Annotated in this window: 53 protein-coding genes and 3 pseudogenes; 37 read left to right on the plus strand and 19 right to left on the minus strand. The window is 60.2% G+C overall.

The features are described from left to right. Positions 1 to 524: 524 nt before the first annotated feature. Positions 525 to 728: a hypothetical protein gene (locus A8V01_RS16265; RefSeq protein WP_103096898.1), complete on the minus strand. Its 204-nt coding sequence runs from the start codon at positions 726 to 728 to the stop codon at positions 525 to 527. 838 nt (positions 729 to 1,566) lie between these two features. Here A8V01_RS16265 and A8V01_RS16270 point away from each other — a divergent pair. The 5 genes from A8V01_RS16270 (at position 1,567) to A8V01_RS16290 (ending at position 6,788) form a co-directional block, all read left to right on the plus strand. Next, a complete protein-coding gene (locus A8V01_RS16270) occupies positions 1,567 to 1,815 on the plus strand; it encodes a hypothetical protein (RefSeq protein WP_103096900.1) in 249 nt (82 codons plus the stop codon). Positions 1,816 to 1,834: 19 nt separating this feature from the next. Beyond that, complete coding sequence (locus A8V01_RS16275) at positions 1,835 to 2,482, plus strand: YoaK family protein (RefSeq protein ID WP_103096902.1); 648 nt, start codon at positions 1,835 to 1,837, stop codon at positions 2,480 to 2,482. 553 nt (positions 2,483 to 3,035) lie between these two features. Further along, positions 3,036 to 3,365: a PilZ domain-containing protein gene (locus A8V01_RS16280; RefSeq protein WP_103096904.1), complete on the plus strand. Its 330-nt coding sequence runs from the start codon at positions 3,036 to 3,038 to the stop codon at positions 3,363 to 3,365. Between the two features lie 2,453 nt (positions 3,366 to 5,818). Beyond that, on the plus strand, positions 5,819 to 6,166 hold the full coding sequence (locus A8V01_RS16285) for a hypothetical protein (protein ID WP_146037285.1): 348 nt from the start codon (positions 5,819 to 5,821) through the stop codon (positions 6,164 to 6,166). Further along, the gene (locus tag A8V01_RS16290) at positions 6,126 to 6,788 is read left to right on the plus strand and encodes a PD-(D/E)XK nuclease domain-containing protein (RefSeq protein ID WP_103096908.1); all 663 of its coding nucleotides are present in this window, start codon (positions 6,126 to 6,128) and stop codon (positions 6,786 to 6,788) included. The genes A8V01_RS16285 and A8V01_RS16290 overlap by 41 nt, the downstream gene beginning before the upstream one ends. 335 nt (positions 6,789 to 7,123) lie before the next feature. Here the strand turns inward: A8V01_RS16290 and A8V01_RS16295 are convergent, their stop codons facing one another. Beyond that, positions 7,124 to 7,348, minus strand: coding sequence for a hypothetical protein (locus A8V01_RS16295; RefSeq protein ID WP_245892615.1), 225 nt, complete (start codon positions 7,346 to 7,348; stop codon positions 7,124 to 7,126). Positions 7,349 to 7,405: 57 nt separating this feature from the next. After that, on the minus strand, positions 7,406 to 7,591 hold the full coding sequence (locus A8V01_RS16300) for a hypothetical protein (RefSeq protein WP_232494440.1): 186 nt from the start codon (positions 7,589 to 7,591) through the stop codon (positions 7,406 to 7,408). Positions 7,592 to 7,688: 97 nt separating this feature from the next. Here A8V01_RS16300 and A8V01_RS16305 point away from each other — a divergent pair, with 97 nt between their 5' ends. The 3 genes from A8V01_RS16305 to A8V01_RS16320 all read left to right on the plus strand — a co-directional run bounded on the left by A8V01_RS16305 (position 7,689) and on the right by A8V01_RS16320 (position 8,683). Beyond that, the gene (locus A8V01_RS16305) at positions 7,689 to 7,883 is read left to right on the plus strand and encodes a hypothetical protein (protein ID WP_103096910.1); all 195 of its coding nucleotides are present in this window, start codon (positions 7,689 to 7,691) and stop codon (positions 7,881 to 7,883) included. Continuing rightward, on the plus strand, positions 7,883 to 8,089 hold the full coding sequence (locus tag A8V01_RS16310) for a hypothetical protein (RefSeq protein WP_103096912.1): 207 nt from the start codon (positions 7,883 to 7,885) through the stop codon (positions 8,087 to 8,089). Before A8V01_RS16305 ends, A8V01_RS16310 begins: the two co-directional genes overlap by 1 nt. Positions 8,090 to 8,416: 327 nt before the next feature. Beyond that, positions 8,417 to 8,683, plus strand: coding sequence for a hypothetical protein (locus tag A8V01_RS16320; protein WP_103096916.1), 267 nt, complete (start codon positions 8,417 to 8,419; stop codon positions 8,681 to 8,683). Positions 8,684 to 9,433: 750 nt separating this feature from the next. Here A8V01_RS16320 and A8V01_RS16325 read toward each other — a convergent pair. Further along, a complete protein-coding gene (locus tag A8V01_RS16325; protein ID WP_103096918.1) occupies positions 9,434 to 9,727 on the minus strand; it encodes a hypothetical protein in 294 nt (97 codons plus the stop codon). 780 nt (positions 9,728 to 10,507) lie between these two features. Here A8V01_RS16325 and A8V01_RS16330 point away from each other — a divergent pair. Beyond that, a complete protein-coding gene (locus A8V01_RS16330; RefSeq protein ID WP_103096988.1) occupies positions 10,508 to 10,771 on the plus strand; it encodes a hypothetical protein in 264 nt (87 codons plus the stop codon). 5 nt (positions 10,772 to 10,776) lie between these two features. Beyond that, positions 10,777 to 11,448 (plus strand): nucleotidyl transferase AbiEii/AbiGii toxin family protein, encoded by a 672-nt coding sequence (locus A8V01_RS16335; RefSeq protein ID WP_103096920.1) that lies wholly within the window; start codon positions 10,777 to 10,779, stop codon positions 11,446 to 11,448. Between the two features lie 217 nt (positions 11,449 to 11,665). Here the strand turns inward: A8V01_RS16335 and A8V01_RS16340 are convergent, their stop codons facing one another. The 5 genes from A8V01_RS16340 to A8V01_RS29305 all read right to left on the minus strand — a co-directional run bounded on the left by A8V01_RS16340 (position 11,666) and on the right by A8V01_RS29305 (position 15,033). After that, positions 11,666 to 11,869, minus strand: coding sequence for a hypothetical protein (locus A8V01_RS16340; RefSeq protein ID WP_103096922.1), 204 nt, complete (start codon positions 11,867 to 11,869; stop codon positions 11,666 to 11,668). A 149-nt stretch (positions 11,870 to 12,018) separates the two neighbouring features. Then, positions 12,019 to 13,215, minus strand: coding sequence for a DUF932 domain-containing protein (locus tag A8V01_RS16345; protein ID WP_103096924.1), 1,197 nt, complete (start codon positions 13,213 to 13,215; stop codon positions 12,019 to 12,021). Positions 13,216 to 13,454: 239 nt separating this feature from the next. Beyond that, positions 13,455 to 13,700: a hypothetical protein gene (locus tag A8V01_RS16350; protein WP_103096926.1), complete on the minus strand. Its 246-nt coding sequence runs from the start codon at positions 13,698 to 13,700 to the stop codon at positions 13,455 to 13,457. 105 nt (positions 13,701 to 13,805) lie between these two features. Beyond that, on the minus strand, positions 13,806 to 14,000 hold the full coding sequence (locus tag A8V01_RS16355; RefSeq protein ID WP_103096928.1) for a hypothetical protein: 195 nt from the start codon (positions 13,998 to 14,000) through the stop codon (positions 13,806 to 13,808). A gap of 310 nt (positions 14,001 to 14,310) precedes the next feature. Then, positions 14,311 to 15,033 carry a hypothetical protein gene (locus A8V01_RS29305; protein WP_245892617.1) on the minus strand — a complete coding sequence of 241 codons (723 nt, stop codon included), beginning with the start codon at positions 15,031 to 15,033 and terminating at the stop codon, positions 14,311 to 14,313. Here A8V01_RS29305 and A8V01_RS29310 point away from each other — a divergent pair. Continuing rightward, complete coding sequence (locus tag A8V01_RS29310; RefSeq protein WP_245892622.1) at positions 15,007 to 15,462, plus strand: hypothetical protein; 456 nt, start codon at positions 15,007 to 15,009, stop codon at positions 15,460 to 15,462. The genes A8V01_RS29305 and A8V01_RS29310 overlap by 27 nt on opposite strands. Here A8V01_RS29310 and A8V01_RS29315 read toward each other — a convergent pair. The 3 genes from A8V01_RS29315 to A8V01_RS28245 form a co-directional block, all read right to left on the minus strand. Next, on the minus strand, positions 15,411 to 16,313 hold the full coding sequence (locus A8V01_RS29315) for a ParB/RepB/Spo0J family partition protein (RefSeq protein WP_245892624.1): 903 nt from the start codon (positions 16,311 to 16,313) through the stop codon (positions 15,411 to 15,413). The two genes, A8V01_RS29310 and A8V01_RS29315, sit on opposite strands and share 52 nt — an antisense overlap. Positions 16,314 to 16,363: 50 nt before the next feature. Continuing rightward, entirely contained in the window at positions 16,364 to 17,284 is a 921-nt protein-coding gene (locus A8V01_RS16365; RefSeq protein WP_103096930.1) for a DUF7146 domain-containing protein, read from the minus strand. 291 nt (positions 17,285 to 17,575) lie between these two features. Beyond that, positions 17,576 to 18,067, minus strand: coding sequence for an RNA polymerase sigma factor (locus A8V01_RS28245; RefSeq protein ID WP_146037286.1), 492 nt, complete (start codon positions 18,065 to 18,067; stop codon positions 17,576 to 17,578). A 238-nt stretch (positions 18,068 to 18,305) separates the two neighbouring features. Between A8V01_RS28245 and A8V01_RS16375 the strand changes: the two genes are divergently transcribed. The 5 genes from A8V01_RS16375 (at position 18,306) to A8V01_RS16400 (ending at position 21,558) form a co-directional block, all read left to right on the plus strand. Continuing rightward, positions 18,306 to 18,869, plus strand: coding sequence for a response regulator transcription factor (locus tag A8V01_RS16375; protein WP_146037287.1), 564 nt, complete (start codon positions 18,306 to 18,308; stop codon positions 18,867 to 18,869). 58 nt (positions 18,870 to 18,927) lie between these two features. Continuing rightward, positions 18,928 to 19,260: a hypothetical protein gene (locus A8V01_RS16380; protein WP_103096936.1), complete on the plus strand. Its 333-nt coding sequence runs from the start codon at positions 18,928 to 18,930 to the stop codon at positions 19,258 to 19,260. Between the two features lie 259 nt (positions 19,261 to 19,519). After that, entirely contained in the window at positions 19,520 to 20,296 is a 777-nt protein-coding gene (locus A8V01_RS28970; RefSeq protein ID WP_211295031.1) for a JAB domain-containing protein, read from the plus strand. Between the two features lie 112 nt (positions 20,297 to 20,408). Continuing rightward, entirely contained in the window at positions 20,409 to 21,152 is a 744-nt protein-coding gene (locus tag A8V01_RS28975) for an AbrB/MazE/SpoVT family DNA-binding domain-containing protein (protein ID WP_245892637.1), read from the plus strand. Between the two features lie 10 nt (positions 21,153 to 21,162). Beyond that, positions 21,163 to 21,558, plus strand: a complete 396-nt coding sequence (locus A8V01_RS16400) for a type II toxin-antitoxin system VapC family toxin (protein WP_103096994.1) — start codon at positions 21,163 to 21,165, stop codon at positions 21,556 to 21,558. Positions 21,559 to 21,679: 121 nt separating this feature from the next. On the opposite strand, the gene A8V01_RS29320 is transcribed toward A8V01_RS16400, so the two are convergent. Next, positions 21,680 to 23,089, minus strand: a complete 1,410-nt coding sequence (locus A8V01_RS29320; protein WP_245892626.1) for a GGDEF domain-containing protein — start codon at positions 23,087 to 23,089, stop codon at positions 21,680 to 21,682. A gap of 72 nt (positions 23,090 to 23,161) precedes the next feature. Between A8V01_RS29320 and A8V01_RS16410 the strand changes: the two genes are divergently transcribed. The 5 genes and pseudogenes from A8V01_RS16410 to A8V01_RS16425 all read left to right on the plus strand — a co-directional run. Continuing rightward, positions 23,162 to 25,933: a putative bifunctional diguanylate cyclase/phosphodiesterase gene (locus tag A8V01_RS16410; RefSeq protein ID WP_170065952.1), complete on the plus strand. Its 2,772-nt coding sequence runs from the start codon at positions 23,162 to 23,164 to the stop codon at positions 25,931 to 25,933. Between the two features lie 623 nt (positions 25,934 to 26,556). After that, on the plus strand, positions 26,557 to 27,135 hold the full coding sequence (locus tag A8V01_RS16415; RefSeq protein WP_103096942.1) for an RNA polymerase sigma factor: 579 nt from the start codon (positions 26,557 to 26,559) through the stop codon (positions 27,133 to 27,135). Next, complete coding sequence (locus A8V01_RS16420; RefSeq protein ID WP_103096944.1) at positions 27,132 to 28,223, plus strand: FecR family protein; 1,092 nt, start codon at positions 27,132 to 27,134, stop codon at positions 28,221 to 28,223. Before A8V01_RS16415 ends, A8V01_RS16420 begins: the two co-directional genes overlap by 4 nt. 132 nt (positions 28,224 to 28,355) lie before the next feature. After that, positions 28,356 to 28,976 (plus strand): annotated as a pseudogene (locus tag A8V01_RS29790) (STN domain-containing protein); the annotation flags it as partial. A gap of 114 nt (positions 28,977 to 29,090) precedes the next feature. After that, positions 29,091 to 32,531, plus strand: a pseudogene (locus A8V01_RS16425) (conjugal transfer protein TraG N-terminal domain-containing protein); the annotation flags it as partial. On the opposite strand, the gene A8V01_RS16430 reads toward A8V01_RS16425, so the two are convergent. Continuing rightward, positions 32,512 to 32,991 carry a hypothetical protein gene (locus A8V01_RS16430; protein WP_103096951.1) on the minus strand — a complete coding sequence of 160 codons (480 nt, stop codon included), beginning with the start codon at positions 32,989 to 32,991 and terminating at the stop codon, positions 32,512 to 32,514. The pseudogene A8V01_RS16425 and the gene A8V01_RS16430 overlap by 20 nt on opposite strands. A 374-nt stretch (positions 32,992 to 33,365) precedes the next feature. On the opposite strand from A8V01_RS16430, the gene A8V01_RS16435 reads away from it, so the two are divergent. From A8V01_RS16435 to aac(6'), 3 genes and pseudogenes are all read left to right on the plus strand, one after another. Continuing rightward, the gene (locus tag A8V01_RS16435; RefSeq protein WP_146037289.1) at positions 33,366 to 33,863 is read left to right on the plus strand and encodes a hypothetical protein; all 498 of its coding nucleotides are present in this window, start codon (positions 33,366 to 33,368) and stop codon (positions 33,861 to 33,863) included. Positions 33,864 to 34,221: 358 nt separating this feature from the next. Then, entirely contained in the window at positions 34,222 to 34,497 is a 276-nt protein-coding gene (locus tag A8V01_RS16440) for an HU family DNA-binding protein (protein ID WP_103096956.1), read from the plus strand. Between the two features lie 85 nt (positions 34,498 to 34,582). After that, positions 34,583 to 35,052 (plus strand): annotated as a pseudogene (gene aac(6'), locus A8V01_RS16445) (aminoglycoside 6'-N-acetyltransferase). Positions 35,053 to 35,444: 392 nt separating this feature from the next. On the opposite strand, the gene A8V01_RS28250 reads toward aac(6'), so the two are convergent. Further along, positions 35,445 to 35,825: a DUF6771 family protein gene (locus A8V01_RS28250; RefSeq protein WP_146037290.1), complete on the minus strand. Its 381-nt coding sequence runs from the start codon at positions 35,823 to 35,825 to the stop codon at positions 35,445 to 35,447. Positions 35,826 to 36,121: 296 nt separating this feature from the next. Between A8V01_RS28250 and A8V01_RS16450 the strand changes: the two genes are divergently transcribed. Further along, positions 36,122 to 37,120 carry a MucR family transcriptional regulator gene (locus A8V01_RS16450; RefSeq protein WP_103096958.1) on the plus strand — a complete coding sequence of 333 codons (999 nt, stop codon included), beginning with the start codon at positions 36,122 to 36,124 and terminating at the stop codon, positions 37,118 to 37,120. Positions 37,121 to 37,477: 357 nt separating this feature from the next. Here the strand turns inward: A8V01_RS16450 and A8V01_RS16455 are convergent, their stop codons facing one another. Next, positions 37,478 to 38,401: a hypothetical protein gene (locus A8V01_RS16455; RefSeq protein WP_146037291.1), complete on the minus strand. Its 924-nt coding sequence runs from the start codon at positions 38,399 to 38,401 to the stop codon at positions 37,478 to 37,480. Between A8V01_RS16455 and A8V01_RS16460 the strand changes: the two genes are divergently transcribed. Together A8V01_RS16460 and A8V01_RS16465 are read left to right on the plus strand one after the other, a co-directional pair. Beyond that, complete coding sequence (locus A8V01_RS16460) at positions 38,401 to 38,787, plus strand: response regulator (protein WP_211295034.1); 387 nt, start codon at positions 38,401 to 38,403, stop codon at positions 38,785 to 38,787. The two genes, A8V01_RS16455 and A8V01_RS16460, sit on opposite strands and share 1 nt — an antisense overlap. Positions 38,788 to 38,864: 77 nt before the next feature. After that, entirely contained in the window at positions 38,865 to 39,230 is a 366-nt protein-coding gene (locus A8V01_RS16465) for a hypothetical protein (protein WP_245892628.1), read from the plus strand. A gap of 111 nt (positions 39,231 to 39,341) precedes the next feature. Here A8V01_RS16465 and A8V01_RS16470 read toward each other — a convergent pair whose 3' ends face one another. From A8V01_RS16470 to A8V01_RS16480, 3 genes are all read right to left on the minus strand, one after another. After that, positions 39,342 to 41,234: a PAS domain S-box protein gene (locus A8V01_RS16470; RefSeq protein WP_170065954.1), complete on the minus strand. Its 1,893-nt coding sequence runs from the start codon at positions 41,232 to 41,234 to the stop codon at positions 39,342 to 39,344. Positions 41,235 to 41,810: 576 nt separating this feature from the next. Continuing rightward, positions 41,811 to 42,704, minus strand: coding sequence for an SDR family oxidoreductase (locus A8V01_RS16475; RefSeq protein ID WP_103096965.1), 894 nt, complete (start codon positions 42,702 to 42,704; stop codon positions 41,811 to 41,813). 45 nt (positions 42,705 to 42,749) lie between these two features. Next, entirely contained in the window at positions 42,750 to 43,391 is a 642-nt protein-coding gene (locus A8V01_RS16480) for a DUF4142 domain-containing protein (RefSeq protein WP_425437340.1), read from the minus strand. A gap of 68 nt (positions 43,392 to 43,459) precedes the next feature. On the opposite strand from A8V01_RS16480, the gene A8V01_RS16485 reads away from it, so the two are divergent. The 10 genes from A8V01_RS16485 (at position 43,460) to A8V01_RS16535 (ending at position 52,422) form a co-directional block, all read left to right on the plus strand. Next, on the plus strand, positions 43,460 to 43,900 hold the full coding sequence (locus A8V01_RS16485; RefSeq protein ID WP_103096967.1) for a DUF3597 domain-containing protein: 441 nt from the start codon (positions 43,460 to 43,462) through the stop codon (positions 43,898 to 43,900). A 163-nt stretch (positions 43,901 to 44,063) separates the two neighbouring features. After that, entirely contained in the window at positions 44,064 to 44,240 is a 177-nt protein-coding gene (locus A8V01_RS28665) for a hypothetical protein (RefSeq protein ID WP_170065955.1), read from the plus strand. Between the two features lie 109 nt (positions 44,241 to 44,349). Further along, positions 44,350 to 46,005: an FAD/NAD(P)-binding protein gene (locus A8V01_RS16495; RefSeq protein ID WP_245892635.1), complete on the plus strand. Its 1,656-nt coding sequence runs from the start codon at positions 44,350 to 44,352 to the stop codon at positions 46,003 to 46,005. Continuing rightward, on the plus strand, positions 46,002 to 46,514 hold the full coding sequence (locus A8V01_RS16500) for a DUF1543 domain-containing protein (protein WP_103096975.1): 513 nt from the start codon (positions 46,002 to 46,004) through the stop codon (positions 46,512 to 46,514). The genes A8V01_RS16495 and A8V01_RS16500 overlap by 4 nt, the downstream gene beginning before the upstream one ends. Positions 46,515 to 47,060: 546 nt before the next feature. Continuing rightward, entirely contained in the window at positions 47,061 to 47,879 is an 819-nt protein-coding gene (locus tag A8V01_RS16510; protein WP_103096979.1) for an alpha/beta fold hydrolase, read from the plus strand. A 262-nt stretch (positions 47,880 to 48,141) separates the two neighbouring features. After that, on the plus strand, positions 48,142 to 48,900 hold the full coding sequence (locus A8V01_RS16515; RefSeq protein ID WP_103096981.1) for a hypothetical protein: 759 nt from the start codon (positions 48,142 to 48,144) through the stop codon (positions 48,898 to 48,900). Between the two features lie 40 nt (positions 48,901 to 48,940). Further along, entirely contained in the window at positions 48,941 to 50,329 is a 1,389-nt protein-coding gene (locus tag A8V01_RS16520; RefSeq protein WP_103097001.1) for an NAD-dependent succinate-semialdehyde dehydrogenase, read from the plus strand. Between the two features lie 8 nt (positions 50,330 to 50,337). After that, positions 50,338 to 51,432 (plus strand): alkene reductase, encoded by a 1,095-nt coding sequence (locus A8V01_RS16525; RefSeq protein ID WP_103096983.1) that lies wholly within the window; start codon positions 50,338 to 50,340, stop codon positions 51,430 to 51,432. A 97-nt stretch (positions 51,433 to 51,529) separates the two neighbouring features. Next, positions 51,530 to 51,823: a plasmid stabilization protein gene (locus A8V01_RS16530; RefSeq protein WP_103096986.1), complete on the plus strand. Its 294-nt coding sequence runs from the start codon at positions 51,530 to 51,532 to the stop codon at positions 51,821 to 51,823. Positions 51,824 to 51,855: 32 nt separating this feature from the next. Then, positions 51,856 to 52,422 (plus strand): flavin reductase family protein, encoded by a 567-nt coding sequence (locus A8V01_RS16535; RefSeq protein WP_211295035.1) that lies wholly within the window; start codon positions 51,856 to 51,858, stop codon positions 52,420 to 52,422. Positions 52,423 to 52,610: the final 188 nt, after the last annotated feature.

Below are 52,610 nucleotides of genomic sequence, written 5' to 3' on the forward strand. Positions count from 1 at the left end.
GTCGTCATCCTCCGCCTCGTCGTCAGCCCCAATTAGCCAACGAACAAAGATGACCCGGGGGTGGTCCCCGATTAGGCGCCGATCACCGAGTCAGGTGGGCACCACTTGCACGCCGAAACACAAGCCGCACTGACAAAGCAGCGATCAGAGGCGACCTGCAGCCTAGGTGCTTCCGCTCAAAACACCCTCGGTGCGGCGTTCTGTGTCGCTGACGATGCCCTCTACGCGGCAAAGTCTGCCGGCAAGGGGATGTGGCGTTTTCAGGTCTAGCCCGGCCTCCCCTTCTAGCGCGCGGATCCCAATGCTGTCCGTCTCCGCAAGGGCGTGGCACCGCGCAGGGCCACCACCAAAGGCACCCTGTTATTTCAACGCACCGCGGGCACAGAGGAGCCTGAGTTCACCAAGCCGCAGTGCATGTTGCTCGGGGCATCCACCAGCCGGTATGTACCCCGGCTGGCGGATAACTTGCGTCGGCGGGATGTTGGGCCGGAGGTGCGAGACTGTCCTTCCGGCCCATCGCTCGCTTACGCTGCGGTCGCCATTTCCGGAGGTTCCGATCCGTAGAGATCGCGCTTCCAACTAACGATCTGATCGCCGACGGCAGCGTGGAGAGCCTTCAAGCGCCGAATTTCGGAATGGTCGGTGCAACCCCTCGCCGAGGCTTCAGCAAGAGCGAGTTCCAGACGCTTCCGTTCCTTGCGAAACAAGTCGAACAGCTTCTCGGCCATGGTTACACCTTTCGGTCGGCGCGCCGCCGAACCACCGCGCTCACAGACTTGTGTCGGGATTGTCTTTGCGCCTGCCTTGGAGCTAGCCGATCGCCTTCCGCGGAAGCATCTGACGCCCAGGACTGCAGAATGGCGCGTTTGACCTCATGTTCGAACTGGGGGTGCGCAACCGGGTCAAGCGGGTGATGAAATTTGGAGAGGGACATTGCGTTGCCTCCTTTCTTCCAACTCTCCTCGTGCGGCAAGTGACTCGCCGCGCCCGAATAATTGCGCAAGTTGCCATCCTTTTCAAGGCGCTAGCTTTCCGCTCAGCGCAGTTCGGACTCCGTTAGGCCAAGTACGGAGCAAACAGCCCTCGCTGCTCGAAAAACGCGTGCGGGGCATCAGCGCTCGCGCGAACGTCACTGCTCGCGATGGGAACGATAGAGAGGCGAGGAAATAAGGTCCGCCTTGTGGTTATGCTGCGTCCCGATCAGACAGCGTGCAAGCGCTTCAAGGGAGCGATCGAGGTCGTGGAGTTACGGTCGATATCACGGCCACATCACGGCCACGGTCACCGATCTCGGCTGGACTGGCGTCGCCCTTGCAGGATGCATGTCTGGCGCTGATCTCCAATGACAGGCATGCTGATAGGCTGGCGCGAACAATTGTTCCGGGCGCACACGGCGTGTTTGCGCCGCCTTCCCGGCCAACGTTTCGGACAGTCATCGGCATAGGATCCGATTGCGCGCCGGCCCAGGCCTTGACGGTGGCCGAAGCCCTTGTCGGAGGGCAACGCCCTATGGTTCAATACCCTTGCGCCCTTCGACGGGCGGGCCAAGGTGAAAGGTCAAGCGACATGACGGATGCCACTTCACTCTCGCAAACGGAACAGGCGCTCGTTCGGGCCACCGGAGGTGCGATCCTGATGATCGCCACCCTGCTCCAGAGGGAAGGCCTGCTGTCGATGGAGGAACTCGGTGGCAAGCTTGGCATCTATGGCGTGATCAGCGCGGAGACCAGCAGGGAAGAAGGCCTCATTCTGGCCGCGTGGTCCGGGATGCTGTCAAGCATGGCGGGTGACCTGCCGAAGTTTCACAAGCACTGATCCCTGCAGGGCCCCGACTATGATTGCCTACGAGACGCGGTTTTGGGTATTGGCAGCGATGCTCGCGGCTCTGGCTGGCTACGTTGACGCGATCGGCTTCATCAGCCTTGGCGGCTTTTTCGTTTCATTCATGAGCGGCAATTCGACGCGCGTGGCGGTCGGGCTCATTCGGGACACCCCGGCGGCGCTCGTTGCAGGATTTCTGGTCCTGTCGTTCGTGACCGGGGTGATCGCAGGTTCTTTCGTCGCTTCGCGCGCCGCCCGACATCGTAAGCCCGCCGTGCTGGCGTTCGTGACCGGGCTTCTTACCGCCGCCGCATCCTTGAGCGAAGTGACTTCCCATCTGCCGGTTGCAATGGTTCTGGCGGCGGCCATGGGCGCGGAGAATGCCGTCTTCCAGCGTAACGGCGAAGTTTCGATCGGTGTGACCTACATGACCGGCGCGCTGGTCAAGCTGGGGCAGCATATCGCGTCGGCTTTCATGGGCGGCCCGAAGTGGAATTGGGCGCCCTATCTGATCTTGTGGGCATCGTTGGTCTGCGGGGCTTCCCTGGGTGCTTTCACTTTCATCCGGGCGGGTAACGTCGCGATCTGGGTGGCGGTATTGGCCGCGGGTGCAAGCGCTGCCTATGCTGCGATGGCGGAAGCATCCAGGCGAGCGCCATAGGATTGCCAGGTTGCGCGTGACCACCCCACGGTCAGTAGGCATCCTCGGGAAATTGTAGGCATTCCGCCACTCGGTCGAGGGTCGGAGCATATTTGGCAGCAAGGCTTTCGGGGTAGCGAAACCGCATCGCTATCAGCCGGTCGCCGACCCTGACGGCCTTTGTGCGCAGGGCCTGGTCCACCCGCGTCCCGGATACGACAAACCAGTTCTCTGCGCGCGCGACCAGGGCGACATGGGTAAGTCTTTCCGCTCCAGTTGTCAGCCATCGCCCATCTGCAAAATATACAGCACCACGCCAGAGCGCGCCCCGCAACCATCCCGGATACGGGCTGTTCTTCGACTATCGACAACCGGGAACCATCGAAAGCCCGGGCGGCGACCTAGTGGCGGATGTGATCGAGTGGCTTGATGATAAAGCGCTTTCGCTTGAGTGGCATGCTGAAGCATAGTCCGCATGGCAACTCAGCCTGTATTGAAAGGGCGCGGGTGGTATGAATTATCATTCCGGTAAGGTTTCGCCCCGAGAATAGGCCTGCAATTTCTGGAGCCTTCAGTGCGTCGCCGTCGCTCTCCACCCGTCGATGATAGACGGATCGTCCGCCAGCCGGTCGATTATCGCTTTCTCGCCGAGCATGCGAAGTTCGGTGAGATCGATATGCATATGGCAAACATATCACCGCACGGGTTCATGGTGGACCAAGAACCTGACTTGATGCCCGGTGAACGGTTGACGATCAGGCTGCCAGCGATTGGTCGGATCGAGGCGCACCTCGTTTGGCGTCATGGTGGCAGGGCTGGATTTCAATTTGAACGGCTCATTTCGCCGAATGACTTCGCGAACCTTATCGCCACGCTCGGTGCTGAGAAGCCCGGCCCGCCTTAGCATCGCGCCGTCACGAAACTTGTTGCCCGATTCATTGCCGGTACGTAAAAAAGCGCTGTCCTCTTACCGGGACAGTCTAGCGACCCACTTGCCCTGGCAAGGCTATCTTGCCGGGGCATTTTCTCGCAGGGGCGGCAACCTGGCATGCATTGCGTGGTCTGCGTTTACCTTAGGTTTGGCGTGGTCCAGCGGGCTGCCGGGTTCTTTAACTGAGAAACGCGGCCCATAGGGTCGATGCGTAGCCACCAATTTCGAGGTATGGTCGTCCTATGGAGATACCATAAAAAGTGCCTCGGCGATGACATCGCCAAGGCACGTCGAGGTTGAGCTACAGGTCCCTAGCTTTACCTTCCCGACGCTTTCCTTTCAAGGTTTGTGGGGTTCTGCGACTGGGTTGCCGGAGCAGGTTTGGCAGCATATTCTGCCCCAGGCGGTAATGACCGTAAAACCATTGTATGGGAGATGATCCTGCCGGGCGCGATAGCAGAAAGCTCTAAGGGTCAAGTATGCGTTTGTCTGTACCGTTTTGCCTGTTTGACAGGCACTCGCCAATTCGGTCCGGGGTCACTTGGGATGGGCTGAACTATGTCGGCACCTGCCGCCATTGCGGCAGCGCGATCCGCCGAAAATCACATCGCGTGTGGGCGCGTGACTGGATGGAGGGTGGCGCCGTCAAACCTCCATGAGCATAAACGTGCGCAGGTAAGTGCCGTGGATGAGGCCCGATCGAAACATACACATGCCCATCGCCGGCAGGGCGATCGAGGATGGTCATGAGGCGATCCCCGGTGAAGCGACCAAGGCTGGCATCATGAAACCGCGAAAACTCAAGCACTGTCAGCCAACCTGGCTCTGGATGCCGCCGGACTATGAATGTTGCGGGTGCAGCGAGCGGTGATAACCTGCATTCATCAAGCCAGGCCCCGCAGGTGAGCCGAATTGCTACCTGCGTGCGGCGAGTGAAGCCATTTCAAGGCTTCTTCCGGAACGGCTACCGGCCCATGACGTTGGAGATGCCGATTGAGGCAGCAATCAGAGGAGATGAGCGTGTTTCGCAAAACCGTTCTGCTCGACGGTGGTCCCTGCCACGGGATGAGTGTGGTTTGGGATGGGGGCAGTGAGCTGCGGATGGTCAGATGCTTGAAGGGCTTCGCGCCGTGGCCGCGCAACGCCGCCCCGCCTTTGGTCGCGAGTGAACTCTACCGGCCATCAATCGACTCGCCCTCGATTTTCGTTTGGGCGGATGGAGCCCATTCCACTGCCCGAAAGTGCCATGCTCTGAACAATGCGGAGGCATAGCCCCGCCCGTCCTAGGTGTATGTCACAAATCCTGCCGCGGCGCGGTGTGCCCTTCGCCATCGTGCGGCGGGCGGCACTTGCCTCGCCCGGCCGGTGGCCGTGACATCAATAAGGAAGTGGAACTCAAGCTGCGCTCAGGTCTTCTGAGCTAAGGGAGTTCACGCTGCCGTGAAACAGGGAGGTCGGATTGTCGGGACTTAACGGGAAGTATACGTCCAAAGGACGGTTCCTGGTCGCGGCAATCGCCGCGATGACGGTCGTGATTATGGTCCTGGCTGCGCGCGCTATGATGCCTGAGAGGCAAGTGGACCGCATGGTCGTGCCCCCGGCCCCTAAACACGGGCAATGACGCAAACGGATCGACCTGGATCAATTCGCAAACGGGTGATCCAAACAGTTTGATCAGCTTTTTGCGGACTTCGCCGGCAACAAATGTGCGCTGGAGCCGTTAGGCCGGCGACCCTCATCCAGTCGCTTCTTCCGGAGCCTGGATACTCGGGCCCGGCCGTTGGGCATCTCGGCCCGCTGCGACGGCCGGGCCCATCTTTCGGAGCGCTCGGAATGTGCGACGAACTGCATATCGGTCAGGAACGCAAAAGCCGAAAGCTCCGTTGATCTCTCAAACAGAACAAGCCAGTCGCAGACTTGTGGCCCAGCGACCAGTCACCCTCCCCCCGCGGCGCTGGGCCAGCACTTTCCTGAGGCAAAGAGCGCTGAAGGCCTCCTAATCCAAAATGACCGCTATGCATGTGCGGCATCCCCGGCTAAGGCCGACAAAAGATGCTGTGACCTGGCCGGTTTGCAGCATCGTGGGTGTCAGGCTTGGTTTCCACCAGTCCCTGGGTCTGGCACCCACTCGTTGTCCGCAAGATGACGCCCGTGATTGAGCATACCGACAGGAAAGTAGGTCCCGCGCGCAGAACTGTCGGTCATGTCGGGCAGCATCGCCGTGAAGGTCGATCTTCATCGGCATCGCAGCAGCGAGCGCCAACCCATGGTCGGCACTTCGGAGGCTACTTGAACTGGTCGGCGACCAGGGCTGATCGACGTGGCTTGTAGACACCGGGTATGCGATCTATGACTCAGGCCCACTAAAAAGCGCGCAGTATTGGCAGATCGGCTACGCAGTCGATCGAGAAGTGGGCGCGACCCGCTTGGCAGCGATGATCTTGCCCTGCTTCGGTATCGCCGCCGGCATGGCAAAGGCCGACGACACGGATGGCATGAATGCAGAGCGCCGAACATGGCTGCGGGATGTCGCCAACGAGAATATCGAACCCAATGCTTGGTCCAATCGGGTTCGACAGTTGGCGGCCGACCTGCTTGACGGCGCCGGCGGATTACGCGCCGATCCGCAGGGATCGGCCGTTGTGCTGGGGACTGACCTGGTATTGCGCAAGCGCCGGCCCGACGCCTTTGTGACCGTACGGGCCTCTTTCGGTGGAACAGCTAAGGGACCTGATGACGGCCCTGCTCTCTTCCCCCAGCCCCGCCGAGGGTGAGCTCGAGCGCGCGGCAATCTGGCTGTCGGCACTCGATTTGCTCGTAAATTGGATATCCGCTGAACTCGTTCCCGACTTTGACAGCCTGGCGGTGATGCTCGAAGCCACACAATCGGCTTTCCGACGCTGGGTTTGGGATGCACGACCGAACAGAAGGGAAATCGGTCCGGCGCGTTGGCTGATCGATTCCGAAGCACATGTTCAGGCCTTCCTTTGGGCGATCCTCGAGCCTCGTTTCGGGGACGACCTGGTCGACGAGCAATATCTGCCGGGCTTCGAGCAGAAACAGCCACGCTTCGATTTCGGGGTCCGGAGGCTGAAGACCATAGTGGAGGTCAAGATGGTCCGCTCCGCGAGTGACTTCAGCAAGATCGAGGAGGAGTTCGCAGGGGATTTGGGTCTTTATTTCATGGACCTGCCGCGCTGGGATCGGATGATTGTTTATATTTACGATGACAGCAACGTCGCTCACTCCGAGCGCTACGACACTTTGCGCTCTGCACTTCGTCAACGAGACTTGCGAATACGAGATGTCATCTTCGTCCAGCGGCCGGGCATGATCCCGCCGCGGAACCGACGCGCCCCGTGGTCCCCGCTTGACGGTAGTTCAGCAGATACATAGTCGTCTCGTTGTCGTCTTCCCGGTTCCGGGCGCGAGCAATGCGACGGCTGTGTCATCGGAAAGATCTTGAGGCTGGCCATTACGTAATTGGCGAACAACCGCAGCAGCCAGGCTCCTGGTCGAGCCCGTCCGCCATCGCCGAGCGACTGATCAGCGCCGAGCGAAAATGCCGTAACACGCCGGAGCGTGGACGCTTCCTTTCACAGGATCCAGGTCTTTTACAGGATCCAGGCGAGCGTATCCAGGCATCGCCGGGCGACACGCACTTCGCCATGATTTCGGCCAATCAGATTTCCGACAACCCTACGTTGCCCTTTTGCGCCTTTGGCCCGATTTCAGAGCGGAAGCAGCGAGAGCTGCATCTGGTCGTCATCCGACGAAGCGTCAGCAAAAGCGGCCTGCTTCTCCTTGCCCTTTGGCCCGGCGATCACCGTGCGGTCGGGCTCGATGAGATGCCGCGTGATCTCCACCTTCTCGCGGAGGCGCTGAAGCCTCGCGGAGGCGCTGAAGCACTGCCGGGAAGATGTCGCGGAGCTGCCCACAGTCGCCTTGCGTGGCATCGGCGCGATCGGCCTGCTCGAAGCAATGCTGTGCCAGCGCGATCAGTTCTTCGTCGGTCACCATGACACCCAATCCAGTTCGGCGGCGTCGACGGCTTCGAACATCTCCGGATCGGCGCCGGTGTCGCCCAGGCGCTTGCGCACCGCATCCGGGGTGCCGTCTCTTGGAAAACCGCGATCCGACTTTGCGATGGACGCAAGCTGACCGACGAACCGCCCCGCTCGGTTTGTTCCAGGATCCATCGACCAAAAGGCAGCGACTTCGTTCTGGTCCCGCAGGCTCCAAGGTCGAGCGGGCCATCCATTCTGGCGAGGTGGGGCATTTCAGAATCACTCCATCTTGGAATGCAAGGAAGGCGTCGATGTCGGCGTGCAATGCGCCTGCAGCCATACCGCCCGGCTCGGTCCGAAGGCCACCTCCAAAAGCTGCATTACAAAGGGCCTCGACACCCGCATGCCGGCCATCAAGGCGCGGCTGAAGTCCAGGGCGTGCGGACGTCGTGACGTCGAATGCTTGCCGGTGGAGCGCGACTGATGGCCTGCCGGATTTGCACCACGAACGACCACGAGGCGCTGACCCACGAGCTTGCGCAGGAGATGTGGGCGTCGTGCATCGACAGCGACCCCGGCAGCGAATGGGAGCCGTGGGAACTGGCCGGGCCTTATTGGCAGCGGATGTTCCGGCAATATGCCGCCGCGTTCCTGAAGGTCGCGCATCGCGACCCCGCGCACGATGGCTAAGGCGTCCATTCCGCCGCCCTCGCCCTCTCGCATGAACGACTCGCGATTGACATCCTCGACGCCGCGGCCCTAGAGGCGGACAAGGCACCGATTTCGCCGCGACCCGAAGTGCGCCTGGCGCTGGCGTGGCTGGCAATCAATGGCGTCGTCGAAGGGTCGCGGGTCGAGTGGTTCTGGACCTTCCTGACGAAACCGCCGGGTAACCACGGCATGGACCCGTACTGCAGGACCCGCGACTTTCAGATCCACCTCAATCGGTGGAAGCTTGTGGCTGGCGGGAATGCTCGACGGTGATAGATTTTCGCGGCCGGACATGGAGATCAATGGATGGTCCTGCTCGCGCACGCGGCGCGAGTGCTGGCTTACGAACGAACCGCTGAGGAGCGCGACGATCTCGCGCCGATGGCGCAAGAGTATCTGAAGCGCGATGTCCGCGCCGTGCTCACCGCCCTGCTCGATGCGACGCCCGACGTCGGCATCCCCGGCGAAAAGCTGCTCGGCGACGAACGCGGTCATTGTGTTGATCGCGCCGACATGACCGCAGCTTGGGGCGCCATGATCGATGTAATTCTGGACAAGGGTATCAGCGGCTGATTTCGTCTTTAAATTGTCGCAGCGCTGACGCATGATCCAGTTGCGACCCGAAGCGTTATGTCCTTGCAATCAACTGGCCCGGCCTGCCCCCGCAGTGCGGGGCCATCTTGCTTTATCGGGTAGCGGCAAAGAGGATGCCGCCGAGTATGGCCCAGAGCGCAATGTCGAGACCAACTATCCAATAAAACCTGCCAGAGCGGCGGCCCTGCTTTGCAGCGTAGTACTCAATTTTGGACGCGTGAGGCAGTCTGTGCTCCCCGGATAGGACAAGCAGGTAACCAGCGGGCGGCAATTTCCGTTGTTCCGAGAAAGGTTCAGTGCCTGGCTTTTGCAACCGATGCGGCGGCAATCCCGGAATGTTGACAACGGGTCTCAGCTTTCGCGGCGCGAAGGGAGATGCGTGAAAACATGGCCCTGGGTGACCCGTCAGACACTTGCAGCGGAGGTAGCTACAGGCGGGCTTGTGCCTCGTCTTTCCGTCGGATGGGACTATGTCGCCGATCCCGCCGAGAAGTGGCACCCTTGGTGGATCGCATCGCGCCTCTTGCTCCGAGCATTGCAAAAAGCGGATTTACTAGTTTGCGCGGAGAGGCGGTTTGGAACCGCGCGCGGGCGCTGAAACTGCGGGGAACACACGCTTTATGATTAAGCAGGCGGAGTGAGCTGTCGCATGGAAAGGTCGGCACCGGGCTCAGGCTGGCCCCAGATCGTGCCATCGTTGCCCACATAAGGCAGCGGGGATTGCCAGCCTCACGGCAAGGGATCCAGCTGCGACAGGATGGAGCCGCGCACAGCGACCAAGCCGTCAGCGGCCTGGTCCCGATAGTTCGTCCAGTCTTCGCCGGGCGGAGTGATACTGATCGCCAGTTCGCGGACCAGCGGCTCGTTATGATCGAACGCCACCCGCATCACCGCCTCGATCACCCGCGCCATCTTGAAACCGCTTTCGACCTGCACAAACGTGCCGTGCTGGTCGACCTGTTCACCGGTAAGGTAGCGAAGCTGATCAACGGCCGCATCGACAAGCTTTTGGCGGTATTCCAACGGTCGGTCCTTTCAGCAGATGACAATAGAGCTGGATAAGAGGGAACGAACGGCTAGGCGTGGCAACTGCAGATTCCGGGCGACGAATAGTGCAAAGAGTTCCGGGACAACTCAAGCCCAGGCTGGCCGCCTGCGATGGCGCTTCACAGCAGCGCTTGTCGGCGCCGGACAGGTCGAAGCCCTCGTCGCGCGCCATTTACCGCGCCGTCCCCCGCAGGGCGATACCTTTATGGGAGTGCGATGTTCCTTCCAGTCCCGCGAAATTCCTGCAGCTCCGGAAAAGCACGGCTCGGGCAACGAGACCCTTTTCTATAGCTCGCTCGGGAGGATCGGGCTCGGTCGATCGCACAGAGACCGAGCTGCGCTGATCGCCCGGCTGGGAGTTGCGGGACTGGTGGTTATCGAACGGATCGATCAATATCGTGCTGTCAGGCTGACGCGTTCGGCAACGAGGTCGCGCAAGCGCGGACACCGGTGGACTGGATGGCGTGAGCGAACGTGGATTGAACGGCTGTGATACGTAATGACCGCCGGGCACATCTACGGTGCGTGTGATCCTGGAGGTTGTGGGTCAGGCCGTCGATGACAACACATCAGCGAGCAGGCATGGCTTGGATCCGCGCGTTCTGCCCAGCGCTTTACATGGAAGAAGAAGCAAGTTGGCCGCGAGTTCTCAGCACCCCGTCGCTTGACCCGGTGCTCCCACCATTCTTGTTTTGTAAATGATGGCGAGTTATATCGGGGAAACGAACGCGGCCGGTGTCGCGTTATGGGAAAGTGATGAGCGACGTAGAGACCCTGGTGCTGACGACCGTGAACGCCCCTTACGGGGTGGACCTGTCCGCGCATCAACTCGCCGCCCTTATTGCCGACCCCGGCAGTGCTCACGAATTCAACGCGTCGGTTTTTGCGTTCTTTTCCGAGGTTTCTCCCGCGCTTCAGCAGCAATTCATAGCCGGCATGGGCGTGGATAGCGAGCAGGTAAGTGCCGTAGCTAGTCAGTTCGCGCAGCTTTCCGGTTATACGCTTCCTCTGGCTGCCTGAATACAATGGTAGCGCGGCGGCCCAGTGAATGGCCGGTCCTGTTCGACATCATGATTGAATTGCTGGACCGGCTGCGTGAAAGCACGGGCATCAGGCCGTCGTGGAGCTTTGGTGGCGGAACTGCGCTTATGCTGCAGATCGATCATCGCGAGAGCCATGACATCGACGTGTTCATCGACGATCCACAGCTGCTTGCCTATCTCAACCCGGAAACTCAGGAGTATGCGCTCTCGCGGCACCCGGACAGTTACGAGACGGATGGCACGCGGGCATTGAAGCTTGCTTTCGAAAGTCTCGGCGAAATCGACTTCATCTGCTGTCACCCCATCCTCGATCGCTCAGCGAACCGAAAGGACATACGGGGACAGCCCGTGGACCTTGAAACGCCGGCGGAGATCATCGCGAAGAAGGTCTATTTTCGGGGTCGGAATTTCCAACCCCGGGACATGTTCGATCTTGCCGCCGTGACGGAAAGCCATGGCATGGATTACGTTGCCGCAGCGCTTAGGGAATGCGGCGCGGATCGCTGCGAGATCGCGCTCGCGACAATAAGGCAAGTCAACCCGAAAGCGGTCGAGGCGATCACGAGCCAACTGATGTACCGTGAGCACAATCGGCACCTCATCGCCCTCGCTCACTCGATATCCCGATCGGCTCTGGAAGCTGCTCTCGCCTGAGCACGAACCTGCCCTATTTTTGCGCCATTGGCGCAGCGCGGGGCCCTACCTGACCGCCTCTTCCAGTTGGTATCGTGGCGATCATCGCGCCACAGCGCTGGCCATATCGCGAGCCTCGCCGGACCCGCGCTTTTGTGGCTAGTTTGGCGCTGCAGCCAGGTGGGAAGCGACACTTCTCCCGTGGTCCGGAGGACCGCAGGAGAAGCTGGTTGCGCTATCAGACGATCACGCGACGGGTGAGATTGGGGATGCGAACATTGTCGTAGGCACTCAAGACCGACATCTCGAGCGCGTCGCGCTGAGCGCGATACCAGTCGCTGGCCTCGACATTGTAAGTCTCCGTAGCATATGGTTCGCCGCCGCTCGAGAATTCGACGTCGACGGTGAAGCTGTGCAACTCGGTCTGGGCAGAAATGTGCATGATTTGATCCTTTCGCAACGAAAAGGGCGGCTCCGACCTGGGTCGAAGCCGCCTCGCGGTGGGTCATTGGGAAGATTGGAAGACCGTCGGTCCGGTGGTGGACACGGGCAATGCGGAGAGCCTTGGCGGAGCCCTTCCGAAAGGTGACCTCAGTTCGCCTTGGCGAAGAGCTTGCGCGCCTTTCCTTCGATTTCGAGCCTTGTGTCCTGATGGGACTTCGCGCGCGCGTGAGCGGTGATGCCCTGAACGAAGTCGAACAGGCTGGCGGGCGGGTGCCCCTCCTCGGCGATCACCGATTGGATGATCTTTGCCGTGTCGGACTTGGAGAAGCCGTTTTTGCGCAGGAAATTTTCGCGATCTTCACCAGTGCGTGCGACGATACGGCCTCGTGCTGTCCTGATGCCTTCGACGAAGCTCGATGCCGAACTGTCGGCAAAGGTCTCGAGAGCGGGTGCGGCTTCATGGGCAAAACGGTTGGCTGCGAACTTGGAATGCCGGATCGAGATCTCCTTGAAATTTTCAACGCCCCACAAGTTGCGGTTCATACACACGGCGCGGAGGTAAAAAGTCGCGATTCCCAAAGTCTTGGAGCCGACTTCTGAGTTCCAGCAATAGAAGCCTCTAAAGAAGAGATCGGGCTCACCATTGGGCAATTTGCCAGCTTCGATGGGATGCGTGTCATCGACCAGGAACAGGAAAACATCCCGATCCGATGCGTAGAGCGTAGTCGTCTCGCGGGTGACGTCCACATAGGGGTTGTATTGCATGGAACCCCAGTCGAGAACGCCGGGCACCTTCCAGCGTGTATCCGAAACGCCATTGCCAGCGATCTTCATGACGGCTGCGACCAGCTCGTGATCCCAGATGCGTCCGTAATCAGGTCCGGTAACGGCCCGCAGCTCGGCGCGGCCTTCATGGGTCTTGAGCAATTTCACTTGTTCGCCCCGGTGGCTGAGCAGGCCATGCTGGAGATTGATCCCGGCAAGAGCTGCCGGAAGATTGCGGAGATAGGAGGCGGGTGCGCCCACCAGACTGGAGAGCTGGCCGAACGACCAGTTTGTCGGCGCGATCGGTTCCGCCTCGCCCGGAACGATCAGGCTCAGGTGCTCGGGGTTATCCATGCTCGCCTCGATACGCACGTCGCGGCTTTCGACCACGCGAGTGTGAGCGCGTTCGGCGCGGCGGCGCACATTGTCGTAAAGCGCATCGAGCGACAGGAACTTCTCGTCATCGGGACGCGAAAACCATTCGGACGAGACCCGCCCGAGGTTGCGACCGCGGGAGATATCGACCTTGTATGCTCCGGAATCTCGAGGCGCATCATTTTGCTGAGCAAGCGTTGCCATGAGAGGATCTCCTTGATGTGAAGGGCCAATCCGCTTCGGACAGGCCAATTCATCCCCACCCCCTTCCCTCCACCCGCCGTTGGCGCCGAGAATTCAGTCGAAGGCGGCTTGCCTGCTCAGCCATTCGTGAAGCAGGCGCCCGTCAGGATCATATTGCGAGCCGATGGATGTCGGCATGGGTCACCCGTCATGATCTCGACGCGCTCTGAGCTGTTGGCGGGCCAGAGCCGTCCCCCAAATCAAATCCGTGTCATCGCCACGATCGCTTCGACCACCTCGTTCGACTGGTCCAGCGGCACGAATAGCCGGGTCCTGTACTGAATGACCTCGCTGAAGGCACCGCGCGCCTTCAGCCGCTCGGGATCTTCAAGCCGGTAATTGCGGATCTCGAGCCGGCGCGTGCCATTGACCAAAGCCGGCGCCAGGATTGCGCCACCAAGGCCCGGTGTCGCGATGCCCGGTCCTTTTTGAGCGGCCGCGATCATTTCAGTGCCGGTAAGTTCGAGCTTGCCATCAAGACCGAACGCCGACCGCAGGCCCGCACGGCATCAACCGGGATCAACCGCCCCAGGATCGACGTGCCCTCGCCATCATCGATCCGCCAGACACGAACGTCGTTTTTGTGGCAGCCGGTGCCAGACGGGAAGCAGGAGGCCGGTCGCGACACTGACGGTCTCGATTTCGACCCTCGCCTCGGTCTCGCTTGCCTCTGCCTCCCAAAGCTTTTGAAATTCATCGCGATCGATATCCTGCCAAAGGCTTGCCCGCATCGCGATCGCCTGCATGCGGGTCGCGCCGATGTGGTTTCAGGCTGGTGGGAAGGGACGAGCGCAAACAGAGGGTGGGACATGGGGTCAAACTCCGGGTTGAATCTGGACCATCTCGGTCCGCCAGCCCTGCTCCCCCTTCCCTCCCAGCCGGGCTGCGGCAAAAGAGGAGGGCCGTGGCACGAGGCCGAGCCAGTCGAAGGAGCGATGCGGGAACGGCTGGATGAGGCGTTTACCGCCTATGTCAGAGCGAAATAGACAAGTGCGATCGAACGCCAAAAGCCCCGGGGCCGCAGCATCGCCACGCCCCCGGAACTGTCAGGGGCGATCAGGCAGCCTGGGGCAGCTCGTCCTCAGTCGGATCATGCCCCTCGACGTTCACCGCCGACAGCTCGACTTCTTCGTCAACGATTGGCACCGCGGCGTAGCGCATGACATCGGGTACCCAGGCGAGCGCCGCATCCTGGATTCCCGCTTCGACCGGCACGGTGCCTGCGAAGATCTTCTCGGCCGAGGTCGCGAGATCGTGCTTCTTCGATGCTCCATAACGGCTCGAAAGCTCCTGCCCCCCAATCTCGTCGAGATGGGCAAGGATCGCGGCCTTGCTGCTCAGGCGGTCGAAATAGTTGTTCGCGGTCGGGCGCCACCAGGCCGCGATGTCGATGTCGAGCTTGATGCCGAGATGATTGACGAAGGTGACCGCCTTGCTGTCCGCGGTGACCGCATGCAGCGTTCGGGCAACTGCCCAGGCGAGCCACGCCGCGCGCGCCTCGTCGGGAAGCGCGCAGAACGCGTCGTAGCGCTGGCTGGTGTCGCCCGCTTCGGTCCAGCTGCGATCGAGCGCTTCGTCGATCTTGCCCCATTCCTCGGCGGCCAGCGTACCACTCTGGAAGCCGGTCAGCGGCGACGAGGGCTTGTCGGCGGTGAGCTCGGTTGCGAGGTCATAAGCGCCCGAATGCCGGGTCGCCTTGTCGACCATCCAAAAGGTACCCAGATCGAGGGCGAAGCGCGGATCGCTGGCGATATGGACGCGCAGCAACTCGCTCTTCATCTCGGCCAGTTCCTGCGACAAGCGCTGGCTGTAGGCAGGCTTGCCCGAGGCATTGACGACCCCGGTTTCGACCGCATCGTAGTCCCCGCCTTCCCCGACGTTGTGTTCGTCGGCCGCTTCCTCGACGGGCGCGATGTAGAGTTGGTCGTGCAGGCGTGGCTCTCCGTCATGACCGATGACGACATAGGCGAGCGCCCCGGCCTTCTGCTCATCGGTCAGAATCGGCGTCTGATTTTCGATGGAGCGATACTCCGCCTCGAGCAGTTCGACACGGTTCGCCAGGTCGGCCTGGCCCTCTCCATCGGCCTCGTCCCATGCCTCGTTGGCCGCTTCGATTTCAACCCCGAGTTGCTCGAGACGCGCCTGCTGTTCGGTGGTCAGCTCGGGCGTTTCGCCCTTGAGCGGGCGCAGATCCAGGTCTCGTTATAGGTGACATGAGTCGCGGGGATGATCCGGACCTCAGCCAACCCCTCGCGTTCGCGCAGCGTTTCGGCCGCGAGCGCCAGCTTGTCCGCAACAAGACGATTGAGAAGGTGACCATCGATCCAGCGCTCGGTGGTCGAGTCGGAGAAGAGGTCCAAATCTACCCGGCCGCCTGCCTCGATATACGCGTCGCGTCCGACCAGCAGCGCCTTGGGATCGCTGCCGACATAGGTGTCCTCGGCGAGCTGGCGTTTGATCTCGTTGACGTTGGTCCGGTAGTAGCCGTCCTTGAGCATCTCGAAGACTTCCGCCTGCCGGGCACGGTCACTGTTGCTGGCATAGGCTACGGCCACGTTCAGCGTGATCTCGCCGTTGCGCAGTGCCTCGAAGATTGGATCGGCAAGATCGGCGAGACGGAGCCGGCTGCGAACGAAACGTTCGGTGAGACCGAAGCGCTTGGCCACGTCCTCTGGCGCCTTGCCTTCACTCTCGATGATGTCCTGAAAGGCCCGGCAAGTATCGCCCGGATTCATGGTGAGATTGAAGAAGTTTTCCTCGAGGCTGGTCTCGATCGCATCCTTGGCATTGCCCAGAACCAGCACCGCCAGCTGATAGTCGGCATCGAACACGCCCTTCTCGATCAGACGGTGGACGGCATCCAGGCGGCGGCCGCCCGCAATGATACGGTAGTGCCCCTTCTTGCGCGAAACGGGCACACCGATGAGATTCTGGCGCACGGCCTTTGCGGCGATATTCGCTTCGAGCTGGGCATCCGCCACCGCATCGCTGACAGTGCGCACGTTGCTCGGCGACTTGGCGAGGTTCGATGCCCGAACAAGGATAGGAAGTTGGGTCATGTCGGTAGTCTCCTGGCGGTGACAGCCTGACCGTCAGCTACTTGCCGCCATCACTCCCCCACTCCCTCCCCTCCGAGCCGAAGCACGTCGTTCCAGTCCTTGAAAAATGCGGGCGGGAACGCCGTCTCGATTGTGCGGCCCGGCCTTTTATGGGATTGCACTGCCCTCATACTGCCTCGCGCACCGGCCGGATCATTGTCGGGAAACAGCACTAGCCTTGTCACGTTCGAGGGGATCGTGACTTGATGGAGGCGATCGCTACCAAGTGTCGCCCAGACTGGGATACCGAATAGCATCATGGCTGACAGCGCTGTCTCGACACCTTCGGCGAGCCCGAGCTCCGAGGTGGCCTCGGCCAGAATCACAGCGGCATTTGCCGGCCGCCCCATGGTCATGCGAGGAGCCGGTAGGTCGCGTGCGCGCCGTGCGTCTTTCCGATCGAAGAAGGTCCGCTGGATCGCATGGAAGCGCCTGCCGCCGGACGCATCGACTTCGCACAAGGCGGCTATCATCGCCGGGCGGTATTCGAGCGTGGAACCAAGCCTGATCGGGGTGCGGGGATGGAAGCGCAGCGCGCGGGGCAAGATCGTGATGTGGCGCTGCCGAAGGTAGACCTGCGCGGGGGTTCGGAAAATTTCTGTCGCCTCCTCCCACACTGCCAGGGCGCGCCGGCGGCGCCAAATTTCGGTGGTCATCCACTCGCGGCGCGTGGTTTGGTATTCGCAACGGGAGAGCGCTTCCCCGGTTAGCGAGCGCACCGCATTCATCACATCGAGCGTGTCGCAGCCGGCGAAACATTTAAAGAGCAAGGCTCGCTCACCTACCCGGACCGAGAGGCTAGGTCGCCGATCGTCGTGTACAGGGCAACGGCATAGGCCTTTCCCGGGCCGCCAGGTGCCGCCAAGGCGCGTCACGATTTCGGCGCCCAGGGCTTCGAGGTCGGGATTTCTAAAAGAGCATTGAAAGGACATGGGAACGCTCCTGTCCAGAAATGCGCCGTGCCGGCCACCTCGAGCGGCGGTCCGGTGGCGATTGAAAGGTATGGAGTATCGAGGATGACCCTCAGCGCGGTGCCCACCGACAGCTGCACAAGCGGGCATCGGCAATTGCCGGGGGCGCTTCGCCAACCCTGCTGTCGACGGTTTGCCACATGTTCGCGGACCTGGGCGCCGGTTGCGCCGATACGTGAGGTTGAATGGCGGGAGGGTCGCCGGCAGAAGCACGACCCTGCTGGCTGGAAGGGGGACGAATTATGCCGCCCTTCAGGCATCCTTTTCGCTGTCGACGCCATCAAGGGCAACCAGCGCAAGCGAGATTTCTCGCACTACGTCGCAAACGGGGATGCCGAAGCGCTGGGCAATCGTTTCGAATGTGAGTTCGTCGTGACAATACGCGATGAAGATGGCGCGTGTCATCTTCGGCAAACTGTCCAGGGTTTCTTGCATGCGGGCGATCTGCCTCGCCGTGGGGGTGACGCTAACACGTGGACCATCGCCGGATCGGTGACCCGCCCGGCCCGGCGCATGCCGTAATGGCAGTACGGTCCCGATGCGCCATTGCTGCGGCGCTTTGGGTTCAGGCTTAAGGGTGGTTACTGGGCGGGCTGAAAGTGCCCTCAGCGCGGGGAGCGCGGCCTTGACACGTGATCGCATGATCTTCCGACCTCCCCGCCGGATGATATCCAGAAGGCGTCGCGGTGGTCTGACGACCGCGCGAATGTATTTGCGCAGTATATGGTCGTGCTTGGTGGTCATGGGTGGGCTCCCGGAAAGTAATCCTACCCGTTCCGCCCCCCTTCCCTCCTGTACCACGCTCCTTCTAGAGATATGGTTTCCCGGCAAGTAAGGATACGTGAGCTACGCCGTCAGGTATTTACCTCCGCCGGATTATGGAGTTACGTTTGCATGATAAATTTTGGTGAGCGGGAGAGAAGATAGAGTTGACCTGCAACCTGCGGCTGGCCGGGGGACAGGTCCTACGCAGGAGACCGTAGTGGACAAGCACGCGATGATTTGGGTCCGTGAAAATGAGGCGCTGCTGCGGCGCCTCACTCCCCGCCAGCGAGACTGCTTGAGACTGGTCGCGAACGGCTATCGAACCAAGGAGATCGCAATCAAGCTGGGTATCTCCGTCAGCGTTGCGTACAAACATATCTCTTCTGCGTGCCAGACGCTTGGTGTGCCCGGCCGGGGACAAGCCGCTCGCTATCTCGCGCTGTGGGAGCAGCAACTTTCCGAGGATGAAGCGGGTAAGAAATTACCCCCCCAGTTTCTGGGTGTTTCCGATCCCGCCGATCTTCCCTCAGTTGCGACCGTCACCAACGACGCGGAAACACCTGCAATCGACCTCACCGAGCAGCAGCAAGATCACTTCGTTGCCTCAGCTGTTCCAGGTTTGATGGACCTCGTGCCGATGCGTATTCGCGGGAGATCGAAGAATGACCTGACGTCCGTCCATACCATGATCGTCATCGGCGCTATGACCTTCGGGACTATCGTCGGGGTCGGATCCGCCGCATCGCTGCTCACGGGACTGACCAGTCTGCTGCGTCCCTGAGCACCTTTTCATCCAATCGCATTCGCCCGTCTCCCAAAGGAGCGGAAAAGGAGAAACCATGCGTGCTCAACGCCAAGCCATTGCCCGTACGGTCGCCGAGCGACTTTTCGCCGCCGAAGACGCCCTTGATCTCGCAGTGGCCCGTATTGCCGAGTTGAACGCTGCGTTGCCTTTGGCCCGACTTGATGGCCGGATATCGGCGATCGTCGGTCAGGATGCTATCCTGAGTTCGGCATCTGCCTTGATGCTGGTGGCCGAAACGCGCAGCAAGATCGTCGCGGCCCATGCGAACCTCAAGCATGCCGGTGATGAGATCGGGTTGCCCCCGACCAGCTATGGCGATCTCATCAAACCGAATTCGGCCGAGTTGCCACAGCTGCACGTAGTCTGAAAGCACGGGCGGGCGGCGCATTGCCGCCCACCCCTATTCCTGGGGGGTTCGTGACAAGACATCTCCTGTTTTTTGGGCTGCTCACATTCAGCACGCTTTACGCGCTCATCCGAGGCGGCAGGCCGGAGCAGATCGGCGCGCTGACTCTCTTTGCGGGCGCCTGGACCAGCGCTCTCATGGTGAAGCCGGCGGGATCACGCTTCTATCAGGTCGAGACCGGCATCCTTGTGACCGATGTTGCGATATGGGGTGTTCTTCTATGGCTTTCCATCCGAAGTACCCGCTTCTGGCCGCTTTGGATCACGGCGCTTCTTGGAGCAGAAGTGCTGGTTCACATTGGCGTTCTCTTCGCGCCCGGCTCGGACTGGGCGGCCTACATGACAGCTGCGGCGATGTGGAGCTGGATCGCACAGGTTCTTCTGCTCGTGGCAACCCGGCGGCACTGCAGACGGTTGCGTCTGTGGGGTGCCGACGCGTCCTGGAAGAGCTGATCGGCATCACTGACCCCCAGCATGCCGGATTCCTTTCTTCACAGTTGCTGGGCAGGTTCGGTTCACTGGCAGGTACGCTGGCCGCGCGGCGCCGCGACCGCACGATGATCCTGGGTGATGCGAGCATGGTCGAAGAGACGTTCCAGCGCGTGTCCGCCGCCGTGCGACACCTGCTTCCAGGCGACACCCATGTGGTGAATTATTTGCGCGGTGTGATGGCGTTCGATCCCGTCGAACAATTCCGGATACTTTTTCTCAATGCAAGCAGCGAACTCATCGCGGACGAATTGATGGCCGTCGGAACTGTTTCGGCAGTGCACGTCTATCCACGCGAGGTCATGAAACGATGTATTGAGCTGGGAGCGACCGCCATCATCCTTGCGCACAACCATCCGTCGGGAAATCCGGAACCCTCGCAGATCGATCGTGACACAACGGTTCGCATCGCTCAGGCAGCAAGGTCTCTCGACATTATCATCCACGACCACTTTATCGTCGCGCGGAGCGGCGTGGTAAGTTTCCGGCGTGCTGGATATCTGAAGTGAGCGGGCCACTCTTCTCGCCTCCACCGCTTTTTTGCGGCTGCGCTGTCGCCTGGCACTTGCTGTCAGATCGCCAGGGCCAATACCCCCCGCATATCGGGACAGTGGCGTGGAAATGATGGGAGCGACGGCTTTGGCCAGCGGGGTCACGCGGGATGACCGCCTGTCGTCACAGGCGCGCGCAGCAATTTGCCGATTAATGCTGCAGTTCGAGGAGGAAGTGGGCAAGCGCATGGGTCCGGTCCTCTCCGCGAAACCATATTTCTACTCCCTGTTCAGCATCTACCTAGCTGAACTGGAAGGCCGAAAGCTCTTCCAGGCCTGCCTGACGGTCGACAAGGTTGCTTCCAAGGCGCATCGCCGTGCGGGACGGCTCGAAGAACTGGGTGCCATCAGAAGAACTGGAGATACCCTCGATCACCGACGTACTGATCTCAGTCTGACACCCCCGATGCGCCAAGCCCTGGCGCCGTTGATCGATCGGATGGCGGCAGACAGCATGCAGATTGCTAGCCTCTTGCAGGACGGCAGCGGGGCACCGAGCGCCTTGATACCGAAATGCCGTGCGTGGTATCGGTTCCACGATGCTACGGAATTTGGGCCGAGTGACATGACGATAGTACGGGGCAAGGTTATCGCGGGCGGACGCATTGCCTTGCCTGCAGAGATGCGGCGAGCGCTCGGCCTTGAAAACGGCGATACCGTGCTTTTCGAGCTTCAGGGCGACGAAGTCAGAATAAGACCCGCCAAGTCCGCATTACGACGCGTTCAGGAGCGGCTGCGCTCGTTTGCTCCCAACGACGGGCTGGTATCGCAGGAATTCATTGCAGAGCGCCGGGCCGAAGCTGCCCGTGCCTGAGCCGTTGACTATGCCGACGCCTGAGCCGGTATATGTGCTGGATGCCTCGGCGCTGCTCTGCCTGCTTTTTGGCGAGCCGGGCTGTGAGCAGGTGGAGGAGCGCCTAAGCGGCGCCTTAGTGTCAGCGGTAAGCTATCATGAAGTCTTGACAACGCTGATCGATCGCGGCGTCGAGGCGGAGGAAGCCCGATTGCTTCTCGGCGAACTCGATATCGACATCGTTGCGGTGGATCGCGAGCAGGCCGATACAGGAGCCATGCTTCGCGGCGCGACACGCGGCATTGCACTGTCGCTCGGCGATCGGTCCTGCCTCGCCTTGGCACTGTCGCGCGCAGCAGTGGCGGTCACAGTTGACAGTTCTTGGGCTGCCCTTGAAATCGGCATCGCGATCGAGGCTGTGCAGTGACGGGACGACAGCCATAATGCAAAGCCAGAGATTAACTCACCCTGCGGCGTTAGCGAAACTTTTCCGCCTCGAGCCGCGCGCCCGGGCGGGGGGCATCTGCGCCTAGTGTCTTACACCTTTCTCAGGCTGCTGCCCGCCCTGGAAGCGGATCATCATCAGGATCAAAGAATAGCACCTGTGCTTTGCCTCGCGCTTTCGAACGGTAAAGGGCCGCGTCGGCGCAGCCGATCAATTTCTCCAATTCGATCCCGCATTCCGGTACCATGGCGATCCCGATGCTGGCCGTGGCCTGCATAGTAGCACCTTCAAACTCATAAGCGTCGCTGATCTGCCTAATGACGCGGCGTCCCGTTAACTCGGCCTGATCTCGGTGGCGGACATCCGACTGGATGATGAGGAACTCGTCGCCGCCGAGCCGGCATGCCAAATCAGAGGCTCTGATCGTCGATCGCAAGCGCTGCGCCACTTCGACCAGCAGCTTGTCTCCGGCGGGATGACCAAAACGATCGTTCACCGCTTTGAAGCCGTCCAAGTCCAGGTAGTGCACCGCAAGCTGGCTTTGTGACAGGCGGGATAAGCTGTAGAGCTCGTGAAAGGCCTCGCGCACCACGAGGCGGTTTGGCAAGCCGGTCAGCGGATCATATTTTGCAAGCTTCGCCGTGTCCTGCTTGGTCGAGAGGTGCTCTACGGCCGATGCGTGGAGGTGCGCTGCAGATTGCCGGCTCATCAGCCCGACAGCAATCAGCAGGAAAGCCTCAAGGAAGAAGAATTCGGAATGGAGCCGCTCGGCATGATCGCTGGCGGCGTGGACCAGCATGGCGGTCACCGTCGGTAGCACCGCGATTGTGACGCTCACCATGCAAAGGCGCAATCTCGAGGAGGTCCGCGAGACGATGCCCGCTCCGAACGTGAAGACAAGACTAATCGTCGCCAGATGGATCAGGGGGGCGTGGGCGGTGAGCCCCCGAAAGTTGAGAGCCGGCAGCAAAATTGCGACGAGGTAGGTCAGTAGCTCATATATGGACTCCCAGCGTCGTAGGGCGGCGACCTCCTGGAAAGCACCACCAGACCGATGATAGCGACTGATGAGAACGACGCGTGCAGCTGTGACCGCGACTGCGGCAATGGTCAAACCGGCTATCACGGTGTCGGGCCATTTCAGGTAGATCAACAAACCGACAATTGCGTAGAGCGTGCCGAAACCGGCTATGGGCAATCGCATGGTGAAGAGGGTCGACACCAGGTCACGATAGACCTTGTCCGAGACCGTAACCCCGCCGCGTCCGGACCACGGCATCATACCCTCCCCTTCGCCCCCTGCGCTTCTCGTCTTCTCTCCATCGATCACCATCTCCCGCCGAGAGGTTAAGACAAACCTACTGCTGCGGCGAAACGTTCCGCCTTTTCTAACGATTTCAAGGAGTTGGAGCAGCATCACCGGCACGACCCTGCATATCCAGAAAGGGCAACCGCGCGCTGCGACGCGCTCGGCACTGAAGGCAATCACCCCGTCCACAACCTCTGTGATCACTAGAACCTACACTCATTTTTAATGGGATGGGTCTATCAGGCGATGTAAAGTCGCCAAACAGTGATGCCGCCAATGAAATTCAGTCCGCGTAACCAGATCGCGCACGGCTCCGATGCAGTGCTTCGGGCTCAGTACTCAGCTTTGCGGACACAAATTCCGCTGATGTACGCGCTCATGGGGGTCAACGCGCTCTTCCTGGCGGCCGCAACGTACGGGCAGGTTCCTTTCGCCCATAGCGTCGGGGTGCCGGGTGTGCTTTGCACGTTGATTGGGGTTCGGGCCGCGGTCTGGCTGTTTCGCCGCGGAAGAAATCCTGAGCCCGCCAGAATTCGTCGCTACCTGATGGGCACGGTCGCGGCATCCGTACTCCTCAGCTTCGCGTTCGGAGGTTGGGGGTACCTGCTTATGAGCGAAGCCGAGCCTGTCCGTTCCACTTCGATAGCGTTGTTTGTCTTCGTGGGGTCCATCAGCTGTTGCTACTGTCTGCATGCACTGCCCGTGGCAGGATGGTGTGTCCTCCTTTTCGGTGCTCTGCCCGTCACGGCGCGACTGGTGTTTTCATCCGACACCTATCTGATGGGCATCGGCCTCACGTTCTTTGTAGCATCCGGCGTCATCCTGCGATCGCTTTCCAAAAGCCACGCCGCCTTCAGGGAAACTCTGCAATCGCGTTCGGAGATGAGTGCCCTTATCAATGCACTTCAATCCAGTCAGGAACACTACCGCCACTCCGTTGAGCTCAACCCGCAGATCCCGTGGATCACTGACAAAACCGGCGCCGTCATTGAACTTAGTCCCCGCTGGACGAAGCTGACCGGTATGAGAAGTGAAGATGCTCTGGGCTGGGGTTGGACGGTCGCGGTTCACCGTGACGATCTGCCACACGTCCAGGAGATCTGGGCCGCTGCATTGCAATGCCCGGATGGGGGCGGACATGCCGACGTTCGATATCGCCTTCGGCTTGCCGCCGGCGATTTTCGCTGGTTCCGCGCCCGTGCTCTTCCCCGCGTAGATACCGACGGTCAGATCCTCTCCTGGTACGGGAACCTTGAAGACATCGACGATCAGGTTGCTGCTGAACAAGCTGTGCAGGCGAGCGAGGAGCGCTACCGCCTGGCCTCCCTCGCCACCAACGATGTGATCTGGGACGTGTCGCTCGGCCACGATCGGATCGAATGGAGCGGCGCCGCGGCAACAGTGCTTGGATATCCCGAAGCGATGCAAGGCACGTCGCGAGGTTGGTTGGTGGAGCGTGTTCACCCCGATGATCGGAACCGCGTCCTTGGGCAATTTCAGAACCTCGATGCGCTTGACCGCACGCAGTGGACGCAGGAATTCAGGTTCCTAGCCAGTGATGGAGCCTACCTGCATCTGGTCGCCCGTGGTTACGTCGTGCGCGATGCGCATGGTAAGCCCGCTCGGCTCATTGGCTCTCTCCAGGATGTAACGAGTCAAAAGCGCTACGAAGAGAAACTGCGGCAGGCGGCTCACTATGATGCTCTGACAAACCTGCCCAACCGTGTCTTGTTCAGCGAGCGTCTGGAGACGGCGCTTCATGAGGCGCGCCGTAGTGGCGGTCAGGTCCAGTTGATCGTTCTGGACGTCGATCGCTTCAAGGCCACGAACGACACGCTTGGGCATGATGCGGGAGACGCCCTGTTGTGTGAGATCGCTGCCCGGCTCTTCAAAGCCGCCCCGGTCCGCGCAACCGTCGCCCGCTTGGGCGGAGACGAATTCGCGATCATTTGCCCGGGCATACAGGAGGGCGAACTCGCGGATACTGCGGTGCAAGAGTTGCTTGCGGCAGCTAGCGAGCCGATGACCTTCAACGGTCGCCAGCTCGATGTGAGCCTCAGCGCAGGTTCAGCGACGGCCTTTCTTGATGGTCAAAGTCCCGAAGAACTTCATAAAAATGCCGATCTCGCGCTATACGCAGCGAAGAGCGAGGGCACCGGTCAGGTCTGCTCTTTCAAGCCCGCACTCAAGACCGCTGCGGAACGTCAGACGCAGATGCTGTACGACGCGCGCAAAGCGCTGCACGATGACCGTATCGTTCCCTTCTATCAACCCAAGGTCTGCCTTCGCTCCGGGGCTTGTCTGGGCTTCGAAGCCCTTCTGCGCTGGCACCACCATAGCGGCCTGCGTTCACCTGACGCCATCGGTGCTGCTCTCAATGATACCGACATCTCTTCGAAGCTTACCGATCGCATGATCGATCGGGTCATCGCCGACTTGCAACTCTGGCAAGACAGCGGCGTCCAAGTGGGACGCATCGCCATCAACGGTGCCTCGGGTGATTTTCAACGAGGCGACTTTGCGGATCGGATACTGAATCGATTAGCGCATGCGGGACTTTCACCATCTCTCCTCGAGCTGGAGGTGACGGAATCCGTGTTCTTGGGACAACTGACCGAAACGGTAAGCCAGACCCTTGCGATCCTTTCCAAGGCCGGCGTGACGGTTGCACTCGACGACTTTGGAACGGGCTATGCCTCCCTCACCCATCTCAAGCAGTTTCCGGTGGACACGCTCAAGATCGATCGCTCGTTCATTTCCCGTCTTGATGCGCGCGACCGCGAAGATACAGCCATCGTCAGCGCAGTCATACATCTGGCCAGAAACCTGGGCATCACCACGGTCGCGGAAGGCATCGAAACGCCGTTTCAGGCGGCGCACGTCGCGCGTCAGGGATGCGATATCGCGCAGGGGTTCCTCTTCGGCCGCCCCATGGCTGCCGCCCATGTCAGCGATGTCGTGTTGAACTGGAGCGCCCCGTCTGTGCTTTCCGTAATCGCCTCCGGAATGCATGCCGTACGACGGGCTCCCATCCTCACCACAGGATAATGACCGTGCTTATTCCCGAGCCGCCCAGATCGAGGGCATGACCGCCCTTGTCACAGCCGTAGCTGCGACGAGTCAGTCACTACAGATTACGCACGTGGGCGGCTGAAAATAGCCTGATGGGGACCGCCCAAGCCAGCGAAATTTCGTTGGGCCGAACCTCCGGGCTCTTTCAGGATGAGTGCTACCCGAATAAGCGCCATCAGCGTCCATCCATGGCGAGTGGGCAGGAGCCGGCGGTGACGGGCGCACTGGATCTTGGTGATCTGAGGGCCGCTACTGAAGCTGCAACCGTTTAAACAGCTTCCCGCTGATGTTTGAGCTTGCCGCGCGGGTGCGCAGGCCCGCCGCCGGTTTTCCGCCTCGGTAGCGCTCACCGAACCGTACCTGCCTGCCACCCGCTGAGACTTCACCAATTACCAAACCGCGATCTTATCGGATTCGAATCCGCGTACCGTCTGCGCTACAGTACCTCATGCTTGATTAAGTACCGATATTTCGTCATGGTACTCACGTCGATTGGGAGCAATCACGCCTGCTCATTCGAAGAGAGCTCTCTGCTTCGACGTAACCGGCTCTTGCGTAATCACCCTCAATCGGGCCGGCCGATGAGAAAGCGTACCTCGATGACAGCCGATGCCGATAATTCGCAGGTTCCCGATTTCACCGATCAACGAGATCAAAGGTCACAGCCAGCGACGGCGCCGCTCCAAGGGGACATCAGTTCGATTTACGCAACCGAAGCGCCACGACTGCAGAAGTACTTTCGTGCACGCCTGCGCGGCGGCGATGAAGCGCCCGATCTGGTACAGGAGGCATTCGCGCGGCTATTGGGCGTCATGGCGCGAGAGCGTCCGCAGCGCCCTGCTGCCTATCTCCAGCGTATCGCGCGCAACCTGCTGTTCAATCGAAGCAAGCGGCTCGAAAACCAGTTGGCGCCGGATCACGTGTTCTTCGATGACGGCTACGAGCATGCGACGGCACCCATGCAGTCCGACCATATTGAGGTTGAAGATATGATGCGGATTTACCGCCGGGCCTTGAGCGAGCTTCCGGAAAGGACGCGGCAGATATTTCTTCTTCATCGTGTCGACGAGCTGACATACAGGGAAATAGGAGAAAGGCTGGGAGTATCAATCCCGACAGTGCAGTACCATGTCGCCCGCGCCCTCGCCCACATCGATGCGGCTCTGGAGCAGGAATGATGGAAGATTCTGAAATGCGCCGCCAACACGATGAGCTCAGGCAAGAGGCAGCAGATTGGTTCGCCATCATGCGGGGGCCAGAGGCTGAGGCGCGCCGTGTCGAGTTTGAGGCCTGGCTGGCATGTAATCCGGCCCATCGTCGTTTTTACAACAGGATCGCCGAGACTTTCAGCCACGGGAAGTTGCTTAAGGGCACGGAAAATGAAAGAGCGGCCAACGACCTGCAGGCCGACCAGAAAACGCTGCTGCTCGCGCCAGCGAAAAAGTGGCTGGGTGCCGGCTGCATTGTAGCCACGGTGTTGGCGCTGGGCGGGGCGAGTCTTTACTTCCAGGCACTACCGACGGTTTCAAAGCCGCCTGCAGACTTAGCGCACTCCGCCTCCACGCCCAGCAATGGAGCAAGGACATTCGTCACCGCGCCGAATGAAGTAAAGCTATTCCAGCTTGCGGATGGTTCAAAACTGACGCTCGATGCGGGGAGCCTGGTTGAAGTCGATCTGGGCGCCAGCTCACGCACCTTGCATCTGGTTCGCGGCCACGCTCGCTTCGACGTCGCGCATGAAAAGCGACCTTTTGTCGTCCGGGCAGGCAATGGCAGCATCACAGCGCGAGGCACAATCTTCGACGTCACGATCACCCGTGAGCGCACGGTGATGGTTCATCTCCTTCGTGGGGCCGTGGATGTTTCCTCCGACTTTCAGGGCCGTCATGCGAAGAAGGCCAGCGTACGTCTGGCACCGGGCCAGCAGTTCGGTTTTGCTGCCGAGCAGGGACCGACGCCGGACGAGAAGCCGACACGAAGCTCGATAGCCTCGCAGTGGACCGACGGCTTAAGGGAATATGAAAGCGTACGGGTAGCGGACCTTCTGGCCGAGGCAAATCGCCATGCAAAGATACCGCTCCAGATCGCCTCAAGCGAAATTGGCAACATCAGGATTTCCGGAATGTTTCGTGTAACGGATCCGGAAGGCCTCGCTCGAAATGTGGCGGATTTGCTCGGATTGGGGCTTGCGAGTTCCCCCCACGCTCGCGTGCTCGTCCGTTCATGCCACGACTACGGCGAAGTAAATTGCAGGCCGCCCTCATAAAAAGGCGATCCAGGTTGTCGTTCCCCGCAAGACCGGCGGTTTCGCCGGTCAGCTGGCGCGGGGAGCATTATGGGGAACATCGGAACGAGTTTGTTGTGGTCGGCGGCAACTGTCGGCACATTTGCACTGGCGATGCCGACCGCTCATGCGGTGCAGGCGCGTCAGACGTACAACCTGCCGGAACAGGACCTTGGCGCGTCTTTGCAAGCGGTTGCGCGAGCAGCGAAGCGCGAGATCATCTTTCGCTCCGACGGGGTGAAGGACAAGCGCGCACCTGCGCTTGAGGGGGATTACACACCCAATGAGGCCTTGGACATCCTTTTGAAGGAGTCCGGACTGGTATTCGTCGAGCGCAATCAAACCATCCTGATCCGGGAACGCTCGACACGTGCCGAAGGAAACGAGCGGTCCGACGGTTCGGAAATCCTTGTGACGGGTAGCCGCCTGCGCGGTGCGCCGATTGCCTCGCCGGTCATCGCCTTGTCGCAAAGGGACATCCTGAATTCGGGCCAGAGCAATCTTGGCGATGTCGTACGTGCGATCCCACAGAATTTCGGTGGCGGACAGAACCCGGGCGCGAACATCACTACGCCCGAGAAGAAAGGGAACTACATCGGTTCGGGCTCGGCGATCGATCTTCGCGGTCTCGGTGGTGATGCCACGTTGACGCTGCTGAATGGCCACCGCCTGGCCTATAGCGGCGCATATCAGGCGATCGATATTTCGGTCATTCCGATCGCGGCGCTGGATCGCCTTGAGATCGTAGCGGACGGCTCATCCGCGCTTTACGGCTCGGATGCGGTAGGCGGCGTCGCGAACGTCATCCTCAAGCGCGACTACGACGGGGTCAATACCGCCGCCCGGTTCTACGACCGGGTGCGCAACGCCTATCAGCCGGTCGGCGATGTGCCCAACCTTCTCGTCCTGGTGGCCGGGGCGACCAACATGATGGAGCGGGCGCTGGTCGAGACGATCGACGACAACACCCTCGATCCCCGTGCCAAAATCGAATTCGGGGCGGGCGGGCACAGCTTCGATCTGTTCCTCAACGCCGTGTCGCCGCGCGGGCCGATGACGGACGTCTTTCTCGACAGCACGATCAAGGACTATGTGCGCCAGTGCTATCCGGTCGCGCGCGTCTCGCCGGCCTACGACATCGATGACGACAAGCTCCTGCGCAGCGCCAGCGACCTTCCCGCCGCCTTCGCGGCGATGGCCGGACCGGCGACATTCTCGACGGTCTATACCGAGACCGACAAGGGGGGAACGACGGTCAGCTGCACCGAGGCGTGGGCGCACATCTCGGACAGGCTTGGCGATCCGGTTCTTTTCGATGGCTATTCCAGGCAAGTTTGTGCGCGCACCGGTTACAATGTCGAGAATCCCCAGCAGATGACCCGATGCCGTCAGCAGCTCGGGGAGATGGGCCAGATGATGCTGGACCGCCCGCTCTCGGCGCAAGGCTTGATGACGCACATCCTGCTCGGCAACAGCATCGGCGATGTCCTGTTCGAGGACTCGCCTGCGAGCGCGGCCCGGGTAATGGCCAACCGGGCGGTTATTTCCAGCGGTCTCGCGACGATGTCGGTTGCGAACGAGTGGATGCCGACAATCCGCGCGACGGTCTTCGGCATCATGCTTTTCATGATCCCGGTCGCGCTGCTTTTCGTACTGACGCCGATCAACCTCAGGGTTGCGAGCTTTGCACTGGGAATGTTCGTGTTCGTGGCGCTGTGGGGTGTGATTGATGCCGGGATTCACCAGCTCACGCTCGGGCGCGCTCTGGCGACGCTTGAGGAGCTGCGCTCCAACGCGGTCGCGGCGAATGCCTGGTTCCTTGCCCCGACCGCAGCGATGAAGGCGCTCGCAATCTTCGGCAGCTTCAGGACCGCGGCTGCAGGGCTCGCGGGCGCGTTCGTCTTCACGGTCTTTCGTTTCAGCGGCAACATGTTCACGGCATTTACGTCGGGCTCGCTCGGGATCGCAGGCCAGGGAACGGCTGCTGCCTCGGCGATGGGAACGGCCGAGGGTCAAACATCGGCGCTCGAGGCCCAGGCGTCCGCCATGGGCACCCGCGCACGCGCATCTGCCGCGCCCAGCTTCGCGGATTTTGGCGAGCGCTCCGGTTTCAGCAGCAATCGCGCGTTCGGCGAGGCAGGCCACATCCTTGGGGAACGCCCTGCCCCATCCGGCACGGCCGCCTTTGCACTTGGCGATATCGAAGGCGCGCGTCAGCTTGGCAGCCTGGCCCCTGCCCTCGATGGCCGTGACCTCTCAGACCCGGAGATCGTGCGCGCAGTGAAGGCGAATGCCGCGACGACTGCAATTCACCAGTTCGCCGAAAAAGATGCGCTGCGGAACCTGGGTACGGGGTATTTCGGGACGGAAAAGGCTGGCGAGAAGGCATTCGCGGCCTTCAGCCAAAACCTTGTCCAGTGGCGCGCGTTCGGCGACAACCGGGCCTATAGCATGATGAAGCAGTCAGCCACGCGCCACTTCGAAAGAGCGGGCTACTCGCCTGCAGACGCCGAGCTCAAGGCTTCAGGCGTGATCGCGGAAGCGCAGGCGGATCCGACCTATGCCAAGCTGATCGCGAACGCATGGCAGCAGGGGCAAATGCTGGCGAACGATCTCACGTCGGCACAAGTCCAGGTTGGCGCGATGCAGGGTCGACGCGATCATGCAGGCACCAAAGTCGCAAATGTCGAGCGCGCGAACGTCGCGACCGAACAAGGCTGGCGGACCGGCGGTAACCGCGGGCAGCGCCAGGCGGCGGGAATGTTGGGCCTGTCCGTCGAGGAGACATCGCGCCGGGTCGGCTTCGTCAATGCGCTCTCGGGCGAGGCGCGCAGTACCGCGGTTTCACAGCTGGCGCGCTCGACCGGACGGAACGAAGCCCAAGTTCTTGCCGCTCTTGAGCGCTATAATACGGCTGTCCACCTCGGCACGGCGGATGGTGCCACAGCCGAGGCGGGCCGGGAGGGTACGAGTGTCTATGGCCGCACACGCGAGGCGGCGGGGTACGATTTTGCGGAACGCTCCGGCAAGCTCGACGCCCAGCGCGAAGTCGGGCCGTCGGGAACGCGCGGCGCCGCCCGCATCGGCGAGCAGCGGCGCCAGTCGGAGAATATCGGCTTTGCGCAAGGTGCTGCGGCTGCGGGCGTGTCGACCCGCGAGGCGGCCCGCCTCGACAGCTTCATACAGGCGCTGACGCGCACAGCAGGCAATCAGGTCGATGTGGCAGAGGGCGGCGCAGCTGGCATCGCCGACCGCGCCCGGAATGAGCGTCTGACATCCATCGTGGATCGCGAACGGCTGACCCGCATGCAGCGCCTGCTGGCCGACAACGGCATCGATCTCAGTAGGCGTCAGATCGCAATGGACCAGAACGGCGACCTCAGCCTCAACCTGACTCCCCAGACGGCAGCGGCAATGTGGAAGGCGGGACTTATCAATGAAAGCCAGCTTGGCGCAATCGCCAATGGCGGCAACGCGCGCTTCAGCTTTGCGCACAATGATCTGCTCGTTTCCAGCGGCACCGCGTTCAGCAAATCGGCGCGCAGCGACACTAGCACCCGGTTCGAGGCCGGCAAGCAGGCCGGTCCGGACACGATCGAGCATTTCATGGGGGGCGGAAAGGAAGGACAGGAGATGCTGGCCAACTGGCTGCGCGGCGGCTTCGAAATGGACCGCAAGGGCGAATGGCGTCTAAAGCCACAAGTCGCAGACACCCTCCAGCGCGACGTGCAGGCCATCATGTCCCAAACAGGCTGGCAGCGGAGCATTATGCGATCGGCGCAAGATCAAAACATTATGGGCACCACCATCAGCCTCGATATCGGCGGCAGTGTCAGTGAAACAAACAATGAGGCGCTTGGCGACGGTCAATCGCAGAGCCAGTCCAGACGCGGTGGTCGATCGAAGGGTCGTGGCACTTCGGGGCGAGTTGGGGGAAGCTTGGGATTTGAAAGCCGCGACGTCGGAAGCACCAGCGAAAACGCCCAGTCAATTATGGATATCGTCAACTACGATATCCGCCAATCTATTGTTGCAGCAGAACGCAAGGCTGCTCGATCAAGCGATCCTGCCACAATATTCTCCAATGACCTCTCGGAAAAAATTCTGGGACCGCGAGGGCTGCGTGACCAATATCTCAAAGACCTTAGCACTGCGCGAGCGACGTTTGATATCACGGGCCCGCTCACATCATTGGAACAGAAATCAGTTCTAACTACCGGCCGATTTTCCAACGATATCGATGGAAGTCCGGACGACGGGAAAAGCACATTCAAAAACCGGGATGAGTGATCGATGGCGAAGGCACGTATGATGGGTTGCTCGGGTTATCGCGATTACCGATCCATAGAGGTCCCGACCTCGGATCCATCGGATTGCCTCTCGCGCGACAGCTGTCCATAAAATCTAGGTCCGCGCGACGAAGCCAGTCCGTTGACAGTATTTCTTCGTCATCGATCAAGCCCGATTTACCAGGGGAATGTGCCAAGCAATCGAGCCATTCGCGGAAGAAGCCAACGGCGAGCAGAATAAAAACCACAGGTGGTAAGAAGAACACATTCATAAAGCCAGCCAAGGCGCCGCGATAGAACTGTGCCAGGATCTCAAAATGAGCGGAAACGGCCATCCCGAGCCACCAGAAGGGAATGGCAGACCACCAAAATTTTGCGTACCAGGGCGTCCAAATCCACTTTGACAGCCGCGGGTACTCCCAGCGCTCCTCAGCGTCCTGACTACCGTCGGCGATCTCCATCGTGCGATCCTTTCTCAATCATCCTATCATGATTGTGGTTTCGTGCACGCGGTATTGATCAATCAGGAAGAGCCGCGGCATCGCGGTGTCCCCATTTGTTCTGATCGAAGATTGTGCTACGGTGGCTCCGCGTTGCGCAAAGGGCAGCGCCGGGACTGGTAATCCCGAATGGAAGATGTCTCTCCGAAAACGATTGTTTTCGGGGCGCCGTCGCACATGTCCAGCCCTCGCGGGTAAAAGCGACGGCGGATGTGCTTCCGTTCATCTTACCAGCCCCGGTGACTCCCGTGCCTAGCGCGCGGGAGTTTCGGGAACGCACGCATCCTTCCTGTCACTCTCGGATCGTCCTCGCCGGATGCGCAGTGGAGGTTCGCGTGACGCGTAATCCGGTTATCGGCAACCTGCCGCCCAAGGATCATAGCATCGAGCACTTCGGCTCATCCAATCATGACCGCGTTTTGAATGCAGACACGTATTTTCGCGCTTTGGAATTCATTAATTTGATGAACCTAAACATGGTTGAACAGCGCCCCTCCCAAGTGATCAAGAACGCGGCGTATGCATTACAGTTTGCACTGAAAGCTGCACTCCTCTATTCCGGTAACGCCGAAAACTGGATTGAGCGGCATATCGGCCGCGATCTTGAAGCTGCAATGGCGCTAGCCGCATCGTTCGGGATGCCGCCGCCAACACCGGAATTTGCGGGCGTACTACCGGAGCTTTCGCGCTACCATGCTGCAGGCCGCAATTTTGGACACGCGCGCATTCTATCCGTAATGACCTCAAGGCATATCTGCGAAAACGTACTATCGCTAATTGAAGTGGTTGGTGAGATGATCGAAATAAAAACGAACGACCGCGCTGACATGTAAAGGCCAGAGGCTTACTATTATTGTTGTTGAGTTCTGCCCAACCCCGAAGCCTTCGCGGCCGTGGGAAAGTAGCGCGGCGACATAGCCTTCAATGCCGGGGGCATGGCAAATATATACATCGACGCCTCGCTGGCGCTGACGGTGGGTGCGGACCCACCAGACGATAAAAGGTCAAGTACCTTCGAGATTCCCGATTTCATTATCGCTGTCCACGGGCTGTGGACAACTGGTCTCCGGAAAGCCTGATAACCTGAGCACGCCTTGATCGGTCATCTGGTTGCGTCATGGTGAGCGCACGTCACGGGTCAAAAGCAATGATCCGGCGGCGCAACACAGACTTCGACAGGAAGAACTTCTCATGAACAACAGCGAGCTCGCAGACGTTATCGCCGCCGATCACGGCCTCGCCAAGACCGATGCCCGCAAGATCGTCGATGCCGTCTTCGACGCCATCGGCAACGCGGCGGCGAAAGGCGAGGAGGTTTCGCTCAACGGTTTCGGCAAGTTCAAGGTCAAGGACAGCCCGGAGCGCGAAGGCCGTAACCCTCGCACTGGAGACGCCATGACCATCAAGGCATCGAAGAAGCTCGGGTTCACGGCCGCCAAGGGCGTGAAGGACAAGCTCAACGCTTAAACCGAAGAGGCCTGCGGTGCTGCGCTGACAGCTGGCGCTGCAGGCCTTGTCAACACTGAAGGCGCATATCTGGGGGCGAGCGGAAATGATCGTACGCATCGAATTTGCGGGCGCCACCGACCTCGATGATTGGGCTGCCCTACGCGCCGCGCTCTGGCCGGATGGCTCAACGGCGGAGCACCGGAAGGATCTGGTCGACTTGATGGCCGAGCATCAACCTATCGTCGGCTTCCTTGCGCGCGATCTGCGGGGCACTTTGGTCGGGTTTGCCGAAGCCGCCTTGCGGATCGATTACGTCAACGGATGCGAGACATCCCCCGTCGCGTTCCTCGAAGGGCTCTTTGTTGTAAAGGAGTGTCGCCGCCAAGGCATCGGCCGCGGGCTCGTCGAAGCGGTCGAAGCATGGGCTCGGCTCAAGGGTTGTACCGAAATGGCTTCCGATGCCCTTATGGAGAACACGGTTTCGCACGCCATGCACGCGGCGCTGATTTCGAGGAAACCGAGCGGGTGGTGTTCGTTCGCAAGGTTCTCGATACTGCGCCACACTTGAGTTGATCTGCGGCACGGTGGACCTTCCACCCCCCAATCAGCTCTAGCCGCGACATATTGCTCAGCAGTATCAAAAAATTATCGGTAGCAGATCCTTAGCGAATATTGCGGCCCCCGGCACCGTTTGCACCACCGTCCGTTAAAGCCTCACCATAGATGTGGAGAGGTTGCCATGAACCCGACGTGGAGGTTTGTTCTCGCCCTGCCCTTCCTTACCCTGGCTGTCCTGCTTTCGATCCCAAGCTGCCTTTGCATGTACGCCGCTGCACGCATCGAGGGACAGAACCCAGTATAAGCGAGCCAGCGGCCGTTGCGATGGGTTGCCGCACGCGGGTTCGCTCGTCAGGCTGCGCTTGATCACGCCAATGGTCCACCGAACGCTTGGCCCGTGATGGAATTCAGACCTTGTCCGGTTCCGTTCCATGATCCTGCAGGGCGCTGCTGATCATTGCGGCCAAGGTGTCTTCCGCCCGAGCGCGGATGGCTGAATCTTTGGCCTCGAGGTCGCGCCGGACCCATTGCGGCGCCCGCTCGAGAACGTGACGGATGATGGGCGTAAGATCCTTTGTCATGCCGGGCCTATGACCTAACCATCCTGGGCTGTCCAGCAGTGCCCGCAGTGCGGAAACCGGACCGTCAGTGCTTCCATCCTTGGTTGCAAGACCGGCAATAAAGAAAATGCCGGCACGAAGGCCGGCTGTAAAGTTTGGGAGAGGATGCCTGAAAGGCAGCCGCAATGTGGGTGATGGCAGCTCCGAGGACCAGTGCAATTGACGCATGGGGCTTCCCGCGTTCTGCAACTGCGTGCTAAACATAGATCGACATTGGCTAGTGGGACGCGATGATCGAGAGGTAGGTGACGAACTGAATGGTCTTTGATATCTGCGCCTGTCTTCGGAAGGCTAGGTTTGTGCGGCACGGCTTTTGGCCCGTAATGGGGCATCTTCCCGTTCAATCTATGGTACTAGGACAATGAATGCACTTGAAAAGCGCCGTAATCGGGGCAATGCATCAAGCATTGCCATAGGGGCATAAGCGTCCTTAGGCGCCCGTAATATCGAGAGGGGCAATATCGATGCCTGATACCGAACCGACTTCTGATATCGCCGCTCTGACCGTACAGCTTCTGAGTGCATATCTGGGCAACAACACCGTCGGCGCTGACGAACTCGCCGGCCTCATTCGCTCGACGCGCGCTGCTCTCACCGAGGATACAGCGTCGTCGGCGGCGGAGCCTGAAGCACCGACGTATGAACCTGCAGTATCGGTGCGTAAAAGCCTTTCATCCGACGACCACATCATTAGCCTTATCGATGGGAAGCCTTATAAGGCCCTCAAGCGCCATTTGACAAGTCATGGGCTGACTCCTGCGGAATACCGGGAACGCTACAACCTACCCGCGACCTATCCGATGGTTGCACCGGGTTTCGCTGCCCAGCGTCGCGAGATCGCCAAGAAGATCGGTTTGGGCAATCGCAATTCCGTTGTCGCGGACACCAAGGAAAGCGCATCGTCACCGAAAGCTGCCCCGGCAGCTGCGGTCGATCTGCAAGCGTCGGAAGCGGAAGTGGCGAAAGCAAAAGCTGCTGCTGCTCCCAAGACGAACATGAAGCAGACCGCCGCTCGCAAGCAACGCAAGGCCCCGGCGCAGGAAGCGATCATTGCTTCCGACTCCATTGTCGATGCGCCTTCGAACGAACCTGCAACGGCCCCTGAAGGAGTTGTGCCGAAGAAGAAGGCTTCAGCAAAGTCCAAGGGGAGCACGGCGCCTGCGAAGGTTCCTGCGGCCAAGAAGTCGGCCGCTCGCAAACCCAAAGCGGTGCAGGAAGCAAGCGAGGTCAAACCATCTGATGCACCAGTCGAAAACCCGAAACCAGCCCCGAAACGGCGTGGGAAGCTCGGACTATTCAACCGGGAGGAAACGGAGTCCAAGAGCACTGTGGCAGACCAAACAACGCCTACCACCCCAGACAAAGCAACCGACAAAGCGGAAAAAAAGACGCCACGGGCGAAGCGCATGGCGCGCGCACCGAAAACTCGTACCCCTGCAACGGACGGTGGTAACGACGTTTGATCGTAGAGCGGGGGGCCGGCGTCAAACGGCCCCCACCATTCACTGGTCAAGGAATGTCGAAAACTATCGCTACTGATTTTCACTGCGCCTGCGATGGCAGTCGACCGGGGCAGGACGGTCAATTTCGGTACTGCTTAGCGACTGGGCTTGGGACATTCGCGACTGTCGGCTTCGGAGCGGCTCGCCCAGATAAGCTGCCACTCCCGGAGTAACCAACGGCCGGTTCTAGAGCAAACATTCGGACTTTTGCGACTGTCCGCAATCGCCTCACGATATGAAATAACTAGATGTTTGAAATGGCAAGAGTAAAGTAATCGCTCCGGTCCGATTTTTTCCTCCCGCCGCACGCCGTTCGAACTATCTCATCTTTTGACGCAAATCTTCCAATCGCGCCTGAGCCTCCGAAATGGCATCGCTGTCGCGCGCTGAATGATAGGCGGCGACCACCCTTTCCATGGCACGTACCGCCTCGAGTAGCGGTGTCTCTTTGAACGGCCCTTTTCTCTTAAGTTTAGCTAGAATTTCGAAATCGGAGGCGAGGTTTTCAAGCATGCCAGCGAGATCGGAATCCGGCTGATTATGCCATGCATGCTCGACGAGATCCCGATGGATTTGCACCGCCTCGCCCATGTCGTGGCGCATGCGTCTACGCAACGCGTCGCTGGGGTTCGAATTGGAGGCGAGCGTCTCTTCTGTAAAGGTCGCCAGCGCCTGAGCGAGCCCGTCTCGCGCCTCGGCGACTTTTTCGCCCAGCGCATTAGGGTCCTTCAGGGCTTGTTGATATTTCTCGATCGTATCTCGGCTCGGAGGCGCTCGCTCCGCTTCATCCGTGAAGGCTCGCTTTTCCTGCAGAGCCCTCGCTTCATAAAACAACAGCAGAGCCCTTGCCGATTGGCTGTTCCGTCCCGCCCCCTGACGAGCACTCACGATGACTTTCAAAATTTCATCGAGGCCAGCGACAAAATTCGGATCGGAATCAGCCAGAGTGTAGGCTTTGTCAAAAAGTGCTTCGATCAGTGATTTAGCGTGGCGAACCCGCTGTTGTCCGTGCGTGTATCGATACAGGTGTTCAAACTCAGTTATGGCTTGATCGATTAGTTCTACGTTTTCATCCGAATTCTCGTCGAATGCGTCCTGCAGGCTCTGTGCGTAAAGCATCCTGGCCGTCGTCCCGGTGTCCTTGATCGGCGAAAGCACTTCAATTGCAGCTTTGAAGTTGCCTTTGGTCCGCTGCTGTCGAGCAGCAACAAGCGCACCGCTGGCGAATGTGGGAGGCAGCAATGTCTCTCGCGGGTAAGCGCGTGTTGGTCGTGGAAGACGAGATGCTCGTGGCCATGAACATCGAGGACATGCTGACCGAACTGGGTGCCATTGTCGTCGGCCCGGCCATGCGTCTGGATACCGCGCTGGATTTGGCCGGGCGAGAAGACTTTGATCTCGCCATGCTGGACGTGAACATCCACGGTGGACGGTCTTACCCGGTTGCCACGGTTCTGAAATCGCGCGGCGTGCCTTTCATATTCGCCACCGGGTGTGGGCACGCGGACGATGCGGACGAATTCAGTGATGTCGCGACCCTGGCAAAGCCCTTTCGCTCGACCGATCTCGAATTAGCGCTTTGTCGCGCTCTTGATTCATCGACGCACTCCCCAGATTCGTCGTTGTAGCGCCTTGGAGGGCGTCGGGGCGGAAGGTGGCTTTCCGATTGCTTGGAACGAGCGCGCATCCTGCAAGTTGGTGCAGCATGAAAACGACATCGACGCTTATGGCAGCCGCAGCTTTGGCTTGTACGATTGCCGCCTGTGATGGCCCGAAGGAGAAGGCGGGTGCCGCAAGGGACGAGGCGGCCGCAAATGCTTCGGGCGTGCCCTATGATGGCAATGGCCCGGCCGAGCGCGCTGGCCGCGCTGCGGACCGCGTAGATCGCGCGGCCACCAAGGCGCGTGATTCTCAGGGGGATGCGCTCAACGACCAGGGGCGCTCTATCGAAGCGCAGGCTGATGCGGAGGCCGATAAGCTGGAGCAACAAGCACAGGAAATTCGCGACGCCGCCAAAGCAAAGGCCAGAGAGCTGGATCGGCAACCAGATAGGCTAAAGCAGACGTCCTGAGTGGGGGGCGAAAGGGGCAAAGGCCTCTCGACTAACATTTGGGCGTAAAGCCTTGGTCGATTTTACCGTCCAGACCTGATTGGCGCTGCACCGAATTGTTCCTGTCTATGACTAGACTTTGGGGAACACGCGACCGAGATTGACGCTAAAACGCGCCTGCAGGCCTTCTGGAAGGTATTCGATCAGGACATCCCGGCTACCGCATATTCCCATGGATATGAGACGAGATCCAAATCCCTTGGTGGCTGGTTTCTCTACGATTGGTCCGCCGCGCTCCTGCCACAGAAGCTGGAAGTGGCTGCCATCGTGGTGCCAACTGACCACCACCTGCCCGGTTTCGAGCGACAGCGCGCCATATTTCACGGCGTTTGTCGCCAGTTCGTGAACAATAAGCGATAGCGACATCGCCGCTTCGGCGCTGACCTGCATATCCGTTCCGCACAGCGCGATCCTGCCGCTGTCAGCGCCTAGCCAAAGGATCCGCTGAAGGAGCGCTGACATCTGCGTGGCGGTCCAACTGGTCTGGAGCAGACTGTCGTTCGCCTGACCGAGCGCGACGATCCGGCTGAGGAGAGTTTCCCGGACCTCAGAGTCTATGCCTCGCAATGTTTGCGAGGCAAGCGACTGGACCATCGTGAAGCTGTTCTTCACGCGGTGGGACATTTCCTGCATCAGAAGCTGCTTTTGCTGCTCGGCAGCCTTGCGCGCCGTCACGTCGACCGATGTCCCGGAAAATCGATAAGGATGGCCGGCTGCATCGACCACCATCCGACCCTTGCATTCGACCCAGCGGATCTGTTCGCCGGGGATGGCAAGCCTATAATCGACGAGGAAATCGGCACCACGCTCGAAGACGGCCCGGATGCTCGCGCGCAGCGCAGGGAGATCTTCGGCGACGACATACCTTTGATACTGCTCTTCTGTGAGGCCTGCGGTGCACCCGTCGACATCAAGGCCATAGAGCCGCGCGAAATTGGCATCGCCGTGGATGCGATCCGAAGACACCATCCAGTCCCACAGGCCCACAGAACCGGAAGCAGTGAGAGCCATCTGCAAGCGCTCCTCCTGGAGCGCTATCCGATCCTGCAACATGCGCGCCTGGGTCTTGTCGCGCAGGACCTTCACGAAGCCGACAATGACGTCATCGGCATCCTTGAGGGGCATCATCTCTCCGCTCGCCCAAAAACGCTCGCCGCTTTTGCGCATGTGCCAGCGCTCATCGGCCCCTCGGCCATTGGCAAGAGCCTGCCGCATCTCATGGCTTGGAACTGCGTCAGCGCGATCCTCTGGCGTGAAGAAGATAGAAAGGTCGCGACCTAGAATTTCCTCGGCTGACCACCCAAGAATGTTGGCAGCTCCGGCATTCCAATCAGTGATCGATCCTGTGCGATCCATGACGATAATCGCATAGTCGATGGCGCTATCGAATATCGATTGAAAGCGCAGCGCGGCGTTGGCGAGTTCATTCTTGATCTCCCGTTCCTGCCGCGCGACCTTGCGCAATTCCAGCTGGCTCATGACCTGCGTCGCCAGCATCTGCAAGGTGAACCGTTGCAGTTCGCTCAGCCCGTCCGGACGGGTCCGGGTATCCAGGATGCAAAGCGTACCGATTGCAAGACCTGCCTGATTTTTAAGCAATGCGCCGGCGTAGAATCGGATACCGCCCGCAGCGTCGACCAAGGGATTGGCGGCGAACCGGCTGTCCTTCGTCGCATCGCGAATTTCCAGGAAATCCTCTTCCAGGATCGCGTGAGCGCAGAAGGATGTGTCGAGCGGGGTTTCTCGAACGCCGAGACCAACTTCGGCCTTGAACCACTGGCGGTCATCTCCAACGAGATTGACGACTGCGATCGGGGCTGCGCAGATCGCCGCGGCCAGCTTCACAACGTCATCGAACTGCTGTTCGCGCGGGGTATCGAGAATATCATATTTGGCGAGCACAGAACTGCGGCCCGGGGAAGAGGCATTAGAAAAGCATAATGTTTCGTTCTGTGTGTCGCTCAAATCGAGGCTCCATGCGCGAAACCGAGGCGTCGGCTGCGGACGATCTATAGCCCTAGCTGCAGCAACATCGCCACCTATAACACGCAGCAAAAACCATGATTAGCATTCCCCGCCTGGCGATGTCCCGATCCACCCGGAAGTCGATGTTGGCAGCATAGACTTGATCGCTCGAGTGATAATCAGTTTATAGCCGAGAAAAGCCCGGCGCCTGAATTCAGGGCCGGGCAAGTTGAATAGGGCTGTTTAGCCCTTCGGGTCGCAAGGCATCACTACTGGCAGAATGTGTATATCAGAAGTCAATTCGTGGTCTTCACCCGAAATAGCCAGACGTTCCAGGGTGGTTGGAAGAATGAGATTTTTCAGAGTGGAACGTCACGCGCAGATACTGGTTAATTAAGCTATGTGCGGAGACTGGCAGGCATTATGGGGCTGGGTGCCACCGATACCTGATGCCGAGCCGTCGCCATGCATCGCATGTGTCGTGTTTTCATCGACCGCGCATGTGAGGGCCCGGCGGCAGTACCACTAGACTGCTGCTGCCGGGCCGCATCTGTACTTGATTAAACGTCTACCGTCTCAGGCGAGCCCAGCGCCGCCGGTCACGCCGAAGACTTCGCCGGTGATGTAGCTGCCCTCTTGCGAAGCGAGCAAGACGTAAACCGGTGCGATTTCCACGGGCTGACCGGGACGACCGAAGCGACTGCGCTCGCCGAAGTGGGCAACTTTCTCCTGCGGCTGACCCCCGCTTGCCTGAAGCACGGTCCAGAACGGTCCCGGAGCTACCACATTGGCGCGAATGCCCTTCTCGATGAGCTGCTTGGCCAACGCTTTGGTATAGGCAACAATGCCCGCCTTGGTGGTCGCATAGTCGAGGAGGATGTCCGATGGGTCATAAGCCTGCACCGAGGCCGTGGTGATGACCGAGGCGCCGGCCGGGAGATGGGGCACCGCCGCCTGTGTGATCCAGTGCAGGGCGTAGAGGTTGGTCTTGAGCGTCTTGTCGAAGTCGTCGGAGGTGACCTCGCCAACGTTTTCTCGCCATTGCTGGCGTCCTGCATTGATCACGAGGATGTCGAGGCTTCCGAAGCCTTTCACCGTGTCCTCGACGAGCTGCCGGCTCCAGTTTTCATCGCTGACGTCACCCGGAAGTCCAATGGCTTTGCGGCCTTCGGCTTCGATCAGGGTGAGGACTTCTTGCGCGTCCGCCTCCTCGCTTGGTAGATAGGCGATGGCTACGTCCGCGCCCTCGCGCGCGAAGGCGATCGCAGCCGCACGGCCGATTCCGGAATCGCCTCCAGTAATGAGTGCCTTACGGCCAGTGAGCTTGCCCGCGCCGACGTAGCTCTTTTCACCGTGGTCAGGTCGAGGCTCCAGCTTGCCTGCGATCCCTGGACGCGGCTGCGGCTGCTTGGGAAAGGGAGGCTTCGGGTATTGTGATCGGGGGTCCTGCATCGTCAGCCGGTCGGGCATGATCGCTCCTTGGGTCTATGGGATATACGTGCGGGGCAAGGTTCGTCAGAGGGCCTTCGCCATGTTGAGGTGAGCGGTGACTGTGGGGACCAATTCGGTTGCGAATGTCTTGAGCGATGCCTGATCTCCGCCCGCTGCGTAGCCTTTGAGCGCATCCAGCGTGGCCTGGTGAGCGCTGACCTGTGCCTTGGCATAGGCCTCATCGAACGCGGCGCCTGTTTTACTCCGGAGGTCGGCAAGCTGTGCATCCTGAGCAGCGGTCATGCGCGGGGCAAGGGTGATCGGAGGTGTGGCAGCCGCCGCGGCTGCGGTAAGCTTCTTGGTAGATTCGGTATGAGCCTTGATCATTTGTTCGGCAAACGTCTTCACCTTGGCGGACTGGGCCTTCTCGGCTGCGAGCTTCGATGTCTCGATCTCGAACATGTCGCTCGCAGCCGCTATGTTGGCAAAGACCTGCGCCGGGCTCTCCGCCGAAGTCGTCCCGGTTTCGTTCATGGCATCTGCAGCCGGCGCGGAGGTCATTTCGGTGGCGGGCTCGGCGTCCTTCTTGTTGCAGGCGCTGAGGCTGAGAACGGCCAGGGATGCTGCCATGAGCGCGTTGTTCTTGATCACGATCTGTGCTCCGCGTTGAGTGGTGGGGAATGAGGGCTGAACGATCGGCAGCACGAAGCCGTTCCGATCAACCATCGACGTGCTGACGCGTTTGAGGGTCTCACCATCGCGTTATTAACCGTGCTATTGTCGAGGAGAGGAGCATGAGCATCTTCGGAAATATCCTGAACAAGATCTTCCATCATGGGACCGAGAAGAAGGCCGATCCTGCAGCCAACGTGGGCGCGCCCAAGTCTGCTCCGGCATCTTCGCCGACGTCCCCTCATCCAGCGTCTGTGGCCCCATCGCCTGCACCCGTAGGCCCCGTTGCGGCGGCGCAACCTTCCGTCGACGTCGGCGCAGTGTTAGAAGCCATGGCTTCGATGAAGGCGGATCATGGCGGCAATTACCGCACGTCCATCGTCGATCTCCTCAAGCTTCTTGACCTCGACTCCAGTCTCGCCGCACGCAAAGAGCTTGGGCAGGAACTGGGCGTCCATGTCGGAGCGGATGGCACAGCGGAGCAGAACATCGCGCTGCATCGAGCGGTTATGGTCAAGCTGGCCAGCAATGGCGGCATCGTCCCGGATACCTTGCGTGGCTGAACATGTATAAACGGTAGCGGCCCGTTCGATGTACTCCCGTTGCAGTAAGAGGCGAATCTCTCACTTGCGATGAGTCGAGCAGCGTTGTTGGAACTGTTTCTGTCCCTCGCGCACTTTCATCCTGCAAGGATCTGCAAAACGCGGACCAGCGCAGGAGATGATCATGAGCATCGAAGGTAAGGCGAAGGAAGCAGCCGGCTACGTCAAGGAGGAGCTCAACGAGCACGGCAAGTCCCCCGAGAGCCAGAAGAAGGCGCAGGAGGGCCGCGATCTGCGCAACGAAGGGCGGATCGAAGATGGCAAGCCGCCTAAGACCTCCGAGCCCGGCGCCGGGCAGTGACCAAGGAACCCCCGCTTCGGCGGGGGTTTTCTTTCAAAAGCCATCATCGCGGCGAACATCGGCGTTTGCCTGTTCCATTGGGATATCCGGGGATTGTATGACGTGTTCTGTGGCTATCGTGGGCGCTGGCCCTACCGCCATCTACACCTTGAATGCGTTGCTCGCGCTGCAGCCCGCAGCCTTCGAACTTACTATTTTCGAGAAACAGCCGTTCATCGGCAAAGGCACACCCTATCGCCCCGGCTGGAACGATCCGGCGATGCTTTCCAACATAGCCAGCATCGAGATACCACCTCTCGCGACAAGCCTCGTCGCATGGCTGCACGCGCAGAGTTCGGAACGGCTGGCGGAAATGCACATTGACGCTGCGGCCATCGATGATCGGACATTCTATCCGCGCGTGGTCTTGGGTGAATTTTTCTCAGAACAGATGCAAATGCTGCTGGAGCAGGCCGCCACGCAGGGGACCGTCGTGACCGTGCGCACACGGTGCGAGGTGCTCGATGCCGTCAGCGGGCCTGACGGAATGATTTTGCGCGTCCAGCCCCATCGCGGTGAATGCTTCGAAGCCAGATTCGACCATGTCATTCTTGCCACCGGGCATCAATGGCCGGAGCAGCCCGAGGTCAGCCCGGGGTATTTCGCCAGTCCCTGGCCGGCGAGCGAGATCGAGAAGATCCCTGCGACTCATGTGGGTATTCGAGGCTCGTCGCTAACCGCCATCGACGCTGCCGTTGCCCTGGCCATCGCACATGGCGATTTCGTGGAGGCTGAAGACGGCGGCATCACCTATGTCCCTGCGCCAGGCACTGAAGATTTCCGGATGACGATGCTGTCACGCAAAGGCCTGCTGCCGGAGGCCGATTTCTATTTTCCGATTCCGTATGAACCTCTGTCGATCTGTACCGCAGAAGCGATCAACGAGCTCATCGCCGCCGATGATCCTTTGCTTCTGGACCGGACGTTCGAGTTGTTCAAACGGGAGCTTGCCGCAGCGGATGCATCCTACGCGCAAGAAACGCGTCTCGCATCGCTCAACCTTGAAGATTTCTGCGAAGGTTACTTCAGCCAGCGCCTGGCCACCGACCCTTTCGAATGGGCACGGCATAATCTTACAGAAGCGCAGCGCAACTACGAACGACATCATGTGGTAGCATGGCGCTATGCGATCCTGCGCATGCATGAAGTGATCGAAGGCATCGTCCCCTACCTTGGTGACGCCGATTTCCTGCGATTTTCAAAGCACTTCAAGACCGTCTTCATCGATGACTACGCGACCGTGCCGCATGAATCGATTTTGCGCATGCTCGCCCTGCATGACGCCGGAAAGCTGGAAGTGATCGCGCTCGGAGAGGATTACCAGATTGATCCGCACGGCGTCTCGAGCGGAGCGCTACTGACGCATGGCTCGACAGAATTCCATTTTCCCGTCTTCATCGAAGCGACCGGCCAGCGCGCACTTTCTGCCAAGGATTTCCCCTTTCCCTCGCTTCGCGAGCAGGGGATCGTCCATGACGTCGATGCCTCGAACGAACACGGTCCTTTGCGCGGTATTGCCATCGACGACCGGTTCCACCCCATCTCCTCGCAGATCCCGGCAGACCAGCTTTTCTGCGTCAGCCTTCCCTTCATCATGGGGCGGCACCCGTTCGTGCAGGGCATCACAAGTTCACACGAGATTGGCCAAATAGTGGCCGCTGAACTGGTCGCCGCAATTGGCCGCCGATGTAACACCGAGATAGTGAAGGAATTGAACGAGCGATGAAGCTTTTCGCAATCTACATTGGCGGCGAACACCCCAGCGCCAATATCGAGGTACACGATGTGCGCTTCGTGCTCGCCGACAGCATCGAAGGGGCGTTCCCAATCCTGCGGGAACAGTGGTGGGGCGTGCCCAGAAGCCTGCATGTCGATTGCTGGGCCGAGGTCACCGAAGCGGATGGCTTTGCGATCTCACTGAGGCCCGAGCCCTTCGAAGGGGAGGAAAAGCTCTACTTTGTTAATCTGGGCGGCTACCAACCGGAAGAATTTGCCGAGCGCCATCGCAACGTCTTCGTGGTCGCGCGCAGTGAATCAAAGGCGAAGTACCGCGCGTTGAAGATGGTGAAGGGTTGGATCGAACCGCACAAGGACGATCTCTACGAGGCCGAACATGCCTATAGCCTGAGCGACGAACCCTTTGGTGAGCGACTTTTCGTGCATCTCACGCCGATCGACCGGCACGAGCAACCAGAGTTCACCTGTCGCTACATACCGATCAGAAAGGCGAACTGAGGCAACGTTCCAGCGAACTCTCAATGGCTGTCGCCACCTTGCTCGTGGAGCCTACTCATCTTCCTCGGGAAATTTCGGATCGCGCTGCGTCCCCGACTGTACGCCGGCTTCTCTCAGAGCGCGGTCATCCGCTGGTCCTTTGTGCGCCTGAGCGGGGTTTGCCCCCATTCCCCCGCTTGCTTGAAGATCCGGGCCGGGGTCACGGCGCTCGGCCTCCAGCGAGCGTATGCCTTCGGCTGTCTCGTCCGGGGCTTGGGACGGGTCGACCCGCTTGTTGCGGGGGTCATGCTGCGTGACTTTCATGACTGTCTCCAGGTTATTTGATCCTGAAAAGCCCGATACGCACGTTGCGTTTCCAGTCCCTTGCAGATTGCCGCTGGTTCGTGGCTTCCTCGCGATAGCGCGCCGGGAACCAGCGGAGGGTTCTGGCCAGAAGGGGCACGGCATTTCTGCACTGCCTGCGGCCGCGAAAGCGACGAGCGGAGTGAACCATCGTAGGCCGTCAAGGTTAAGTCAGCAGGCGATCTACGCCAAGGAGCGTTCTGAATGGCTTTCATCGAAGCAAAAGACGGCACCAGTCTTCACGTCAAGGACATGGGTCAAGGCAAGCCGGTGGTCCTCATTCATGGCTGGCCTTTGACGGGCGACATGTTCGAGTACCAGACCCTGGCCCTTCTCGAAGCAGGGTATCGGGTTATCACTTATGACCGGCGCGGGTTCGGGCAGTCCGGGCATGGTGCTTCCGGCTACGACTACAACACCTTCGCCGACGATCTTGCAGCGGTTCTGGACGAACTCACCCTCGACAATGCCACCTTGGTCGGTTTCTCGATGGGCGGCGGCGAGATCGCGCGGTATCTGTCGCGTCATGGCACCGGCCGGATCGCGAAAGTGGCTCTGGTGAGCAGCGTGGTGCCTTATCTGCTCAAGGGCGCCGACAATCCCGACGGTGTCGACGAGAGCGTCTTCGACACCATGAAGGCGCAGATCAGGGAAGACCGGTTCGCGTTCTTGCAGGACTTTGCAACGCAGTTCTACGGGGTCGGCTTCATCTCGAGCCCTGTCAGCCAGGGTATCCTCGACTGGAGCTTCCTGTTGGGCGCGATGGCGAGCCCGAAGGCTACCGTTGATTGCATCGATGCGTTCGGGAAGACCGATTTTCGCCCTGACCTTGCCTCCTTCACCGTCCCCACCCTCATCATCCACGGGACAGCTGACAAAACGGTCCCTATCGATCCTTCCGGGAAGGCTGCGGCGGCGGGCATACCGAGCGCCGAGTTCATCGAATACGATGGCGAGCCGCATGGCCTGTTCGCGACGGCACCTACGAGGCTGAACGAGGATCTTATCCGTTTCATCGGCTGATAGCGAGGGCCGGGTTTCGACTGCGAGATCCGGCTCAACGCGGGGAAAAAAATCCAGATCGGCCAGCAGCGCGAGGTTTCGGTCCGCCATTTAGCCCCAACACCATTGGGGTTATGAACGGTCGGCGCTATAGTTCGTTCGGACGGTCCCACCCCTGCAAGGCTTCGTCCCTCCGCCTGCTGGTCATCGGAACGAAGATCGATGCAGACGCTTGAACTGCCATGCCCCAACTCATCCTCGAGCAGCAAAGAGCAGCCCAGGCATGAAACACCTTGCCGAGAGCTTCTGGAATTTCCGCGGCTCCTTCAAGGTCGCGAAGGTTTTCGACGTTGGGACGCACATGTCCCTCGTTCGCAAGGCCGACGGTCAGTTCACCTTGATCGACAGCTATGCGGTGTCGGGTGATGAGCGCGAAGCGCTGATGAGCCTCACGAACAACGGTCTGGCCATAGACACCATCATCAATGTGCACCCTTTTCATACTCTGCATTGCACCGCTGCCCATGAAATCGCTCCGCACGCACGCCTCTATGGCACGCAGCGACACCGGGAACAGGCGCCCGAGCTGCCCTGGGAGCGGGACGTCATGGAAGACCCGGCAACCCAGGAACGGTTCGACGATCTGGATTTTTCCGTGCCGGCGGGCCTCGATCTGGTGACGGCTGACGACAGCGTGCATGCCTCCTCGGTTCTCGTGCGTCACCGCCCCAGCGGTATTGTCCATGTCGACGATACCTTGATGGTCCTCGCCGCCCCCGGCATGCTGGGTCACATCCTGCCGCAGTCGCGCCTACGCTTTCATCCGATGCTCGCCAAGGCGCTGCAGCAGCGCTCAAGAGCTGCCGACGATTTCGCGGCATGGGCCCAGGCCTTGGCGCGCGAATGGGCTTCGACACGCATCGTCTGCGCGGCGCATTCGGCGGTGCGACAACTTGAACCTGGCGGATGGCATGCGGAGCTGACCCATGCGCTTTCAGCCATCCGCAAGACACTCGACCATCACCGTGCGCAGCACGGCTGATGTGGGCACTTATCCTTCCCTTGCCGAAAGAATCCAAACTATGAGCGACAAGCAAATCCGCACGATCAATCCGCTGACCGAGGACGTCATTGCGACGTATTCCCTCATGTCGGACGAGGAAGCTGCGGCGACCGTCTCGGCGTGCCACAAGGCGTTTCTCAAATGGCGTCTGCGCAGTCTCGAAGACCGGGCCGGCGTGATTGCCGCCATCGGCCAAGAACTGCGCGATTCCAAGGAGGAATTCGCCGCGCTGATGACCCGCGAGGTCGGCAAGCTGATCGGTGACAGCCGCAGCGAAGTCGATCTCGTCGCTGCGATCTGCGACTATACCGCCAAGCAGGGGCCCACGGTCCTCGCTGACGAGGAGCGATCCGCCGACGGCGCGACAGCTTATGTCGCTCATGCCCCTGTCGGCGTCGTCTACGGCATCCAGCCCTGGAATTTTCCCGCCTATCAGGCGGTACGCTATTCGATCGCCAGTCTTATGGCGGGTAACGGGGTGCTGCTAAAGCATGCCGAAAGCTGCACTGGCAGCGGCCTGTTCCTGCGCGATCTCTATGAGCGTGCGGGTCTGCCCAAGGGCCTATTTGGTGTGCTGCTGATCTCTCACGAGCAGTCGGACACGGTGATCGAAAACGATCTCGTGCGCGCGGTCACGCTGACTGGCAGCGACAAAGCTGGACGGGCGGTCGCCGCCAAGGCCGGTGCACTCGTCAAGAAGACCGTATTGGAGCTGGGATCGAATGACGCCTACCTCGTCCTCGACGATGCAGACATCGATCTCGCGGTTGAGACATGTGTCGCGGGCCGGATCTACAATAACGGGCAGACCTGTGTGAACGCCAAGCGTTTCATTGTCACTGACAGGAACCATGACGCATTCGTCGACGCCTATGTCGAGAAATTCCGCGCCATTGCCATGGGCGACCCGGCAGACGGGAAGACCGCGCTGGGCCCCCTCGTCAGCAAGGCCCAGCGCGACAAGTTGCACGAGCAGGTCGAGGAAAGTGTTGCCCGGGGTGCGCGCGTGCTCGTGGGCGGTCAGATTCCCGATCGAACGGGATGGTTCTATCCCGCCACCGTCCTAGTCGATGTTGCGCCCGGGCAACCTGCCTACGACGACGAACTGTTCGGGCCTGCCGCTTCGATCATTCGGGCGAGGGACGACGAGGATGCAATGCGGATCGCCAATGACAGCCGCTATGGCCTTGGCGGGGGTATCTTCAGCCGCAATGTCGAGCGTGCCCGGGAACTGGCTGCAAAGCACTTCGACACCGGCATGATCTTCATCAACACCTTCGACGTGGCTTCTCCCGATCTCCCGTTCGGCGGGGTCAAGACATCAGGCTACGGCCGTGAGCACGGTCCTGAAGGGCTCAAGGAATTCGTCAACGTCAAGTCCATCAAGATCGGCACCAGCGCAAAGTGAGGGGCATCATGACCAGACATTCCAATCTGTTCGAACCTTTGCGGCTCGGCGCGTTCGAGTTGCCCAACCGCGTCCTCATGGCCCCGCTGACGCGCAGCCGGGCCCATGCGGACGGGACGCCCGGGGAGCTTGCCGTCACCTATTATCGCCAGCGTGCGTCGGCGGGTCTCATCATTTCAGAGGCCACCCAGATTTCGCCGATGGGTAAGGGGTACATAGACACGCCCGGCATTCACAGCGAAGCCCATGTCGAAGGGTGGAAGCCTATCATCGAAGCAGTTCATGCTGCTGGGGGACGAATCTTCTGCCAGCTTTGGCACGTTGGAAGGATCAGCCATACGTCCCTGCTGCCGGGTGGGGCGCAACCGGTTTCCGCCAGCGCAGTCCGCGGCAAGGCCCAGACCTTCACGGCCGATGGCCTCACCGACACCTCCGAGCCGGTCGCGCTCGATGGCGACGGGATCGCAGCCACCCTCGATGATTACGAGACTGCGGCGCGCTATGCCAAAGCGGCCGGGTTCGATGGCGCTGAAGTGCACTCGGCCAATGGCTACCTGCTCGACCAGTTCCTGCAGGATGGAACAAACCAGCGCGAAGATGACTATGGCGGCTCGGTCGAGAACCGCCAGCGTCTCCTGCGCGAGGTGATGGAGCGCGTCCTTTCCGTGTTCCCTGCCGATCGCGTCGGAGTGCGCCTTTCACCGCTTGGACAGGCGAACGACATGAGCGACAGCGACCCTGAAGCCACCTTCTCTTCGGCGTATCATATGCTGGCCGGGCACGGGCTGGCATATCTGCATGCGATCGAGCAATTTACCGGGCAGGATACCGACGAGGATCAGCGCGCGCTGCTGAAGCGACTGCGAGCCCTTTTTGACGGGGTCTATATCGGCAATGGCGATTACGATGCCGACCGGGCCAGCGCGGCGATCGCCGCAAAAGAGGCTGATGCCATAAGTTTCGGACGGCCATTTCTCGCCAACCCGGACCTGCCCGAGCGTTTGCGCGTGGGTGCGGAACTCAATGCTCCCGATAAGGATACGTTCTACGGCGGCGGCGCGGAGGGGTACATCGACTACCCGGCTCTGCCTCAAATCCATTGATAGACTGCTGATTTTGCAGAGTGTGAGCGGCGTTGGACTGTTCATTCGGACCAGTTCTCGGCAGTCGCAGTCCGTCACCAGATAAGGGAGGATAAATATGCCTCAAGGAGACAAGAGTAGCTACACTGACAAGCAGAAGCGCCGGGCCGAGCATATCGAGGAAAGCTATGAGAAGCGCGGCACTCCCAAGAAAGAAGCTGAAAGCAGGGCTTGGGCGACCGTCAACAAGGAAAGCGGTGGCGGCAAGAAGTCCGGCTCGGGCCGAGGCAAGCCGGAAAACCGCAGCGCATCTTCCCGCGGCGGCAAGGCGCACAAGTCAGGCTCTTCGGAGCACCGATCGGCAGCGGCCCGCAAGGGCTGGGAGACCCGGCGCCGCAACGGCAACGCGTGACTGTTCGCCATGAAAGATGGCATCGGTGACCTATGATGGTTGAGAAACAGGATCTGCCCGTACACCGGGCACGCGCCTTTCTCGAACCCGGCCCGATCTTGCTGGTGACATCTTGTCATGACGGCGAGCGTAATGTGATGACCATGGGTTGGCACATGGTGCTGGAATTTACGCCTTCCCTTGTCGGCTGCATGATCTCCGTTGGCAATCATAGTTTCGAGCTGATACGCCAAAGCGCAGAATGTGTGCTGAACCTGCCGACCCTCGACATGCTCGACGCTGTCGTCGCGATCGGCAATTGTTCGGGCCGGGACAAAGACAAGTTCGCTGGGTTTAACCTTGATGTGCAGGCCGCCGACCACATCAGAGCTCCGTTGCTCACCGCGTGTCACGCGAACTTCGAGCGCCGACTGCCGGACGACCGGATGGTCAAGGACTACAATCTCTTCATATTCGAAATCGTAAAGGCGCACGTCGCTCCTCAGCCCAAGCACCCCAGAACGCTGCATTACACCGGGGACGGGGTGTTCGTTGTCGCGGGAAAAACAGTGAGCCGGCGCAGTGATTTTCGTCTAGGACTGCTTGGCAACGGCCGCTAAGAGCCCCAGCCTTGTTTCCGGAAAGATTTAGGCGTGCGCACTTCCATTGGTGTAAGCGCCGGTTGTACCTTTCAATTACCCACAAGTGCGCCCGGCGAGATCAATTCCAAGTTTCATGTCCATAAGGCGGGACCAGCCACGCCATATGACGGTATTGCCGGGAGGCGGGTCGCGCTGGCGAGCGAGAT

Source organism: Novosphingobium guangzhouense (genome assembly GCF_002896965.1).
Lineage (GTDB): Bacteria > Pseudomonadota > Alphaproteobacteria > Sphingomonadales > Sphingomonadaceae > Novosphingobium > Novosphingobium guangzhouense.

Bases quoted from the DNA above. Each gene is read 5' to 3' on its own strand.
- A8V01_RS16265 (WP_103096898.1), bottom strand. From the start codon at position 728: ATGGCCGAGAAGCTGTTCGACTTGTTTCGCAAGGAACGGAAGCGTCTG.
- A8V01_RS16270 (WP_103096900.1), top strand. From the start codon at position 1,567: ATGACGGATGCCACTTCACTCTCGCAAACGGAACAGGCGCTCGTTCGG.
- A8V01_RS16275 (WP_103096902.1), top strand. From the start codon at position 1,835: ATGATTGCCTACGAGACGCGGTTTTGGGTATTGGCAGCGATGCTCGCG.
- A8V01_RS16290 (WP_103096908.1), top strand. From the start codon at position 6,126: ATGACGGCCCTGCTCTCTTCCCCCAGCCCCGCCGAGGGTGAGCTCGAG.
- A8V01_RS16295 (WP_245892615.1), bottom strand. From the start codon at position 7,348: ATGCCACGCAAGGCGACTGTGGGCAGCTCCGCGACATCTTCCCGGCAG.
- A8V01_RS16300 (WP_232494440.1), bottom strand. From the start codon at position 7,591: ATGGATCCTGGAACAAACCGAGCGGGGCGGTTCGTCGGTCAGCTTGCG.
- A8V01_RS16310 (WP_103096912.1), top strand. From the start codon at position 7,883: ATGGCCTGCCGGATTTGCACCACGAACGACCACGAGGCGCTGACCCAC.
- A8V01_RS16320 (WP_103096916.1), top strand. From the start codon at position 8,417: ATGGTCCTGCTCGCGCACGCGGCGCGAGTGCTGGCTTACGAACGAACC.
- A8V01_RS16330 (WP_103096988.1), top strand. From the start codon at position 10,508: ATGAGCGACGTAGAGACCCTGGTGCTGACGACCGTGAACGCCCCTTAC.
- A8V01_RS16335 (WP_103096920.1), top strand. From the start codon at position 10,777: ATGGTAGCGCGGCGGCCCAGTGAATGGCCGGTCCTGTTCGACATCATG.
- A8V01_RS16340 (WP_103096922.1), bottom strand. From the start codon at position 11,869: ATGCACATTTCTGCCCAGACCGAGTTGCACAGCTTCACCGTCGACGTC.
- A8V01_RS16345 (WP_103096924.1), bottom strand. From the start codon at position 13,215: ATGGCAACGCTTGCTCAGCAAAATGATGCGCCTCGAGATTCCGGAGCA.
- A8V01_RS16350 (WP_103096926.1), bottom strand. From the start codon at position 13,700: ATGATCGCGGCCGCTCAAAAAGGACCGGGCATCGCGACACCGGGCCTT.
- A8V01_RS16355 (WP_103096928.1), bottom strand. From the start codon at position 14,000: ATGCAGGCGATCGCGATGCGGGCAAGCCTTTGGCAGGATATCGATCGC.
- A8V01_RS29310 (WP_245892622.1), top strand. From the start codon at position 15,007: ATGGACGCGCAGCAACTCGCTCTTCATCTCGGCCAGTTCCTGCGACAA.
- A8V01_RS29305 (WP_245892617.1), bottom strand. From the start codon at position 15,033: ATGAAGAGCGAGTTGCTGCGCGTCCATATCGCCAGCGATCCGCGCTTC.
- A8V01_RS29315 (WP_245892624.1), bottom strand. From the start codon at position 16,313: ATGACCCAACTTCCTATCCTTGTTCGGGCATCGAACCTCGCCAAGTCG.
- A8V01_RS16365 (WP_103096930.1), bottom strand. From the start codon at position 17,284: ATGTCCTTTCAATGCTCTTTTAGAAATCCCGACCTCGAAGCCCTGGGC.
- A8V01_RS28245 (WP_146037286.1), bottom strand. From the start codon at position 18,067: ATGACCACCAAGCACGACCATATACTGCGCAAATACATTCGCGCGGTC.
- A8V01_RS16380 (WP_103096936.1), top strand. From the start codon at position 18,928: ATGCGTGCTCAACGCCAAGCCATTGCCCGTACGGTCGCCGAGCGACTT.
- A8V01_RS28970 (WP_211295031.1), top strand. From the start codon at position 19,520: ATGGCTTTCCATCCGAAGTACCCGCTTCTGGCCGCTTTGGATCACGGC.
- A8V01_RS28975 (WP_245892637.1), top strand. From the start codon at position 20,409: ATGATGGGAGCGACGGCTTTGGCCAGCGGGGTCACGCGGGATGACCGC.
- A8V01_RS16400 (WP_103096994.1), top strand. From the start codon at position 21,163: ATGCCGACGCCTGAGCCGGTATATGTGCTGGATGCCTCGGCGCTGCTC.
- A8V01_RS16410 (WP_170065952.1), top strand. From the start codon at position 23,162: ATGAAATTCAGTCCGCGTAACCAGATCGCGCACGGCTCCGATGCAGTG.
- A8V01_RS16415 (WP_103096942.1), top strand. From the start codon at position 26,557: ATGACAGCCGATGCCGATAATTCGCAGGTTCCCGATTTCACCGATCAA.
- A8V01_RS16420 (WP_103096944.1), top strand. From the start codon at position 27,132: ATGATGGAAGATTCTGAAATGCGCCGCCAACACGATGAGCTCAGGCAA.
- A8V01_RS16430 (WP_103096951.1), bottom strand. From the start codon at position 32,991: ATGGAGATCGCCGACGGTAGTCAGGACGCTGAGGAGCGCTGGGAGTAC.
- A8V01_RS16440 (WP_103096956.1), top strand. From the start codon at position 34,222: ATGAACAACAGCGAGCTCGCAGACGTTATCGCCGCCGATCACGGCCTC.
- A8V01_RS28250 (WP_146037290.1), bottom strand. From the start codon at position 35,825: ATGCGTCAATTGCACTGGTCCTCGGAGCTGCCATCACCCACATTGCGG.
- A8V01_RS16450 (WP_103096958.1), top strand. From the start codon at position 36,122: ATGCCTGATACCGAACCGACTTCTGATATCGCCGCTCTGACCGTACAG.
- A8V01_RS16460 (WP_211295034.1), top strand. From the start codon at position 38,401: ATGTCTCTCGCGGGTAAGCGCGTGTTGGTCGTGGAAGACGAGATGCTC.
- A8V01_RS16465 (WP_245892628.1), top strand. From the start codon at position 38,865: ATGAAAACGACATCGACGCTTATGGCAGCCGCAGCTTTGGCTTGTACG.
- A8V01_RS16475 (WP_103096965.1), bottom strand. From the start codon at position 42,704: ATGCCCGACCGGCTGACGATGCAGGACCCCCGATCACAATACCCGAAG.
- A8V01_RS16480 (WP_425437340.1), bottom strand. From the start codon at position 43,391: ATGGTTGATCGGAACGGCTTCGTGCTGCCGATCGTTCAGCCCTCATTC.
- A8V01_RS16485 (WP_103096967.1), top strand. From the start codon at position 43,460: ATGAGCATCTTCGGAAATATCCTGAACAAGATCTTCCATCATGGGACC.
- A8V01_RS28665 (WP_170065955.1), top strand. From the start codon at position 44,064: ATGAGCATCGAAGGTAAGGCGAAGGAAGCAGCCGGCTACGTCAAGGAG.
- A8V01_RS16500 (WP_103096975.1), top strand. From the start codon at position 46,002: ATGAAGCTTTTCGCAATCTACATTGGCGGCGAACACCCCAGCGCCAAT.
- A8V01_RS16510 (WP_103096979.1), top strand. From the start codon at position 47,061: ATGGCTTTCATCGAAGCAAAAGACGGCACCAGTCTTCACGTCAAGGAC.
- A8V01_RS16515 (WP_103096981.1), top strand. From the start codon at position 48,142: ATGAAACACCTTGCCGAGAGCTTCTGGAATTTCCGCGGCTCCTTCAAG.
- A8V01_RS16520 (WP_103097001.1), top strand. From the start codon at position 48,941: ATGAGCGACAAGCAAATCCGCACGATCAATCCGCTGACCGAGGACGTC.
- A8V01_RS16525 (WP_103096983.1), top strand. From the start codon at position 50,338: ATGACCAGACATTCCAATCTGTTCGAACCTTTGCGGCTCGGCGCGTTC.
- A8V01_RS16530 (WP_103096986.1), top strand. From the start codon at position 51,530: ATGCCTCAAGGAGACAAGAGTAGCTACACTGACAAGCAGAAGCGCCGG.
- A8V01_RS16535 (WP_211295035.1), top strand. From the start codon at position 51,856: ATGATGGTTGAGAAACAGGATCTGCCCGTACACCGGGCACGCGCCTTT.